The sequence below is a fragment of the Streptomyces fructofermentans genome (assembly GCF_014651055.1).
Lineage (GTDB): Bacteria > Actinomycetota > Actinomycetes > Streptomycetales > Streptomycetaceae > Streptomyces > Streptomyces fructofermentans.
The window spans coordinates 1-43,858 of record NZ_BMWD01000046.1; the positions used below are offsets into that span (position 1 = coordinate 1).

General features: G+C 71.0%; 36 protein-coding genes. 31 read left to right on the forward strand and 5 right to left on the reverse strand.

What is annotated here, in order from left to right; translation table 11 throughout:
* The first annotated feature begins 192 nt into the window (after nucleotides 1-192).
* The 21 genes from IE265_RS36035 (at nucleotide 193) to IE265_RS38855 (ending at nucleotide 25,408) form a co-directional block, all read left to right on the forward strand.
* Complete coding sequence (locus IE265_RS36035; protein ID WP_190040003.1) at nucleotides 193-1,131, forward strand: conjugal transfer protein; 939 nt, start codon at nucleotides 193-195, stop codon at nucleotides 1,129-1,131.
* A complete protein-coding gene (locus IE265_RS36040; protein ID WP_190040004.1) occupies nucleotides 1,128-1,463 on the forward strand; it encodes a hypothetical protein in 336 nt (111 codons plus the stop codon). Before IE265_RS36035 ends, IE265_RS36040 begins: the two co-directional genes overlap by 4 nt.
* Nucleotides 1,460-2,050: a hypothetical protein gene (locus tag IE265_RS36045; RefSeq protein WP_190040005.1), complete on the forward strand. Its 591-nt coding sequence runs from the start codon at nucleotides 1,460-1,462 to the stop codon at nucleotides 2,048-2,050. The genes IE265_RS36040 and IE265_RS36045 overlap by 4 nt, the downstream gene beginning before the upstream one ends.
* Nucleotides 2,047-4,743 carry an ATP-binding protein gene (locus IE265_RS36050; protein WP_190040006.1) on the forward strand — a complete coding sequence of 899 codons (2,697 nt, stop codon included), beginning with the start codon at nucleotides 2,047-2,049 and terminating at the stop codon, nucleotides 4,741-4,743. Before IE265_RS36045 ends, IE265_RS36050 begins: the two co-directional genes overlap by 4 nt.
* Before the next feature lie 408 nt (nucleotides 4,744-5,151).
* Nucleotides 5,152-7,827, forward strand: a complete 2,676-nt coding sequence (locus IE265_RS36055) for a hypothetical protein (protein WP_308434849.1) — start codon at nucleotides 5,152-5,154, stop codon at nucleotides 7,825-7,827.
* Nucleotides 7,824-8,972 (forward strand): C40 family peptidase, encoded by a 1,149-nt coding sequence (locus IE265_RS36060; protein WP_190040008.1) that lies wholly within the window; start codon nucleotides 7,824-7,826, stop codon nucleotides 8,970-8,972. The genes IE265_RS36055 and IE265_RS36060 overlap by 4 nt, the downstream gene beginning before the upstream one ends.
* Nucleotides 8,969-9,610 carry a hypothetical protein gene (locus tag IE265_RS36065; RefSeq protein WP_190040009.1) on the forward strand — a complete coding sequence of 214 codons (642 nt, stop codon included), beginning with the start codon at nucleotides 8,969-8,971 and terminating at the stop codon, nucleotides 9,608-9,610. The genes IE265_RS36060 and IE265_RS36065 overlap by 4 nt, the downstream gene beginning before the upstream one ends.
* On the forward strand, nucleotides 9,586-12,210 hold the full coding sequence (locus IE265_RS36070) for an ATP/GTP-binding protein (RefSeq protein ID WP_190040010.1): 2,625 nt from the start codon (nucleotides 9,586-9,588) through the stop codon (nucleotides 12,208-12,210). The genes IE265_RS36065 and IE265_RS36070 overlap by 25 nt, the downstream gene beginning before the upstream one ends.
* Before the next feature lie 332 nt (nucleotides 12,211-12,542).
* On the forward strand, nucleotides 12,543-13,175 hold the full coding sequence (locus IE265_RS38845) for a hypothetical protein (protein ID WP_229916929.1): 633 nt from the start codon (nucleotides 12,543-12,545) through the stop codon (nucleotides 13,173-13,175).
* A complete protein-coding gene (locus IE265_RS38850; protein ID WP_229916930.1) occupies nucleotides 13,169-14,059 on the forward strand; it encodes an ATP/GTP-binding protein in 891 nt (296 codons plus the stop codon). Before IE265_RS38845 ends, IE265_RS38850 begins: the two co-directional genes overlap by 7 nt.
* An 18-nt stretch (nucleotides 14,060-14,077) precedes the next feature.
* Nucleotides 14,078-14,785, forward strand: coding sequence for an SAF domain-containing protein (locus tag IE265_RS36085; RefSeq protein WP_190040011.1), 708 nt, complete (start codon nucleotides 14,078-14,080; stop codon nucleotides 14,783-14,785).
* Nucleotides 14,785-15,612 carry a CpaE/TadZ family protein gene (locus IE265_RS36090; protein WP_190040012.1) on the forward strand — a complete coding sequence of 276 codons (828 nt, stop codon included), beginning with the start codon at nucleotides 14,785-14,787 and terminating at the stop codon, nucleotides 15,610-15,612. The genes IE265_RS36085 and IE265_RS36090 overlap by 1 nt, the downstream gene beginning before the upstream one ends.
* Nucleotides 15,602-17,086: a TadA family conjugal transfer-associated ATPase gene (locus tag IE265_RS36095; RefSeq protein WP_190040013.1), complete on the forward strand. Its 1,485-nt coding sequence runs from the start codon at nucleotides 15,602-15,604 to the stop codon at nucleotides 17,084-17,086. The genes IE265_RS36090 and IE265_RS36095 overlap by 11 nt, the downstream gene beginning before the upstream one ends.
* Entirely contained in the window at nucleotides 17,083-18,027 is a 945-nt protein-coding gene (locus IE265_RS36100) for a type II secretion system F family protein (protein ID WP_190040014.1), read from the forward strand. The genes IE265_RS36095 and IE265_RS36100 overlap by 4 nt, the downstream gene beginning before the upstream one ends.
* Entirely contained in the window at nucleotides 18,024-18,908 is an 885-nt protein-coding gene (locus IE265_RS36105) for a type II secretion system F family protein (protein WP_190040015.1), read from the forward strand. Before IE265_RS36100 ends, IE265_RS36105 begins: the two co-directional genes overlap by 4 nt.
* A 49-nt stretch (nucleotides 18,909-18,957) precedes the next feature.
* Nucleotides 18,958-19,176 carry a hypothetical protein gene (locus tag IE265_RS36110; protein ID WP_190040016.1) on the forward strand — a complete coding sequence of 73 codons (219 nt, stop codon included), beginning with the start codon at nucleotides 18,958-18,960 and terminating at the stop codon, nucleotides 19,174-19,176.
* Between the two features lie 68 nt (nucleotides 19,177-19,244).
* Complete coding sequence (locus tag IE265_RS36115) at nucleotides 19,245-19,592, forward strand: TadE family protein (RefSeq protein ID WP_190040031.1); 348 nt, start codon at nucleotides 19,245-19,247, stop codon at nucleotides 19,590-19,592.
* Nucleotides 19,589-20,050, forward strand: a complete 462-nt coding sequence (locus IE265_RS36120; protein WP_373303104.1) for a TadE family protein — start codon at nucleotides 19,589-19,591, stop codon at nucleotides 20,048-20,050. Before IE265_RS36115 ends, IE265_RS36120 begins: the two co-directional genes overlap by 4 nt.
* Nucleotides 20,047-20,499 (forward strand): TadE/TadG family type IV pilus assembly protein, encoded by a 453-nt coding sequence (locus tag IE265_RS36125; RefSeq protein WP_190040017.1) that lies wholly within the window; start codon nucleotides 20,047-20,049, stop codon nucleotides 20,497-20,499. The genes IE265_RS36120 and IE265_RS36125 overlap by 4 nt, the downstream gene beginning before the upstream one ends.
* On the forward strand, nucleotides 20,499-23,861 hold the full coding sequence (locus IE265_RS36130; RefSeq protein ID WP_190040018.1) for a LysM peptidoglycan-binding domain-containing protein: 3,363 nt from the start codon (nucleotides 20,499-20,501) through the stop codon (nucleotides 23,859-23,861). Before IE265_RS36125 ends, IE265_RS36130 begins: the two co-directional genes overlap by 1 nt.
* A gap of 113 nt (nucleotides 23,862-23,974) precedes the next feature.
* Nucleotides 23,975-25,408: a DUF2637 domain-containing protein gene (locus IE265_RS38855; RefSeq protein WP_229916932.1), complete on the forward strand. Its 1,434-nt coding sequence runs from the start codon at nucleotides 23,975-23,977 to the stop codon at nucleotides 25,406-25,408.
* A gap of 69 nt (nucleotides 25,409-25,477) precedes the next feature.
* Here IE265_RS38855 and IE265_RS36140 read toward each other — a convergent pair whose 3' ends face one another.
* Nucleotides 25,478-25,852: a hypothetical protein gene (locus IE265_RS36140; protein WP_190040019.1), complete on the reverse strand. Its 375-nt coding sequence runs from the start codon at nucleotides 25,850-25,852 to the stop codon at nucleotides 25,478-25,480.
* A 455-nt stretch (nucleotides 25,853-26,307) separates the two neighbouring features.
* Here IE265_RS36140 and IE265_RS39430 point away from each other — a divergent pair, with 455 nt between their 5' ends.
* Nucleotides 26,308-26,562 carry a hypothetical protein gene (locus IE265_RS39430; RefSeq protein WP_373303106.1) on the forward strand — a complete coding sequence of 85 codons (255 nt, stop codon included), beginning with the start codon at nucleotides 26,308-26,310 and terminating at the stop codon, nucleotides 26,560-26,562.
* Between the two features lie 91 nt (nucleotides 26,563-26,653).
* Here IE265_RS39430 and IE265_RS36150 read toward each other — a convergent pair whose 3' ends face one another.
* Nucleotides 26,654-27,643 (reverse strand): carbohydrate kinase family protein, encoded by a 990-nt coding sequence (locus tag IE265_RS36150; protein ID WP_190040020.1) that lies wholly within the window; start codon nucleotides 27,641-27,643, stop codon nucleotides 26,654-26,656.
* Nucleotides 27,644-27,869: 226 nt separating this feature from the next.
* On the opposite strand from IE265_RS36150, the gene IE265_RS36155 reads away from it, so the two are divergent.
* The 8 genes from IE265_RS36155 (at nucleotide 27,870) to IE265_RS36190 (ending at nucleotide 39,820) form a co-directional block, all read left to right on the forward strand.
* Nucleotides 27,870-28,862: a LacI family DNA-binding transcriptional regulator gene (locus tag IE265_RS36155; protein WP_190040033.1), complete on the forward strand. Its 993-nt coding sequence runs from the start codon at nucleotides 27,870-27,872 to the stop codon at nucleotides 28,860-28,862.
* 74 nt (nucleotides 28,863-28,936) lie between these two features.
* Nucleotides 28,937-30,619 carry an ABC transporter substrate-binding protein gene (locus IE265_RS36160; protein WP_190040021.1) on the forward strand — a complete coding sequence of 561 codons (1,683 nt, stop codon included), beginning with the start codon at nucleotides 28,937-28,939 and terminating at the stop codon, nucleotides 30,617-30,619.
* 97 nt (nucleotides 30,620-30,716) lie between these two features.
* Nucleotides 30,717-31,694 (forward strand): ABC transporter permease, encoded by a 978-nt coding sequence (locus IE265_RS36165; protein ID WP_190040022.1) that lies wholly within the window; start codon nucleotides 30,717-30,719, stop codon nucleotides 31,692-31,694.
* Nucleotides 31,695-31,707: 13 nt separating this feature from the next.
* Nucleotides 31,708-32,628 (forward strand): ABC transporter permease, encoded by a 921-nt coding sequence (locus IE265_RS36170; protein WP_190040023.1) that lies wholly within the window; start codon nucleotides 31,708-31,710, stop codon nucleotides 32,626-32,628.
* A gap of 3 nt (nucleotides 32,629-32,631) precedes the next feature.
* Nucleotides 32,632-33,585, forward strand: a complete 954-nt coding sequence (locus IE265_RS36175) for an ABC transporter ATP-binding protein (protein WP_190040024.1) — start codon at nucleotides 32,632-32,634, stop codon at nucleotides 33,583-33,585.
* Nucleotides 33,582-34,625, forward strand: a complete 1,044-nt coding sequence (locus tag IE265_RS36180; protein WP_190040025.1) for an ABC transporter ATP-binding protein — start codon at nucleotides 33,582-33,584, stop codon at nucleotides 34,623-34,625. The genes IE265_RS36175 and IE265_RS36180 overlap by 4 nt, the downstream gene beginning before the upstream one ends.
* On the forward strand, nucleotides 34,622-36,166 hold the full coding sequence (locus IE265_RS36185) for a glycoside hydrolase family 32 protein (protein WP_190040026.1): 1,545 nt from the start codon (nucleotides 34,622-34,624) through the stop codon (nucleotides 36,164-36,166). The genes IE265_RS36180 and IE265_RS36185 overlap by 4 nt, the downstream gene beginning before the upstream one ends.
* A gap of 84 nt (nucleotides 36,167-36,250) precedes the next feature.
* Entirely contained in the window at nucleotides 36,251-39,820 is a 3,570-nt protein-coding gene (locus IE265_RS36190) for a glycoside hydrolase family 32 protein (RefSeq protein ID WP_190040027.1), read from the forward strand.
* Between the two features lie 252 nt (nucleotides 39,821-40,072).
* Here the strand turns inward: IE265_RS36190 and IE265_RS36195 are convergent, their stop codons facing one another.
* Nucleotides 40,073-41,608 (reverse strand): ISL3 family transposase, encoded by a 1,536-nt coding sequence (locus IE265_RS36195; protein WP_444545249.1) that lies wholly within the window; start codon nucleotides 41,606-41,608, stop codon nucleotides 40,073-40,075.
* Nucleotides 41,609-41,699: 91 nt separating this feature from the next.
* Nucleotides 41,700-42,020: a hypothetical protein gene (locus IE265_RS36200; RefSeq protein WP_190040028.1), complete on the reverse strand. Its 321-nt coding sequence runs from the start codon at nucleotides 42,018-42,020 to the stop codon at nucleotides 41,700-41,702.
* A gap of 868 nt (nucleotides 42,021-42,888) precedes the next feature.
* Here IE265_RS36200 and IE265_RS36205 point away from each other — a divergent pair.
* Nucleotides 42,889-43,398, forward strand: coding sequence for a hypothetical protein (locus IE265_RS36205; RefSeq protein WP_229916933.1), 510 nt, complete (start codon nucleotides 42,889-42,891; stop codon nucleotides 43,396-43,398).
* Nucleotides 43,399-43,649: 251 nt separating this feature from the next.
* On the opposite strand, the gene IE265_RS38860 is transcribed toward IE265_RS36205, so the two are convergent.
* A partial coding sequence (locus IE265_RS38860; RefSeq protein ID WP_229916934.1) for a hypothetical protein occupies nucleotides 43,650-43,858 on the reverse strand: 209 nt, incomplete at its 5' end.

Below are 43,858 nucleotides of genomic sequence, written 5' to 3' on the forward strand. Positions count from 1 at the left end.
ACGAACTGCACTGTCCATTGCCACCTCTGGGCTGAGGTGTTGCAACGACCGATAGAACCCAGACCGTGACCCCGACCACGGTGTTGTGTCCCCCTCGTGACCGTGGTCGGGTCGGCGTGGTCGGTGGTCCGGTCGGGGTCTGTGGCTTTTCTCAAGGTCAGCAAGTACACGATCTGACCTGGGAGTTTGACGATGTCTCCTGGCAAGCAGGTGTCGCAGGGCGCCGCTGCCCCGGCGATGGCGGCGGGTGTCCGGCTGGAGAGGATGAGGCGCCGTGTGCGTCTGTCCCGGCTGGCCCTGTTCATCGCGATCGCGGCCGGGCCCCTCTCGCTGGGCGTCGCGGTGGTGTCCGGGCCGCCCACCGTGTCGGCCTCGGCCTCTCCGTCGGCCCGGCCGGCTGTGGTGCGCAGTCCTGATGCGGCCGATCCGGCGGGGTATGCGCAGGTGTTCGTCGATGCCTGGTTGCGCAGTACCGCGGATGACGCGACGAGTGCGCAGGGGCGGCTTGCGCAGTCGATGGCACCGGATGTCGCGCTGCCCGACCGGGCGGCGGATGCGCAGGCGACGCTGCGGTCGGTGACGGCGGTGCGCAGTGCGCGGCGCGGGGACGGGGCGTGGTCGGTGACGGTGGCTGCGCAGTACGACAGGGACGCGGTGCGGTACTTCGTGGTGCCGGTCGCTTTCGCTGCGAGCGGTGTCTCGTTCGCCGTGACCGGTGCGCCCGGTGCGGTGGCCGGCCCCGGGCGGGCCGCGGTGGCGAGGTCGCCGTACGGCGTGAGCGTTCCGGCCGGTGGTGATCTGGCGTCCGCGGTCGGGGAGTTCCTTGCCGCGTACCTCACGGGGGCCGGGGAGGTGGACCGCTACCTCGCGCCGGGAGTGACAGTGGCGGCCCTGTCCCCCGCCCCGTATGCGGCGGTCGCGGTGCGGCAACTTCTTGGGGTCGAGGAGGTGGCGGGTGTTGAGCGGGTACCGGCCGAAGGCACCCGGGTCCGAGTCCTTGCGCCGGTGGAGGCCCGGGATACGGGCGGTCGGTGGCCGCTGGCCTACGAGTTGGCGTTGAAGGCCCGCTCGGGCCGGTGGGAGGTCACCGCGCTGGAGTCCGGGACCGGGCGCGGCGGTGGTGCCCGATGAGCGGGGTGCACGGCATGCTCCTCGCCGGGGAGTTGGACGACCTCGGCGACTCGTGGATCGGCATGTTCCAGGACTGGGCGACCAAGGGTCTGCAGGCCGGTCTGATCGTCCTGGTCGTTGTCATCATGATCCAGCGGTTCAGTCTGAAGGCGGGGATCGGCGGCCTGCTGCTGATGATCATCGCGTTGGGGTTGTACAACTCCCGCGAGGACCTGTCCGACGTGTTCGAGGACGAGGTCAAGAACCCGGCGAAGGGCGCGCCCGCCGTGCCTGGCATCGTCCGCGGTGCTGATCCGGTCCTGCGCGACAGTGGTGCGGGGAGCGGGTGGTGAGCGCGGCCGCCGCGGGGCGGGTGGGGCGCTTCTACACGTCCGCCCGTCGTCACCCGTGGGTGCTGGGGAAGGTCGCCGACTGGAAGATCCCGCTGGGCCCCTATACGCCTGCGCAAATCTGTGTCGCTGTGGGCGGCGGCTTCCTGCTGGTCAAGACGGTCAGTTGGTGGTCGTGGATGGGGCCGGTGCCGATCGCGGCCTGGCTGGTCGCCGTCTGGGCGGTGCGCCGTCCCCGGATCCGGGGCCGTGCCCCGCTGCAGGCAGGGCTGGGCTGGCTGCTGCTCGTCTGGCAGCCGCGGGGAGGGCGGATCGGCGGGCGCGCGGCCCGCGACCGGCCATCAAGCCCGCTGTGGGGCGGCTTCACGATCGAGGACACCCCGGCCTCGCCGCCCGGCGGGCCGGCCCGCGCGATGGGGCCGTCGGCCGGACGGGCACCGGCCCGTAGCCGAGCGGCTGGCCGTCCACCCACCCGCCGCCGCACCCCACCCGCCGTGCCCGCGGCACCTGCAGTGCCTGTGATGTCGGTGGGTCCGGTGTCGGGCATGCAGCACCTGCTCGCGGTGGCTCGGGCGGGGGGCGGGCGGTGAGGGTCCCGATCCGTCATATCGCCGGGCACCTTCTCTGGTCAACGCAGGGCAGTGTCTGGGCCGTCTACCGGCTGCACCCGGGGTCCGATGCCGGCGGTCGCCGCGAGGAGAGTGTCCAGGGCACCCAGGTGCCGTCCGCCGTGCGCGACGAACAGCTCGCCCAGAGCACGCACCTGATCCGCTCGCTGTCCGGGGCGCCGCGGCTGTTCGGGCTGTGCGCGCAGGTCGACCCCGGGGAGATCGCCCTGCGCATGATCGACGGCATCGAACCGGCCGCCCCGGCGCCGGGTGAGGACGTGCATCCGTGGGTGGAGAACGTCGAAGCCACTGTGGAACTGCTGGACGGGCAGGAGATGCACCGCCGCACCCTGTGGCTGGCCGTGCCGCTGGCGGCCGAGGCGGCCGGGCTGCAGGTGTCGGCGACGCTCGGCGCGATGTGGACGCAGGCCGGCCCGGCGCTGGGCCTGCGGCCCGCCCCCGTGGCCCGGCGGGAGGTGAGCGCGTATCGCGAGCAGGCCGCTCGGGTGGAGGCCGCGCTCGGCGGCGGTGTCGCGTTCCGGGCCGCCCGTCCGGCGGAGATCGTGTGGATGGTCCAGCACGCCCTGCACCGCGGCTTCGCGGAGCCGCTGCTCGCCGAGGCCGAGACCAGCGACCTGTACGGCGGGCAGCTCCGCGGCGGGGTGTTGCGCTGCCCCAGCTACGCCGACCTGGGGAACGTGCGGGTGCAGGAAGGGGGCTTGGACGCGGAGCTCGACGAGGTCGAGGACCTGAAGAAGCGGGCGGGACAGGCCCTCACGCGGTCGGGGCGCGGGGCGTGGTGGCGTCTGCCCGCCGCCTCGCCGCTGAGGCGGCGGTGGCTGCAGGTCGAAACGGACGCCGGCACCGGCTACCAGGCGCAGTTGGCGCTGGCCGAGTGCCCGCCCGCAGTGCGCCAGGACGCGGCCGACTTGTTCACCCAGTTGGAGACGCTCGACTTCCCCGTCGACTACACCGTCGACCTCACCCTCGTGCCGGCGGAGAAGGCTCGTGAGCAGGTGCAGCGCAAGAAGAACGAGTTGATCGACCAGGCCGACCAGTACGACGCCCGGCCGACGGGGATGCCGGCCTCGCTGACCGATGCAGCCCGCGACCTGGGTGAGCTCGATGCCCGCCTGTCGCGCACCTCGGTCGAGGTGGAGGTGCAGTCGGTGACCGTGCTGAGTGTGTGGGGGCCGACCGCCGCCGTCTGCGATGCGCGGGCCCGTGCCCTGGCCGCGTTGCTCGGCGGCGCCGACTACCGGGCGGTGCGCCCGGCCGGCCTGCAGGAGGCCCTGTTCTCGCTCGGTCTGCCCGGGACCGTGCGGCCGGGCGTGGTGCGGGAGTTCACGCAGCACCAGCTCTCCGAGGACTGGGCGCTGGGTGGCGCTTTCACTCTCGCGGAGGTCGGCGACCCGGACGGCATGTTCCTCGGCGTCGACCTGGACAGCGGCACCACCCGCCCTGTGATGATCAACGTGGCTGATGCTCCCAAGCAGGATGCGTCCGCGTCGATGGGCATCGTCGGCGACCTCGGCGCGGGCAAGAGCGTCCTGCAGAAGCTCGTCGCGGAGGCGGTGTGGGCGCGCGGCGGCTGCGCGATCTGCATCGACCGCACTCCGGTGCGCGAGTGGGCCACGTTCGCGCGCACGGCCGCACGCGGGCGCGTGCAGGTCATCGACGCCGCCCGGGCGGAGGTGTCCATCGACCCGCTGCGCATGTTCGACGGGCCGGAAGGGCGTCACTACGCGCTGTCCTACCTCACCCTGCAGCTCGGTATCGGCCCGATGAGTACGAACGGGGAAGTCCTGCACCATGCCGTCGAGCAGGCCGCCGCCGGCAGTGCACCCTCCATGCACCGGGTGCTGCGGGTGCTTGAGGCGATGGCTGCGGGTGAGCGGGGCAAGCGGCAGGACGCGGCCGCCACGCTCGCCGGCCTCATCCGCGTCGTGGCGACCAACTCCCTGGCCCGGATGGTGTTCGACCCGGCGCTGCCGCCGGTGCGGCTGGACGCCTCCAGCGCCTGGGACATGATCGTCATCACGACCACCGGGCTGAAGCTGCCGCCGAAGGCCGCGTTCGACCAACCCGAGGTCCTGCACCAGCAGCCGCTGGAGGCACTGATCGGCCGTGCGGTCCTCTACCTGATCGCCGCGATCGCCCGGCAGACCGCGTTCGAGGACCCGCAGCGGTTCACCGCGGTGGTCCTGGACGAGTTGTACTGGCTCACCTCGTCCGCGGAGGGCACCGCCCTGGTCCACGAGATCCTCCACGACGGCCGCAAGCACGGCGCCGGCCTCATCGCCGGCTCCCACGACGCCCTGGAGCTGGGACCCGACCGCGGCCTGATGGCCTACCGGGCGCTGGCCCGCACCACGGACCGCGAACGCGCCCGCCGCGGGCTGGAGTTCGTCGGCCTCGACCCGGGTGATGCGGAACTGGTGCGGCTGGTGACCAGCGGTCTGTCCCCCGTCGGGCAGCGCGGCCGCGAAGGCGAGTTCCTGCTGACCTGCCCGCGGCAGAACACCGGACGCGTCAAGGCCGTCATCCCCCGCATCGCACGCATCACGTCGTCCATCACCACCACACCGGGACGACACCCCAGCACGCCGCGGGCAGCCGCCGAACCGCTCCTCGACCACGCCGCCGCCACCCGTTCTGAGGAGCAGCTGCGATGACTCCCTCGGTGCGGGACTGCTCGGGCCGCATCCGTGCGGCGGCACGAGTGTTGGCGGTGGCGGCGGTCGCCGTCGGCGTGCTCGCCCTGGCCGCCGCCTGGAGCACGCCGGACTCGTGGGGGCCGCGTGCCCGACAGGTCACGGGCGCAGGGCCTGCGCACGGGGATCCGTGCGATCTGATCGTGGGACCGGGCCGGGCGTACTGCGAGCGCTCCCCCGCACCTCTCGGGTCCGGCGGCCGTGATGCGGCGGCCGGGGTGTTGCGGTTGGTGCTGCCTGCTGGGGCGGGCCTGGCCGGCCTGCTGGTGTGGCGGCGGCGCAGCTCGCTTGTGCAAGGGCGGTGCTGACGTGGTGCGCCCCGATGGGGCGAGCTTGCGCTCGGCCGGTTTCGTGGCGCTGTTGGCAATCGTGTTCGTGCTGGTCAACAGCCAGGTCGTCTACGCGGCGGGCAGTAGTGGCGCGAGCGGCGACCTGTTGGCGCCGTTGGACATCACCTCGTCCGAGGGGGTGCCGATCAACGGCTACGAGTTGAACGCGTCGGGCGGGTCCATCGTCGCGTTCAAGTCGCAGGCCCTGGCCTTCGCGCTGGCGGGCCTGTTCACCCTGATTCGGCTGTTGGTCGGGCTGGCCGGGTGGGCGATCGAGTTGGCGTTCCGCTTCCCCCTGTTGAAGATCCTCGCCCGGCCGGCGCAGGAGGTCGCCGACGCCTACGACGATGTGGTCGTCGACGCGCTCGGGTTGAAGGGTCTGCTGCTGGCCTGGGCCTTCGTCTTCGCCGGTTTCATGATTGTGCGTGGACGGGTGGGGCGTGGTCTGGGCGAGATCTTCCTGACGCTCCTGATCGGGGCGCTCGCCGCGTCCGTGTTCGTCCGCCCGGACTACCTGCTCGCCCAGGATGGTCCGTTGGGGCAGGGCCAGCAGGTGGCTGCCGAGGTCGCGCAGCGGAGCGTCAACGCCTACAACTGGGGCGGCAAGCTCGCCGGCCGCGGTCCGTGTGACGGCTTGGCCGGCCGGCAGGAGGCCAAGTGCCTGGAGCGTGAGGGCCAGGGTCCGGTGTCCGCCGCGGAGGTGGCGCGCCCGCTCCAGGACTCGATCACGAACGCGTTGATCGTCAAGCCGTACATGCTGCTGCAGTACGGCCGCATCCTCGACCCGGCCAAGGGCGGCGACCGCAAGGCCTACGCCGTCCACCTGAAGTGGGTCACCGGCGGATACCGGGCCAAGGACGGTCCCGCAGACGCGAGTGACCCGTGCGAGAAGGTCATCGGGCCGGGCAAGGCGTACTGCGAGCGCGACACCGACGACGACGGGACGGCGGATGCGCTGCCGGAGCTGACGCCAGGCGGGGAACTCCTCGACGCCTCCCAGGCGATCGTGACGGACGAGGACCGGGAGTTCTCCGCCTTCCTGCAGGATCTGGAGAAGGCCGGCGCCGTCGGCCGGGCGTGCGCCGACTATGCCCGGGCGCCCACCTGGTGGCGCCTGGGCGGGGCTGCGCTCCTGCTGATCGCCGCCGGGTTCATCTGCGGCATGCTCCTGTCGAGCACCCTCGTGATGCTCGGCACCCAGGCCGTCTGTGTGGGTGCCGCGGCTGTGGGCGGCGTGACGTTCGTCGCCGCGATGCTGCCCGGTCCCCCGCGCCAGAGCGTGTGGAAGTGGCTGTCCCTGTGGGGGATTTCCGTGCTGGCGCTGGTCGCGGTCTGCGCGTTCGTGCCGTTCTTCGGGATCGCCGTGGATGCCACCATCACCGAGGGCCCCGACCTGATGGTGGAACGGATCCTGCTGATCGATGTCCTGGCCGTGGCGGGTGCGGCCGGGCACCGCAGGCTGCTGACCGGGATCACGTCCTTCGGCCGCCGCACCGCGATGCGGATGCGGTACGCGAAGGTCGGCGGCACCCATCTGCCCGGCGACACCTCCGAGCTCGGCGCCGCCCTGGCCCTGAACTCGCCTGCCGCGCTGGGCGGGTTCGGGGGCGGCCTGCGCGGTATCACCGGTGGTGCGGGCGGTCGTTTCGGGCTGCTGGGTACCCGGCAGCGGCTGACGGGCGCACTGGCCTCGTTGGCTGATGGGGCGGGGATGCCGGTCGACACCGGGCGGGTGCTGGCCGACGCCGGGGCGGAGGCCGGGCGTGGTCTGGCCCCGCTCACGGCGGCGGCGGCCGTCGGCGGGCTCGGGGCACGGCTCGGCGGCAAGGGCGCCCTGTGGCTGCTGATCGGACGGCGGCCGGAGCCGGAGCAGCTGACGGCGTGGCGCAAGCCCACCGCAGGCGGGGACGCGCAAGCTGGCGGTCCGGCCGGGAGTCCCGGCAGTGGCCCGGGCAGTGGTGGCGGGGGCGGGGGACCGCGGCGTCCGGGTGGTCCGCCCGACCGCTACCGCACCGAGGACGGCCAGGTCGTCGACCGCCGCTCGGGCCACATCCTGCACGACCAGAACAGCGACCGCACCCTGCTGTCCACCCGCGCCCACAACCGCCTGGTCCGCTTCCGCGGATACCGCATCCTCCACCGCACCGGCCGCACCGCCTACGGGGCGACAGCCGCTATCTCGGCCACCGCCGACCGGGCGCGCAGGGGCGGGTCGCAGTTCTCGTACGACGCCCGCCAGCAGGTACGGGTGTGGGGCAACACGATCCGCGAGGACGGCCAGGCCTGGGCCGACACTCGCCTGGGACAGCAGGTCGCCCGTACCCTGCCCGCCCGCAGCCACCCGCGTGCGACCCCACCGAACCCCGCCACCTCCCCTCCCCCTGCGGCGCCCTCTGCTGCGTCTTTGGCCGCCCGTGCAGGCCGTGTCGCGGGCCGCACGCCGCCCTCGGTGCGGCCCGGTTCTCCGCCGTCCGCGCGCGCAGGCGGCACCGGTACATCGGTGTCCCCGGGCGGGCCGGCAGGCCAGAGCCGCGCCCGTCCGGATCCGAGTCGGGCGTCGGCGCTGCCCGGCTCGCGCCGCACCCGCAACAGCACACGGGACGAGGCCCGCCGGCGCATGCAGGAACTGATGCGGCGCACCGCACCCGAAGCCGAGTCCGAACCGGGGGCCCCGGACCGAAGCCGGCCGCCGTCCGAGGACGGTGATCCCGAATGAGGCGGCCGCGGCGCCGCCTGGCGCGGTGGGCGGGCGTGCTGGCGCTGCTGCTGTTCGGCGCCGCCTGCTGCGCGGCTCCCGTCTCCGGCGCGATCAGCGCCTACGTCACCGCCCGAAGCGGGCTCCAGGACACCGCAGACGTCGGTGACGGCAGCGCCGCGGACATCCCCGCCCGGATGCTGAGCGCCTACAAGAAGGGCGCCGCGCAGGTCGGCCGTCATGTGCCGGGATGCCGGGGCATGCGCTGGCCGATCCTGGCCGGGATCGCCCAGGTCGAGTCCCGTCACGCGGTGGGCCGGAGCATCGCCGGCAACGGCGACATACGCCCGCGGATCTACGGGGTCCTCCTCAACGGCTCCGGGGCGGGCGGCAACACCACCGTCTTCCCCGACACCGACTTCGGCCGGTGGGACGGCACCGCCCACGGGGAGCGTGCGGTGGGCCCGTTCCAGTTCCTGCCCTCCACCTGGAAGGCCGTCGGGCGGGACGCCGGCGGCGGCCAGGAAGCCGACCCGCACAACGCCGACGACGCCGCGCTCGGCGCCGCCGTCTACCTGTGCGGCAGCGGCCGCAACCTCGCCGAGCGCCGCCAACTCGCCGCCGCGGTCTACCAGTACAACCACTCCCGCACGTACGTGGCCGACGTGCTGGGCTGGATCGACCAGTACACGGCCGCCGCCAAGGCCCCGGACCTGAAGCACGTGTCCGGGAAGGCCCGCACCGTCCTCGCGGCGGCGCTGGCCCGGCGGGGCGTGCCGTACTCCTGGGGCGGCGGCGGTGCGGACGGCCCGTCGTACGGGATCTGCTGCTCCCCCAGCGGCAAGAGCGGCGCGCGCATCAAGGGCTTCGACTGCTCGGGGCTGACCGTCTACGCGTACGCGAAGGCCGGCATCCGGCTGCCGCGCACCGCAGCCGCCCAGGCCGGTGTCGGGCGCCGGATTCCCGCCCGGCTCGGCACGGCTGCCCTGATCCCCGGTGACCTCGTCTTCTTCGCGTACGCCCCGGGCCGCGACGCCACGATCCACCACGTCGGGATCTACGTCGGCGGCGGCCGCATGGTCAACGCGGCCCGGCCGGGCACCGTCGTACGCCTGGACGCCGTCCAGGCCATGTCCGGCTTCGCGGGAGGGGCCCGGCTGCTATGACCGCCCACCCCACGCGTCCCCCGCGTCTTCTGCTGGTCGTCACAGTGGTGTTGGCCGTGGTGGGGATCGTCCTGCTGACGCTGCCCGACCGAACGACGCCGCCCGGCGCAGCCGTCCCGGAGCCACCCTCGCAGACGGCCGCCGCAGGGCGGGGCACGGCGTCGCCAGCCGGGCCGGCCGGACCGGCCCGCGAGGTGAGCGGGGCGGGCGGGGCGGGCCCCCCGCGGACCGCATCGCCGCCGCTGCCGCCGCAGGGGGAGGGTCCGGCGGGTGATGCGGCCGTCCAACGCGCGCTGGAGGAGGCCTGGCCCGCGGATCTTCCCGCGCGCGAGGGGCGGCAGTTGCTGGCTGCCGGGCGCGCCCTGCTGCGTGCGGACGCCACCGGCATCGGCCGCGCCCGGTGGCCGGCCGTCTTCCCCGCCGGCCGGTCTCCGGCCCCGGCGTTCGGCGCGGGCTCCTTCCGGATCCAGGCGGCGATCGCCCGCCGCAACGGTGACTACGGACGGGCGGTGGTGCATCTGGTGTGGGCCGCAGCCGACCGCGGCGGCACGTTCACCGACGGCCGCGTCACCGACTGGCACTTCACCCGCACCAGCGCGAAGGGAGCATCCCGGTGGACTCCGCAGCCCCGCATCTGACCGCCCAGGTGGCCGCCTTGCCGGCGGCCGGACCGGTCCTCGGGCCGCTCGTCTTCCTCGCGCACGCCGCCTGGTGGCTGGTCACCCACTGGTATGCGCCAGCGGCGGCCGTCCTTGTCGCGGGCGTGCTGAGCGAGCTGGTGGTGCGCCGCCTGGCGCGGAAGGCCTCGGCCGAGCGGATGGCACTGGAACTCGTGCCGTTGCGCCACTTCGACCCCGACCTGGAGGAGATCTTCCGCCGGGGCGTCCAGCTCGCCCGGGCCTCGACGAGCATGCCGTGGTGGGCGCCGCGCCGCAGCAAGTCCGTGCAGATCCGGCTGCGCGCGGACGGCTCCGCCCCGCTGCGCTACCGCGTCGAAGGCCCGGCCGGCGGCGAACGCCTGCTGTCGATCACCCCGTTCGGCCCGCACGTGACCGTTCACCGGGCCCGCCCCCTGGTCGACAAGCCGCGCGAGCAGGTGGTGCGGGCGGAGTTCATCCTGCGGGGCAAACCCGTCACGCCGCTGCGGAACGTCCCCCTCGCCCCGGACCCGCTGCAGCCGCTGGTCGACGCCGTCTGCGATCTGCGTTCCGAGCTGGGCGACCTGGCCGAGATACGGCTCGACCTCCAGCGGTCCCCCAAATGGGTCCTGCGGGCGCGCCGCATGCAGCTGATGGCCGACGCCCGCCGCCGGGAGCGGCGCGAAGCCCAGCGCACCGCCCGCTGGGTCCGCCAGGACGCCACCGGCATCGAGGACTCACTGACCTGGCAGCTGCAGCACCTGTCCGGTGGGCGGCGGGGCGGGAGCGGGCGCCGTCTGGTCATGCCACCGGTCCCCCGCCGGGTGGAACCCCACGAGGCGCTGGGCAAACTCGCCGACAACGACCACCTCGTGCGCGTGCAGCTCCTCGTGATGTGCGCCTCGAACATCGAAGGCCGCGCCGAGGCCCGGCTCGCCCAACTCCAGGCCGCCTTCGACGTGTTCGGCGGCAGCTCCCGGTGGGCGATGCGCGGCTGGCGCGTGGGCCCCTGGCGGTTCGGCGCCGACCACTGGCCCAGTCGGCGCGCCTTCGAGCGCCGCTGGCGGCTGGGACACTGCCAGCCGCCCCGCCCGAACTGGGTGCGCCTGGAGGAACTGACCGGCCTGCTCAAGCCGCCCACCGTGCACTGCCGGCTGCCGCTGCTTCCCGCAGACCTGCCGACCTTCGAGTTCGACAACCCCGACCTGCTGCTGCAAGGCATCTACCGCAGCCCCGACGGGCGCCGCCGCCTGGTCGCCAGCTACGCCGCGGAGACACTCTTCGAAGTCGGCGTGGGCAAAGCGGGCGGCGGCAAGACCGAGCGCGCCCTCGCCCAGGCCATCGGCTGGGCCCACGCCGGCGGCGGCCTGCTGTTCCTCGACCCGCACCGCGACTCCTGGCCGCGCGCCCTGCCGTTCCTGGCCCACGACACCCTGATGCAGCGGATCGCCCTCATCGACCTCAACGCAGGCGGACCCGCACCGCAGCTGAGTTCATGGAACCCCATCGGCATGCACCAGGGCCAGGTCGCGCACGAGGTCGTCGAGGCCACCGCAGACGCCTACGCGTCCGCCCTCGGCTGGGACGACGTCAGCGCCCCCCGCGCCCTGACCATCCTCACTGCCGCCCTGACCGTCCTGGTGGCCGTCAACGAGACGGCTTGCCGGGCCGGACGCCCCGAGGACCAGGCCACCCTCTTCCACATCCGCCCCCTGCTCACCGACACGGCCTTCCGCACAGCAGCACTCGACGCACTCACCGCACGCCTGGACGAAGAGACCCGCGCCTGGTGGCAGACCGTCTTCCCCACACTGCCCCCCGACGCGTTCGCCGTGGTCCTCAACCCGATCGCCCGCCTCGCCGCCCACCCCGTCACCCGCGCCTTCCTCGGCCAGCCCGCCGGCCCCTACAACATCCGCGCCGCCATGGACACGCGGATGATCGTGTGGGTGTGCCCCGGCGGCAACGGACCCACCGACCGGCTGATCACCGCGCTCCTCGCCCGGGACCTGCTGCGCGCCGTGCGCTCCCGCCGCGACACCCCCGAACAGCAACGGGTGCCGTTCCGCCCGTACTTCGACGAACTCATCACCCTGACCGGCGCCGCCCCGGAAACCATCGCGGCCATGTTCGAGGACTTCCGCAAATACAAGGTCCACGTCCACGGCATGACCCAACTGCTCGCCCGCCTGCCCGCCCCGGTACGGCTCTCCCTGATCCAGAACGCCTCCACCCTGGCCTCCACAGCCGGCTCGCAGTCCGCCATCGCTGCGATCACCGCGGAATGGGGCGACCATCCCAGCCCCGACATCGTCGCCACCCTGGACCGCTTCGAGCACTACCTGTCACTGACCGTTCACGGCCGCCGCATCGGCCCCGTCCAAATCACCGGCCCGCACCTGGACGACGTCTTCGCCGACTACGCCCGCCCCCGCCAGACGGCAGCACTCGAACGCTCCGCCCTGACCCGCGCCGAAACCGCGCCGCTGGACCAGCTCACGACCCGCGCCGCCCGGCAACTGGACCGCGTCCGCGACTTCCTCACCCCACACACGCCCGCCAACCCCCACGGCCCCCACCCGGTGCCATACGACGAATAGCTCCGACCCGCACCTTCCACGGCAGACCGTCTCCGCACCGCTGAACACGCCGTCGGCGCACTACCCCCACGGCCCACAGGAAGCAACCGACGATCGTCACGAGAGCAAAGGAGTTCTGCATGCGTTCCCGTCTCGGCGACGGCCGACGTACACGCAAGAACAGAGCGGTACGTCGGATTCCGGCATCAAAGTTGCCTGTTGCGCACCGATTTACCCATCCAACTCATCAACCTCACTGGCGAGTTGGATGGCATATGCGTAACCTTTCAACTCCGCAAACGAAGCACAGCAGTTCGACCGTTCGCGTCGGCGCCGCCTGCCCCAAATGCGGCGTGGCCCAGCTCGCACCATGCCGCACGGGAGGCATCGTGAAATGCCGCGCACTCCACTCCACCGCTCACTTACGCCAGGCCGCTGCCGCGTCCCTCACGCTGTGCGCCGCGCTCACCCTGACAGCGTGCAGCTCACCGGACGCGAAGGACCACGCGGCCACCAAATCCCCGAAAGCCACCCAGACACAGACCACCCCTGCCACCACTGACCCGAAGGAAGAGGCGAAGAAGGAAGCGATCGAAACGTACGCGGCCTACTGGCAGGAGATGGAGAAGCTCTACGCCGATCCGACGGGCAGGAGCGCAGACCTTGAGAGGTACGCCGCATCCGAGGCTTTGAGGAACGCCGAGTTGGACGCGCAGCGTGCTCATGACCGCAAGCGCATCTACGTGGGCAAGATCGGGCTCACCGACCAGACCGTCACCAAGGTCGACGCTTCGCGGAGAATCCCGAACGCGACGGTCTCCAGCTGCCTGGACATCTCACGTTGGCAAACCGTCGACGCCGAGACTAAAGAGCCGGTATCTCTCCCGGACAACCGGCTGACGAAGTACGTGATCGTCAGCGTCGTCGAGAAATACCCGCAAGGGTGGCGCGTCACCCGCGACAGACCTCAGGGGAAGTCGTGCTGAGCCGCCAGATCGCCATTGCCGCGTTGGTCGTTCTGGCCGCATCCTCCGTCCCTGTCACGACCTACGCGAACGAGGACCCCAAGGGTGACGGCGGCATCGAGTGCGGCTTGTACAACTGCACGGTCGAGGTCGACGTCCCCGGCCAGGCCGGCGGCGGGCTAGGCGGGAGTGGCGGCACGGCCGGATCGAGCGGAGGCAGTGGCGGTGGTTCGGGTGATGCGGCGGACAACGAGTTCGCGAACGCCTGCACCTACAAGCTCGTTGACCCGCAGCCGCCCGCGAGCAGTCGGGACTGGGAGGGTCACAAGCCCGGCGACGGTGCTGTGTACGAGCAGAGCTGCACGAGGACCGGCGGGGAACTCACGATCGTCCGCATGGTGTGGCTGGCCGACCCTCCTGCGGTAGAAGCCGTGGACCCAGCAGTCCTGGCGCAGCGTGCGGTGGATTCGATGACGCTGCTCGGCCCGGATGTGGTCAGCCCGCGGGCGGCTGGGCGGTACACGGTCGGTGTTCCGATGTGGATGTGGGTCAACCGGAGCGCCACGACGTTCGGGCCGAACACGGCTTCGGCGTCGGCCGGCGGGGTCACGGTGACCGCGACTGCGAAGGTGTCGAAGATCGTGTGGGAGATGGGTGACGGGGTCTCGGTGACGTGCAACGGCCCGGGTACGCAGTATCGGCCGTCCGAGGGCTTGGCCCAGTCGCCGACCTGCGGACACGTGTACTCCAAGACCTCGGCCGGTGCGCGGAAGGGCAAGTTCGCGGTGACTGCGACGTCGACGTGGGCGATCGACTGGCAGGGCGGCGGGGCAGCGGGTCAGCTCACCGAGGTGCGGCAGACCACGGTGCAGGTGGGGATCGGCGAAGTCCAGGTCGTCAGGTAGCGCCGGAGGGGCGAAATCGTGAGCCAGACCCAGGAACATTTATACGCAACCGGTTCGAAGGCGGTCTCCCCGCAGGGGGGTGTGGGCGGGCCGGTGGCGCCGCCGCGAGTGTCGGCTCGCCGGCGCCGTCCCGGTGTCATCGCTTTGTCGCTGGCGCTGATCGCCGCCGGTGGGGCCGGTGTTGCCGTTCTGCTGGTGCAGGTGGGTGATCGTACCGAGGTGGTCACCGTGGTGCGGGACGTCCAGGTCGGCCAGGTCCTGACCGAGGGCGACCTGGGGCGGGCGTCGCTCGCCTTGGATCCGGCCGTCAAGGCGGTGCGGGCGGGGGAGGTGGATGCGGTGGTGGGGAAGCGGGCCGCTGTGCAGCTCAAGCCCGGGTCCCTGCTGGCCCCCTCGCAGGTGACGGGGGACTCGCTGGTGAAGGCCGGTGAGCAGTTGGTGCCGATCGGCCTGGAGCCCAAGCAGATCCCGGCGACCGCGCTGGTGCCCGGGCAGCGGGTGCAGTTGGTGCACGTTCCGGCCCAGGGCGCGGCGGAGGTCGATGAGGCGTCCGGTGCCGCGCCGCAGACCCTGGACGGGCGGGTGGTGAAGGCTTCCGGCGCTGCTCCCGGTACCGGGATCGTGGTCGTCGACGTTGCGACCTCGGCGGAGGACGGTCCTCGGGCGGCCGCGTGGGCGGCGGCCGGCACGCTGCGGATGGTCCTCGCTGCTGCGGACGGTGGCTGATGGCGGTCATCGCGCTGGCGGGGTGCAGCGGTGCGCCCGGCGTGACGACGAGTGCGCTCGCGTTGCTGCTGTCGTGGCCGTTGGAGCCGGGTCGGCGGCTGGTCCTGGCCGAGTGCGACCCGGACGGTGGCGCCGTGCTGCACGGGCTGCTGCAGGGCACGCTCGGGGACCGGTACGGGTTGCGGAATCTGTCGGTCGCCGCTCGGCAGGGTGAGCTGGGTGATGCCTTCTGGCGGCAGCTGATCGACCTGAGCGGTGAGGGCGGGAAATCACCGTCGCCCCATGACCGGTTGCTGCTGCCGGGCATCACCGACCATGCCCAGGCGGCGAGCCTGGGGGCGGTGTGGAAGGCGCTGGGTGTGATCTTCCGCGGTATCGCGGCCGAGCACGGTCACGATGTCCTGGTCGACCTGGGCCGTCGGGGAGCGTTCGGGCCCTCGGGGGTGCTGGCCGAGCAGGCCGATGCGGTGGTCGTGGTGGTGCGGAACACCTTGCGCTGTCTGCAGGCTGCGGAGGGCCGGGTGCGCGCGCTGGAGGAGCGGGTTGGGGACGTCAGTGTGCTGATGATCAACGAGGGGCCGTATCCCGCGGGCGAGGTGCAGCGTGTGCTGCAGGTGCCGGTCCTCGCGACGCTGCCGTATGCGCCGGAGGATGGCCGTGTGCTGTCGGACGGTGCCGAGCAGCCGCGTCGTTTCACCACGTCGCCGCTGATGAAGGCGGCACGGACGGTCAGCGCGCTGCTGGTTCAGCATGCTGCGGTGCGTCGGGCCCGCCTCGATCCGGGCGGCGTGCGCGCCGCGGGTGGGGAGGTGGCCGGTGCACGCTAGGCCTCTGCATCCCCATCCCGCGGTGGTGGCGGTGCCGCCCGGCAGTGTGGCGGACGGCCGGCGCTCGGCACCGGTGGGCGCCGCCTCGAGTCCGCAGGTGCTCGGCGGGGCGACGCCGCAGGTCGCGGTCGACTACCGGGTCGCGCGGCACATCGCGGCGCAGGTCGCCAAGCAGCGCGAGGAGTTGCTGAAGACCGCGCCGGACATGGGCCGTGCCAGTGAGGAGCAGCGCTGCCTGGACTGGATCAACGAGGCGGTCGCCGTGTGGTCGGATGCCCAGGCGATGGCGCCCCAGGAGGACGAGGCGCTCCGGCGTGCCGTGTACGACCTGCTGTTTCGGGCCGGGCGGCTGCAGCCGTATCTGGATGACGAGCGGGTCGAGGACATCATCATCCAGGGGCCGGACGAGGTGTGGCTCGACTACGGGGACGGGCAGCGCCGCAGGGTGGGGGCGGTCGCGGACTCGGAGGAGGAACTGCTCGATCTACTGCGGGAGTTGGCGCGTGGTTCGGGGCATCATGAGCGCACCATCTCCACGGCGCATCCCACCCTTGCGCTGTCGTTGCAGGACGGGTCGCGGCTGCAGGCCATCACCGGGCTGGGGCCGATGACGTATGCGGTGATCCGCCGGCACCGGGTCTCCCACGCCGGTCTCGACGACCTGGTGCGGCTGGGCACGATCGACCCGGTGCTGCGCGAGTTCCTCGGGGCGTGCGTGCGCGCGGAGAAGAACATCATGATCGCGGGCAAGCAGAAGGCGGGTAAGACCACGCTGCTGCGGGCGATGCTCAAGGAGTTCGATCCGGAGTGCCGGTTCGCCACCATCCAGACCGAGGACGAGCTGTTCGCCCACGCCAACGGCTACCACCGCCAGGTCGTGTCCCTCGTCGGGCGTGAGTCCAACGGGGAGCGGGACGCCACCGGGCGCAGCGCCGGTGAGGTGACGCTGCTGGACCTGATGCACCCGGCGTTGCGGATGTCGCTGGAGCGGATCGTGGTCGGTGAGGTCCGCGGGCCGGAGGTCGTGGCGATGATGCAGGCGTTGACGAACGGGTCGGGCGGCAATCTGTGCACGATTCACGCCCGCCGCCCGGACATCGTCTTCGACCGGATCGCGGAGTTGTACGCGCTCGCCCAGGACAACCTGTCCGAGCGGCTCGCCTACCGGCAGACCGCCAACGGCCTGGACTTCGTCGTGTACGTCGACATGACGGACGAGACGCAGATCGGCGGCCGCCGGCACCGCTACGTCTCCCATGTGCTGGAGCTGACCGGGATCGGCGAGAACGGGCGGCCTGCCACCAACACGGTGTTCGCTCCCGGGCCGGAGTTCGGTGAGCTGCGGGCGGTGCCGCGGATGGAGCCGGGCTGTATCGACGACCTGCGGCGGGTCGGTTTCGACTCGTTCCTGCTGCAGCAGCCCTACGGGGCCTGGCCGGCTCCGCTGCCGCTGAAGGTGGGGGCGGGCCGATGACCCTGGTCTCGGGACTGCTGGCGGGGATGGCCGTGATCGGCGGGCTAATCGGCATCGTGGTCGGCGTGGTGGGCACGACGGCGCCGCGCCGGGCTCCGTTGCGGCAGCGCTGGCAGAGCGCACGGTCCGGGAACGGGCCGGGCCGAACGGCGCGGCTGCGCCGGCGGACGCTGTCCGCCGTGGCGTTCGTCGTGTGCGCGGCCGTGTGGCTGGTCTCCGGGAATTTCGTCGGCGGCGCCCTGCTCGGTGTGGCCGTGGTCGGTGTGCCCTGGCTTGTCGCCCCGGCCCACGGGGCGCAGGCGCGCATCGGTCAGTTGGAGGCGTTGAGCGAGTGGACGCAGCGCCTGGCCGGTCTGCTGCGGTTGGGCATGGGGCTGGAGCAGGCGATGATGACCAGCCGGCAGGGGGCTCCGGAGGAGCTTGCCGCGCAGATCGTCAACCTGTCCGACCGGCTGCGCCTGGGCTGGCGGCCCGACACGGCGCTGCGCGCGTTCGCCAGGGAACTCGACGACGTCACCGCGGACAAGGTCGTCTCCGCGCTGATCCTGTCGGTCAACGACCGCGGTCCGGGCCTGGCGCAGGCGTTGGAGGATCTGTCGGGCACGGTCCGCGACGAGGTCGCCCGCAAGCGGTCGATCGAGGCGGACCGGGCGAAGCCGCGGACCACGGTGCGGTGGATGACCATCATCACCCTCGGCATCGTGGTGGCCGGGTTCTTCGTGCCGTCCTACACCAGGCCGTACTCCACGCTCCTGGGCCAGCTGGTGCTGGCGTTCCTGACGGCCGGGTTCGTCGGAGTGCTGGCCTTGATGCGGCAGTTGGGTTCCTTCCGCCGTGTCCCACGCTTTCTGATCGCCGACCCGTCCAGCACCGTCCACCTGCCCGCGACAGGCCGGCCGGGGCCGGACGCCGGGCGTGAGACGCAGGGAGTCCTGTCGTGAATGTGCTGCCGGTCGTGGTCAGCGGAGGCACGGTCGGTGCGGGCCTGGCGCTGCTGGTGCGTGAACTGCTCCGTCCGCAGCCCGCGTTGGGGCCGGCCCTCGCCCGCAGTGCCCCGGCCGCCGTGAGCATGCCGGAGCCGGACTGGGACCGCGAGGAGGTGTGGGGCCGGTGGCTGCTGGCACGTCTGGGTCGGCTGCCCGGTGTGCGGGTCCCCTCCACCGACCTGGCGCTGCTCGGCCGGCAGCCGGGCCAGTTCATGCTGCGGAAGATCGCACTCGCCGCGCTGGGCCTGCTGTGCCCGGTCGTCGCGACGATTCCGTGGATCATCGCGGGTGTCTCCCTGCCGTTCTACGTTCCCGCCGGCGTCGGCCTGATCGTCGCGGGGCTGCTGTTCCTCACCCCGGACCTGGCGGTGCGGGATCAAGCGAAGCGGGCTCGTCAGGAGTTCGCTCACGCCGTGTCCGCCTACCTGGACCTGGTGGCGCTGAAGCGGGCCGCCGACGCCGGCCCCGCAGAAGCACTGGAGAAGGCCGCCGAAGTCGGCCGCGGCTGGCCGTTCCTGTATCTGCAGGGAGCACTGCGCCGGGCCAGGCTGGAGAAGATCCCGCCCTATCAGGCCTTGAGCGAACTCGCTGCCGAGTACGACCTGCCGGTCCTGGACGACGTCGCCGACATCATGCGGGGATCGGCCACCGACGGCGCCGCCGTCTACAAAGCGCTGCGGGCGCGGACCGCAGCGCTCAACGCCGAACTGCTGGCCGATCAGGCCGCGGAGGCGAACGCCGCCAGCGAAAAGATGACTGCGCCCGGAGCACTGCTCGCCGTCCTGGTGATGCTGCTGATGGCGTTCCCCGCGGTCATCCGCATGCTCACCGTCTGACCCGCACCCCGACCGTTGCCGAGCCCGATCGAAGGAGCCAGGAGCACCGATGTCGAACCACATCACAGCCCGCGCCCACCGCGCGGTGCATGAGGCAACCAGCCGTCTGCAGGAGGCCTTGGCGGAGGCCGGGCGCCGACCGGACCGCGGGGACATCAGCACCACCACCGTCATCATCTGGGTGGCCGCCGTCACCGGCGCCGTACTGATCGCCGGGACCATCGCCATCGTGATCGGCAAGTACAACGGCCGCCTCAACGGCCTGTGATGTTCCCTGCGAAGCAGTGGTGGCAGGGCCGTCGATGGCGCGACGACCGCGGGGACACCCCGGTCCAGATGGCGATCGTCTTCCCGCTCGTGCTGCTCGCCACGGTCGCCGTCATCCAGGCGTCCATGTGGTACTACGCGCGGCAGATCGCCCTGACCGCGGCCCGCGAAGGCCTCACCGCGGCCCGCGCCTACCAGGCGAGCCCGGCCGACGGCACGGCCCGGGCCCACGACGTGCTGGCGCGCGTCGCAGGCGACAGCCTGACCGGCTCCAGCGTGTCCGCCCGCAGCACCGGGCAGCGCGTACAGATCCAGGTCCACGGCACGGCCCTGTCCATGATCCCGGGAGTTCCGGGCCTGCACATCACCCAGTCCGCCTCCGGCCCGCTGGAACGCTGGACGAACCCGGGAGAGTGAACCAGGTGCGATGCACGCCCCGTTGGACCCACCGGCGCCGCGATGAGGGAAGTGCCGCGATCGAGGCGGCCATCGTCCTCCCGTCGCTGATCATGTTCCTGTGTCTGGCGCTCGCCGGCGGCCGCCTCGTCACGTCGGGCGCGAAGATCGACGCGGCGGCCGAGGACGCGGCCCGGGAAGCCTCCCTCCACCGCACCGCGGCCACCGCCCACGGCGCCGCCCACCGAGCGGCCGCCGAGACCCTCGACGACCAGGGCATCAGGTGCGCGTCGACGGGCGTCGACGTCGACACGGGCGGCCTCAGCGTGCCGGTGGGCCAGGTCGGCACCGTCACCGTAACGGTGACCTGCACGGTCGATCTGTCCGATCTGCTGCTGCCGGGAGTGCCCGGAGCCCGGACACTCACGTCGACAGCAACCTCGGTGGTCGACCGGTTCAGGCAGCGAGGCCCCGGATGACTCCCCGCAGCACAGGACGGGGCCGAAGTCGGTGCGACGACCGGGGCGGCATCACCGTGTTCGTCGCGGTGTGCGTCCTCGCGCTGATCGGCATCATCGGCGTGGCCGTCGACGGGGGCGGCAAGATGCGCGCCACCGAACGCGCCGACCACATCGCCGGCGAGGCCGCGCGGGCGGGCGGGCAGGCCATCGACCCCGCCCAGGCCATCAGCGGCCGCGCGATCGTCGTGGATCCGCAGGACGCCCAGGCCGCAGCCCAGAGCTATCTGCGCTCTGCCGGCGCCACCGGCACGATCAGCGTGTCCGGCGACGGCACCCGCCTCACCGTGGAAATCGCCGGCTCGTACGACACGACGTTCCTGTCGGCCGTCGGGATCGGCTCGCTGCCGGTGACCGGCCACGGCCAGGCCACCCTCCTGCACGGCGTCACCGCTCCCGGAGGAAACTGATGCGCACCCCGCCCGCCCGCTCCGCCACAGTGGCCCGCGTCCTGGGCCGCACCAGCAGGGCCGTGGCAGGCCTGCTGGTCCTGGCCACCGCGGTGGCGGGGCTGCCGCTGCTGCTGGCCTGGGCCACCCCCGTCATCTGGGCCTCCAGCCACGAGGACCTCACGCACCTGCTGGACCGGCAGGACACCGGGGCGGCGTTCCTGCTGCTGCTCCTGGCGGTCGGCTGGGTCGGGTGGGCGCAGTTCACGTTCTGCGTCGTGCGCGAGGCGAGCGCACAGTTGCGGGGCCGTACCTGGCGTGCCCCGCGCGGGATGGGCTCCTCGCAGCGCGCCGCCGCGCTGCTGATCGGCAGCATCCTGGTGCTGCTGCCCGCCAGTTCGGCTCTCGCCTCCGATGCCCAGGCCGCACCGGCCACCACCGCCGCACCCCGCCTGCCGGGCCAGACACAGGCCGCGACGCATCCCTCCGGCGCCAGCCAGGTGGCGCCTGCGGCGGGCACGGACTCGGACATGTACACGGTGCTGGAGACGCGGCCGGCGCAGAGCCTGTGGGGCATTGCCGAGCGGGAGTTGGGGGACGGCGAGCGGTGGCGGGAGATCGCCGCGCTGAACGAGGGCCGCACCATGGCCGACGGCCTCGTCTTCCGTGCGAGCAGCTTTCTGCAGCCCGGCTGGCAGCTGCAGATGCCCCAGTCCACCCCGGCTGCGGGCGGCGCCCGCGCGCAACTGGGCGGCAGCCCGGCGGCCGGTGCCAAGGGGGACACCGGTGTCGTCACAGTCCGCGCGGGCGACTACCTGTCGAAGATCGCTCAGGAGGAACTCGGCGACGGCGGCCGGTGGCCCGCCCTGTTCGAGGCGAGCAGAGGCAAACCGCAGCCAGAGGGCCTGCCCGAGATCACCGACCCGAATGTCATCCACGCCGGGCAGCAGGTCACCCTGCCCGCCCCCGTCCAGCCCCCGGGCCGTGACGCGCCGCCGCACGAAAGCGATGCGGGCAATGAGGCCGGTGACCGGGAGGCCTCTCCCCCGGCCGCGCAGGATCCTGGCGGCCGGCCCCCGCCGGACGAGGAGCAGGCGCCCGCCCCGAGCAGCACGCCGTCGGCCCCGCAGTCGCCGGCCCCCAGCACACCGAGCAGCCATCCCGCTGAACAGCCCGGGCAGGCCGGCGCCGGTGCTTCCCCGTCGGCGTCCGCCGAGGCGTCCGGCCCGGCCGGCTCCTCCCCCGCCGCCCTGGCGCCGGAGGCGCCGCCGTCGGGTGGGGCAGGCAGCCCGGCTCTGCGCACCGTCCTCGGCGCGGGCGCGCTGCTGGCCGCCGCCGTCACCGGCGCGCTCGCCCTACGCCGGACACTGCAGCGCCGCCGCCGCGCGCCGGGCGAGAGAATCGCCATCGCGGCGGAGACCTCTCCGGCCGAGGCCCAACTGGCGGCAGCCGCCGACCAGAACGGCGCAGCCCGCTTGGATATGGCCCTGCGGACCCTGGCCCACCACAAAGCCCTGGATGACGGCAGTGCCCCGGAGGTGCCGGTGCTGTGGGCCTCGCGGATCGGAGCCCGCACGGTGGAGGTATTGCCGGAGGACCTCGCCCACGAGCCGTCCGTGCCCTTCGTCTCCGGGAAGGGCGGATGGTGGGAGCTGCCCGCCGACGCCGTCCTCCTGGACGAGGAGGCCGCCCGGGAGGTGCCCCCACCCTGTCCGGGGCTCGTCAGCATCGGCAGCACCGACTCCGGCGACCTGCTACTCCTCAACCTCGCCCGGCTACCCGCACTGCTGCTGGACGGCAACCCGGTCCACATCACCGAGATGTGCCTCTCGCTGGCACTCGAGCTCGGGATGAGCCCCTGGGCCAGCAACGTCGAAGTCGTGACCGTCGGATTCGGCGAGGACCTTCCGCAACTGCTGCCCACCGCGCGGATCGCCCACATGCGGCACGCCACGCACGCGCTGCGCGACCTGAGCGAACGGCTGCTGGAAGCCCACCAGATACCCGAGACCAGCCATCAGCCCTACCTGCTGCTGTGTGCGTCGGCGCTGGACCCGGACACCGCCTGGGAGTTCGCCGACGTCATCGACAAAGCCGGGCCGGTTCCCGTCACCCTGGTCGCACCGGCCGGCACGGCTGCCGCGCACTTCCCGGAAGCAGAGATCCTCAACGCCTCCCTCAACACCCCGCAGCAGCTGGACTCCGTGGGCACCACCGTCACGGTGCAGCGCTTGGCCCACGCCTCCTACCTGCAGATCGCCACCGCGTTGAAGGTGTCCGCGCAGCCGGCCCATCCGGCCGAGGGACCCTGGCAGAACGTCCCGGACGAACCCGGCGGCACACCGCAGCCCGAGCAGACTGCGCCGAAGCCTGCCAGCCCTGCGGTCGGCACTGCCGCTCGCCCGCCAACCTCGGCCGCCGGTGTGGACGGCGGGGTCTTCCCGGCCCTGCTCACCGCCACCACTGACCCGTCCAGGCTCTTACTGGCCACCGCAGCGTCGTCACCCGCCCCGGAGGCGGAGGCAACCGCAGCACCGGCCTCCCGTCCCGCAACGACGGGAGAAGCCGACGGCACGGGCACGGGTGAGGACAGCAGCGTGCCGGAAGCGGCACAGGGCGGGGTGCAGGACCTGCACGCGCCGGAGATCCGGGTTCTGGGGCCCATCGAGGTGACAGGCGTCGACAGCACCGGCCACGGCCCGCGGATGGCGCAGCTGGCCGCGTTGATGTTCTTCCGGCCCGCGCGCAGCGCGGATGTCCTGTGCACGGACATGGACCCCGTGAGCCCCTGGTCGCCGAGCACCCTCAACGCCCGCGTGCAGGGCCTGCGTCGCTCCCTGGGCAACGACCCCACCGGCGCCCCGTACGTTCCCCGCCGCAGGTCCGGCGAGGACCCCTACCGACTCTCCCCCGGCGTGCGCTGCGACTGGATCCGCTTCCTGCACCTCGCCGAACGCGCCCTGCCGCTCGGCCCGGCCGGGCTGCCCGATCTGGAGCAGGCACTGTCTCTGGTCCGCGGCCGGCCGTTCGGCACCCGTCCCCCGCCGTGGGCCGAGCCCCACCAGCAGGAGATGACCACCCGCATCATCGACGTCGCCCACACCGTGGCCACCCACCGCACTCCCCCCGGCCCGCACCACGACCTCGCCGCGGCCCGACGCGCCGTCGTCACCGGCCTCGACGCCGACGGCAGCGCCGAACTCCTCTACCGGGACTGGCTCAGAGTCGAGTACGCGGCCGGGAACCGCTCGGGACTGCACACCGCGATCACTCGCGTCCAGGCCGTCAACCGCGCCCTCGACTGCCCCCTGGAGATCGAGACGGAGCAGCTCATCCGCGAACTCCTGGCTCCGGTCCGCGACCCCCGGGCGGCCGGATCATGACCGGCTCCCCAGGGTCCGCGCGCGGGCCCGACGACCTCGCCGCCGGACGCCGGGACGCGCCAGCCACAGTGCGCGGCGAGCCGGCGGGAAGCCCGTCCGGAAACGGGGCGGCGATGAGCGGAGGGCAGCCGAGTGCACACGGTGGGAGTCCTCACGAGGCGCTGCGCTTCGGCCGGGCGCACCGGCTGCTCGTCGCCGTGGTCGTCACGGGTGCGGTCGTGATCGCCGGTATCGGCTTCGCCGGTTCGTACGCGGCGGTGCGCGAACTCGCCCTGCAGAAGGGCTTCGGGAACTTCAGCTACGTGTTCCCGATAGGCATCGACGCGGGCATCTGCGTGCTGCTCGCGCTCGACCTGCTCCTGACCTGGATCAGGATTCCGTTCCCGCTGCTGCGCCAGACGGCGTGGCTGCTGACCGCGGCCACCATCGCCTTCAACGGCGCCGCCGCCTGGCCCGACCCGCTCGGCGTCGGCATGCACTCCGTCATCCCGATCCTGTTCGTGGTCTCCGTCGAGGCCGCCCGGCACGCCGTCGGCCGCATCGCCGACATCACCGCCGACAAGCACATGGAAGGCGTCCGCCTCACCCGCTGGCTCCTCTCCCCGCTCCCCACCTTCCTGCTGTGGCGCCGCATGAAGCTGTGGGAACTGCGCTCCTACGAACAGGTCATCAAGCTGGAGCAGGAACGTCTCGTCTACCAGGCCCGCCTGCGCTCCCGCTTCGGCCGCGCCTGGCGCCGCAAGGCCCCCGTCGAGTCCCTCATGCCCCTGCGCCTGGCCCGCTACGGCGTACCGCTGGCCGAGACCGCCCCCTCCGGCCTCGCCGCCGCTGGCATCGAACCCGCCGTCCTGCCCCCCGCCCCACGACGGCAGACGGAACTGGAGCGCGTCGACGCCCCCACCGCCGCACCGCCACAGGTCGGCCCGGCCAGACCCCGTGACGAGCGAAACCGCGGGCAGGAAGGGGGTGTTGCTGTCGCCGCTTCACACGTCGAGCCGCCTGCACAGCACCCGACTGATCTGCTTGACGCAGCACATACCGGCACCCCCGACGTGCCACAAGACGGTGCAGTGCGCTCTCCTGCCGCTCCCGCCGAACGGGCCACGCCTACCCACCGCACGCACGCCTCGCTCGAGCAATCGCCCCTCTCCGGTTCACCCGCTGGCGCGGCACTGAAGGCGGCCGACCGCTACTACCTCGCCTGGCGGGACTACCAGCAGCAGCACGGCCACGAACCCCTTGGTCCCGCTCTGTCGGAGCATCTTGCCGCGCGCGGAGAACTCGACCGGCACGGCAACCCGATCAAGACCAAAACCTTGGGCCGCTATCTCCTGGAGTTCCGCATCTATGTCGTGTGGGCCGAACACCGGACCCACACCCTGGACCCTGACCTGGAGAAGGTCGCCCATGACCTCACTCAGCGCGGCGTCACCGGGCAGTACAACAGGCCTCTCCAGCCCTCCGACCTCAGCAGATTCGCCGAGCCTTTCGAGCACCGATGGCACCATCTGACTCCGCACGAGAGCGGTGCATCACCGGTCGATTGAATCGAAGGTGACGCTCCTCCTGGCACAAGGTCCGCAGCGGAACAGGGAGGTTCGAATACGGAGATCAGGCTATTTCCGAATCCTTTTATCACTCACTCGAATGCATGAAACCACGAAAGAAAAATCTTGACTCACCCATGTCATGTAACCAAATCCGGAGCCTTGGAACATAATAAGCGCCAAATTTTCCTCTTCGGAACTGGACAGCTCTCCGATAACCCTCTCAAGATCATCAGCCATTCCGGTATTCAGAACTGCCGCAGTATCCCGCCTGGCACGGTACAGGTCGGTCCAATATCCTTTGGTCTCCAAATTTCCCGTGAGCATTCTTGCGTGCATTTCCTCCAACGGCGATCGCCAACTCTCGACCGCAGGAATTTCCGCACCCAGAAAATATCGCCCAACCAAGCCAGCTAGCACTTCTCCAGAAACTTCGACCTGCATCCGTTCACTGCAACCTCTCTGCGCCACAAACCGCATCGTTTATGAAAACTTCGGATTCACCGAAGCAGTCCGGAGGCTCGACCGACGGGGGCGGTTGAGCCTGAGCACGATAGGTGTCGCATTTGCGCGACACTGTCTTCATCCGCGTCCGGCCTCCTGGTGCAGGTTCTCCTGAGTGGGCCTCCACGGGGCTCCGAGAATCGGCGTTGTCAGTGGCTCTGCCAGGGTGTGCGTCGTGGACGAACTGGTGGAGCGTGTCGACACGCCACGCCGCGGCCGAGCAGGAATGGCGGGTCGACGAGTTGCGTTTCGCAGCCCACGGCTAAACGCATCCCTGCAGGGGATCGCCGACCGTGCCGGAGTCACCCACGCCGGCGTCCTGTGCTACTTACGTTCCAAGGCCCAGCTGCTGACCAGCGTCCTCGCCCTGCGCGACGAAACCGACATAGAACAGACTGCGTGTCCTCGTCACCGAGGCCCTCGCGGATGCGTGCGAACTCGGCGAGCTCCGGGCCTACTCCAACCTCGAAGACGGGGCCAACTCGATCACCGCCGTCATGGACGGCCTCAAGATCCAGCGGCTGCCCGCCCCCGACTCCGTCGACATGGCCGCCTCCACCGACCGCGTCATCACGGCACTGCTGGCAGACCTCATTGAGAGCCGCACCCGATCTCAAGCACCGCCCGGCTCCTCCGCCCTGCAACCATGACGACGCCGCGCCAACAGCGCGACGGGGCGTCGGCAGTTTGGATTCGGCGCCCGTTCCCGCGGTCATGGCGACGGTAACGGGCATGCCGCGTTCAGGCACGGGACAGGGGCCCATCCACCCCGGCCTCCAACCTCACTGCATCCGCCGCCGGCGGGTTCGCGCCGGAGACGGAGCAGGTCAGGGCAGCCACGCGGGCGGCGAAGGTACAGGCGTCGGTGAGGTCTTCGAGGCTCAGCGCGTCGAGTCGGCCGCCGAGGTGTCCGAGGGCGGCGAGCCGGTGGAGGAGGCCCGCGGTGAAGGAGTCCCCGGCGCCGACGGTGTCGACGACGTCCACGGCCGGGGCCGGGACGCTGACGCGGTGGCCGTTGAGGGAGGCAAGGGCCCCCCGTCCTCCCAAGGTGATGACGACGAGGCGCGCACCGGCGGCGTGCCAGGTGTCGCACGCCTGCTCGGGGCTGACGCCGGGGAGGAGCAGGGCGAGGTCGTCCTCGCTGAGGCGAAGGATGTCGGCGAGGGCGCACCAGTGGGGGAGCCGTTCGCGGTAGGCGGAGGGCGGTACGAGCAGGGGGCGGACGTTGGGGTCGATGGACACGGTGATGTGCTCGCGGGCCTTGGCGAGGTGGTCCTCGATGCGGGTGCCGCCGGGTTGGCGTATCAGTGCCAGTGAGCCGGTGTGCAGGCAGGCCGCGCTCTCCCAGCCGGTGGCGGCGAGTTCCTCGTCGGTCCACTGCCAGTCGGCCGCGCTGTCGGCGTAGAAGGTGTACGTGGCCTGGCCGGTCTCGTCGAGGTCGGCGACGGCGAGGGTGCTGGGCTCGGGGGCGGCCACGCTGCCGGTCAGGTCGACGCCGGAGGCGCTGAGGCGGGCACGGAAGAGGGTGCCGAAGGCATCCGTGGAGAAGCGCCCGATGAAGCGGGTGGGGGTGCCGAGCCGGGCGAGGGCGACGGCGGTGTTGGCGGGGCCGCCGCCGGGCAGGGCCCGCAGCGCGAGTTCGCCAGGGCCTGACCGGGTGGGGTCGGTGAAGGCGTCGGCGACGCACTCGCCGAGGACGGTGACGCTGACGGGGGCCTGGGGTCGGGCCATGGTGACTGTCTGCCTCTCTCAGAAAGAGTGCGGGTGCGAAGGGCACCGGAGTCGGTGGCCTGATGCAGCCCTTGCACAGGTATTGACATGCCGCTCAAGACGGCCGTAACTTCCCTGCCACACGGAAGTAACGCGCGTTATTAAAGCGCGAAACCGGAGGCGGTGTCTCGCCCCCGGCTGGCGAAAGGGACTGGAAGTGGCCACGAACAGGACGCAGCGCGTGACCATGAGCGATGTGGCACGCCATGCGGGCGTCTCGCGGACCACCGTCTCCTTCGTCCTCAACGACAAGCCCGGCGCCGCCATCCCCGAGGAGACCCGTCGGCGGATCCTGGCGGCGATAGACGAGCTCGGCTACCGGCCCAACGCCGGGGCGCGGGCACTGGCGGCGAACCGCAGCGGGTGGTTCGGGCTGATCACCGAGATCGTGACCGGCCCGTTCGCGGGGGAGGTGATCACGGGCGCGCAGAGCCGCGCCTGGGGTGACCGGAGGTTCCTGCTGATCGCCGCGAGCGAGGGCGACCCCGCCCAGGAGGCCGCCGCGCTCGACCAGATGCTGGAACACCGGGTGGAAGGGCTCCTCTACGCCACGACCTGGCACCGCGCCGTCACGCTCCCCAAGGCCGCCCGGGAGGTGCCGACGGTGCTCGTCAACTGCTACGACGCGGAAGGTGAGCTGCCGTGCATCCTGCCCGACGAGGTGTCGGGCGGATACAAGGCGACCCGCCGACTCCTGGACGCCGGTCACACCCGCATCGGGTTCATCAACCTCGACCCGGCGATCCCGGCCGCCATCGGCAGACGCGAAGGGTACGAACGTGCCCTGCGCGAGGCCGGGATCACCCCCGACCCCTCCCTCGTCGTCCCCGGCTGGGCTACCGCCGACAGCGCCTATGACGCCGCCTGCGAACTCCTTGACCGCCCGGCCGCAGACCGGCCGACCGCGCTGTTCTGCGCAAACGACCGGATGGCGATGGGTGCGTACGACGCGATCAAGGAACGTGGGCTGCGCATCCCGCACGACGTGGCCGTGGTGGGGTTCGACAACCAGGAACTCATCGCCGCCTATCTGCGGCCGAAGCTGACGACGCTCGCCCTGCCCTTCGAGGCCATGGGCACCAAGGGCGTCGACATGCTCGCCGCTCTCGCAGCGGGGCAGCCGCTCGACACCCGTCGGGTGACGATCGACTGCCCGCTGCTCGAACGCTCGTCGGTCTGACCGCTAATCAGTCCGCCGAGGAATCCCATCCCGTCTTCGCCCTGTGTGTTGAAGAGAGGAAAAGAGTCTCCATTATGGCACCCTCCCGCATACCTTCCCGGCGGCCCCGAGCCGTCCTGAGAGCGGTCACGGCAACCGCCGCCGCGGCCCTGGTCCTGTCCGCCTGTACGGGTGGCTCGGGCGCCTCCGGCGCCGGTGACACCTCCGGCAACCAGCTGCTCACCATCCCGCGCGAGGATCTGGCGACGTTCACGCGCAACTTCAACCCGCTCTCCCCGCAGGCCGCCCCTATGACCCTTCAGGCGGTCTACGAGCCGCTGACGGTGCACAGCATGGCGGACGCCAAGGACACGCCGTGGCTGGCCACCAAATGGGAGCAGGCCAAGGACGGCAAGTCCCTCACCTTCACGCTGCGCGAGGGCGTCAAGTGGTCGGACGGCCAGGCGCTCACCGCCGACGACGTCGTCTACACCTTCGAGCTCCAGAAGAAGGTGCTGGGCGGCTTCGACTACCTGGACAAGGTCACCGCCGTCGACGCCCACACGGTGAAGTTCTCCTTCAACAAGGCGTTCTCGACCGCCTTCTACGAGATCAGCGGCCACTACATCCTGCCGAAGCACATCTGGTCCAAGGTGAAGGATCCGGCGAAGTTCACCAACCCGAACCCGGTCGGCACCGGCCCTTACACCAAGATCGAGAAGTTCCAGAGCCAGTCGTACGAGCTGCGCAAGAACCCCGACTACTGGCAGCCGGACAAGCAGCGGATCGCCGGCATCCAGATGCTCGCCTTCTCCGGCAACGACAGTGCCAACATCGCCTTCACCAACGGCGAGGTGGACTGGACGCAGTCGTTCATCCCGGACATCGAGAAGTCCTTCGTCGCCAAGGACAAGAAGCACAACCACTACTGGTTCCCGGCCACCGGCGCCATGATCAACTGGCAGCTGAACACCACTAAGGCCCCCTTCAATGATCCGGCCGTGCGCAAGGCGCTCAGCATGGCCGTCGACCGCGACCAGATCACCAAGGTCGCGATGAACGGCTACGCCGAACCCGCCGACTGCACGGGCCTGGCCCGCACGTACGACAAGTGGCGCAACACCTCGCTCGCCGCTTCCTGCACCTGGACGACGTACGACACCGACGCGGCGGCCAAGGCCCTCGACGCGGCCGGCTACGAGGAGAGCGGCGGCAAGCGGAAGCTGAAGAACGGCGAGGACTTCACCCTCGACATCTCCGTCGGCTCCGCCTCCTCCGACTGGATCTCGGTCGCCAACATCATCAAGCAGAACCTCGCGAAGGTCGGCATCACCGCCACCGTGAAGACGCCCGACTGGTCGGCGGTCTCGGCGTCGTACAACACCGGCACCTTCGACACCGGCATCGTGTGGAGCAACAACGGCGCCACGCCGTACGAGTACTTCCGCGGCGTGATGTCGACCAAGATGGTGCAGCCGGTCGGCAAGCAGGCCACGGAGAACTACCACCGCTTCGGCGACAAGAAGGCCGACAAGCTCATCGACGCCTTCGCCGCCGCCACGGACGAGAAGACGCAAGCCGAGCAGATGAGCGGCCTGCAGGAGCTGTACGACGAGGACGCGCCCGTCGTCCCGCTGTTCACCGGCCCCGAGTGGGGCGCGTACACGGACGCACGCTTCACCGGCTGGCCCACCGAGGAGAACCCGTACGCCACCCTCGGCAACCGCAACGGCAGCACGATCCTCGTGCTCACGTCGCTGAAGCCCGTCAAGAGCTGACGCACGGATCGGCGGCCGTCCTCCTCCCCGGACGGCCGCTCCCCCCGCACCCCCGCACCCCCGCACCCCCGCACCCCCTACGACAGGAGCACGACCCGTGCGTCTCATCCTGCGCAACCTGGGGTTCTATCTGCTCGCCTTCTGGGCCTCCCTCACCCTGAACTTCGTGCTCCCGCGCTTCATGCCGGGCGACCCGGTCTCCCGGATGTTCGCGCAGGCCCAGGGCACGATGCAGCCCGACCAGATAGCCCAGTTGCGGAAACTCTTCGGCCTCGACCACCGCCCCCTGTGGGAGCAGTACCTCAGCTACATCAAGAGCGTCTTCACCGGCGACCTCGGCATCTCCATCACCCGCTTCCCCACCCCGGTCACCGACGTGATCGGCTCGCAGATCGGCTGGACCCTGCTCCTCGGCGGCGTCGCGCTCGTCATCGCCGCCGTGCTCGGCAACCTGCTCGGCATCGTCGCCGCCTGGCGGCGCGGCGGCATCCTCGACTCCGCCTTCCCGCCCCTGCTGATCTTCGTCGGCTCGTTCCCGTACTTCTGGCTGGCGATGGGCGCGCTGTACCTGTTCGGGGTGAGCCTGGGCTGGTTCCCCATGCGGCACGCCTACGACGTCGGACTGACCCCCGGCTTCAACGGCGAGTTCCTCTCCAACGTCGCCACCCATCTGGTGCTGCCGGCACTGACCGTCGTGCTGGTCTCCATCGGCGGCTGGATGCTCGGCATGCGCAACACCATGATCGCCACGGCGGCCGAGGACTACATCACGATGGCCGAGGCGAAGGGGCTCAGCCCTTCGCGGATCATGTTCCGCTACGCCGCCCGCAACGCGCTGCTGCCCTCCGTCACCAACTTCGGCATGGCCCTCGGCTTCGTCGTCGGCGGCGCCCTGCTCACCGAGGTCGTGTTCGCCTACCCCGGCATCGGCTACCAGCTGCTGATGGCCGTCCAGGGCCTGGACTACCCACTGATGCAGGGCATCTTCCTGACGATCACGGCGGCGGTGCTGCTCGCGAACTTCCTCGTCGACCTCATCTACGTCCGCCTCGACCCGCGCGTCCGCGTCCGCTGAGGAGGTTGCCGACATGACCGCCATCGAAATCGCGACGGCCACCACGCCGACCGTCCCCGCGAGTGCTTCCCGCCGGCGCGGACTGCTGCGCCAGCTCGTCGACAGCAAGAAGGCGCTGACCGGGCTGATCCTGCTCGCTCTCTTTGCGCTGCTGGCCCTGCTCGCGCCCGTCCTGGCACCGGGCGACCCGTCGCTCATCAACTCCACTGGCAGCCAGGCCCCTTCGGCCGCACACTGGCTCGGTACGACTGCCAAGGGACAGGATGTGCTCGCCCTCACCCTGTGGGGCGCGCGCAGCTCCCTCTTCGTCGGGTTCACCGTGGGCCTTGTGGCGACCGGTGTCGCCATCGTCGTCGGCCTCGCATCCGCGTACTTCGGCCGCGTCGTCGATGACACGCTGACCCTGGTCACCAACATCTTCCTGCTGCTGCCCGGCCTGCCGCTGCTGATCATCCTGGCCGCGTTCCTGCCGCCCGGGACCTCCACCGTGATCCTGGTCCTCGTCGTCACCGGATGGGCGGGCTCGGCCCGGGTCCTGCGCGCGCAGGCCAAGTCGATCCGCGGCAAGGACTTCGTGGCCGCCGCCGTCGTCACCGGAGAACGCCCGCTACGGATCATGTTCCGCGAGATCCTGCCCAACATGGCGTCCGTGGTGATGACCACGCTACTCGGCTGCGTGATCTTCGGCATCGGCGCCCAGGCCGGCCTGGAGTTCCTCGGCCTCGGCGACAGCAGCGTCGTCAGCTGGGGCACCAACCTGTACTGGGCCAGCAACGACGGCGCGCTGATGACCGGCACGTGGTGGGCCTTCGTCCCCTCCGGACTGTGCATCGCCCTCGTCGCCTTCGCCATCGCGCTGGTCAACTACGCGGTCGACGAGATCACCAACCCCAGGCTGCGCAACCGCCGTGCCCGCCGTGAGAGGAAGGGCTGAGCCATGCAACCCGTACTTGAGGTGGACGGCCTGCGCGTCGAATACCGCAGCGACGGCCGCACCGTCGTAGGCGCCGACGACGTCTCCTTCTCCATCGGCGCCGGAGAGATCTTCGGCCTCGCCGGAGAATCCGGCTGCGGCAAATCGACCACCGCCAACGCAGTGATGCGACTACTCAAGCCCCCGGCGGAGATCACCGCGGGCAGCATCCGCTTCCAGGGCCGCGACGTCCTCGCCCTGGACGCACGGGAGCTGCGCGCCTTCCGGTGGCGGGAGATCGCCATGGTCTTCCAGTCGGCGATGAACTCGCTCAACCCCGTCCTGACCATCGGCGAGCAGATCGTCGACATCTTCACCACCCACGAGCGGATGAAGAAGCGGGCCGCGCGGGAGCGGGCCGGCGAGCTGCTGGAGCTGGTGGGCATCGACCCGGGAAGGCTGAAGGCGTACCCGCACCAGCTCTCCGGCGGTATGCGCCAGCGCGTGGTCATTGCCATGGCCGTCGCACTGCGCCCCCGGCTGCTGATCATGGACGAGCCGACCACCGCGCTCGACGTGGTCGTGCAGCAGGAGATCATGGCGCAAATCCGCCACCTCCAGCGGGAGCTGGGCTTCTCCATCCTCTTCATCACCCACGACATGTCCCTGATGGTCGAGTTGTCGGACCGCATGGGCGTGATGTACGGCGGACGGATCGTCGAACTCGCCGACGCCAAGGACCTGTTCGCGGGGCCGCTCCACCCGTACACCGAGGCGCTGATGAACGCCTTCCCGCCGCTGACCGGGCCGCGCCAGGAGCTCACCGGCCTCTTCGACGCCCCGCGCACCGCCAACAGTTGCGGCTTCCACATCCGCTGTCCCGAGGACCGCTCGGACTGCTCCATGAACATCCCCGATCTGCGCGAGGTCGCGCCCGGCCGCTGGGTGGCCCGCAACCTCGAAGGAGCCCCCCGATGACCGGACCCCTGCTGTCCATACGCGGTCTGTCCAAGGACTTCCAGGTCGGCACCGTCTTCTCCCGACGCCGTGTCCGAGCTGTCAACGACGTCTCGTTCGATCTCCCCGCCGGCCGGATCACCGCCCTGGTCGGCGAGTCCGGCAGCGGCAAGTCCACCATCGCCCGCTGCCTCGCCCGCCTCGAACAACCCTCCGCCGGACAGGTACTGCTCGACGGCGAGGACATCCTGCGCACCGAGCGCCGCCGGGCGTCACGGGCGTACCGCCGCAAGGTCCAGATGGTCTTCCAGGACCCCTTCGGCTCACTCAACCCCGTCCACCGCATCGAGCACTTCCTCACCCGGGCCCTCGTCCTGCACGGCCGTCAGGCCACCCCCGAGGCGCTGCGCGAGCTGATGATGACGGTCGGCCTGACCGAGGACATGCTCCAGTCCTACCCGCACGAGCTCTCCGGCGGCCAGCGTCAACGCGTCTCCATCGCTCGCGCGCTGGCGGTGGAGCCGCGCCTCGTCCTGGCCGACGAACCGACGTCGATGCTGGATGTCTCCGTGCGCGTCGGCGTGCTCAACCTGATGCGGCGCCTGCGCGACGAGCGGAACATCGCCATGCTCTACATCACGCACGACCTGGGCTCCGCCCGGTACCTCGCGGACACCACGATGGTCATGTTCGCCGGCGAACTCGTCGAGGGCGGCGACGCACTGGCCGTCATGGACGCCCCCGCCCACCCCTACACCCGCCTGCTGCTGTCCGCCGTACCCGACCCCGAACGGGCAGGCAGCTACGACCCCGTCGAGCGCGCCCGCCTGCGCGAGGCGATCCTCAACCCCACGTCCTGCCCCTACGGCGACGACGGCACGTGCAGCCGCACCGCGCCCGTCCGCCACATCGTCGGCGAAGACGCCGGACAGCCCCACTGGGTGCGCTGCCATCTGCGCGCACCCGCCTCCGACATCGCCCGCCGCGTCCTGAAGGCCACCGACCGGCCGGACGGCGAGGCCACCGACGCCACCGAGAAAGCGGAGACCACCGCCGCATGAGCCACGACCTCACCCTCCCCTCCGGCAGCCACACCGCCGAGGGGCTGGCCGAACGCGCCCTGCGCGACCCCCACCGCCCCCGCTTCCACTTCACCTCGCCCGGCGGCTGGCTCAACGACCCCAACGGGCTGAGCCACTGGAACGGCGTCTACCACCTCTTCTACCAGTACAACCCACTCGCCGCCGCCCACCACCGCATCCACTGGGGCCACGCCACCAGCACCGACCTCGTCCACTGGACCGACGAACCGGTCGCCCTCGTCCCCGGCACCACCGGCCCCGACCGCGACGGCTGCTGGTCCGGTGTCCTGGTCGACGACGGCGGTGTGCCTACGCTCGTCTACTCGGGCAGGCACGGCGAGCATGAACTCCCCTGCGTGGCCAGGGGATCGGCGGATCTGAGGTACTGGACGAAGGACCCGGCCAACCCGGTCATCACCGCCCCGCCGGAGGGTGTCGACATCACGGCCTTCCGCGACCACTGCGTGTGGCGGGAGGGCTCCGGCGAGAACCAGGTGTGGCGGCAGCTGGTGGGCTCGGGAATCCAGGGCGCCGGCGGAACGGCATTCCTGTACGAATCCGACGACCTGCGCAACTGGCGCTACGTCGGCCCGCTGCTCACGGGTGACGCCACGCAGAACCAAGGCGAGCTCGACTGGACCGGCACGATGTGGGAGTGCGTCGACCTCTTCCGGCTCGGCGAGGACGAGGAGGCCGGCAGCACCGACGCGCTGGTCTTCTCCGCCTGGGACGAGGGCACCACCCACCACCCCCTGTACTGGACCGGCCGTTACCACGGCGACACCTTCACCCCGACCGTCCTCCACCGCCTCGACTACGGCGGCCGCTACTTCTACGCCCCCCAGTCCACCCGTGACGAGCACGGCCGCCGCATCATGCTCGGCTGGCTCCAGGAGGGCCGGACGGACGAGGCGAACGCACAGACCGGCTGGTGCGGCGTGATGTCCCTGCCGAGGGTCGTCACGCTCGCCACCGACGGCGGCCTGCACCAGACCCCGGTACCGGAGCTGGCCGAGCTGCGGCGGGAGCGCGTAGAGGTGGCTCCGGGTCGGCTGGCCGACCCGTACACCCGGCTGCCCGCCGTGCTCGGGGACCAGCTGGACATCGAGGCAACCCTGCGTCTCGCTCCCGGAGCAACCGCCCGGCTCGTGCTCCGCGAGACACCGGACGGCGCGCAACGCACAGTGGTGGAGGTGAGCAGGGCGTCCGACGGAGCGAGCGGAACGCTCCGCCTGCGCCGCGAGACCAGCAGCCTCGATCCAGCGGTCGACACCGAACCCCGGTACGGCGAGCTGCCGTTGGACCCCGACGGGCGGGTCGACCTGCGCGTCCTCGTCGACCACTCCGCTCTGGAAATCTTCGCCAACGGGCGTGCCCTGACCGCCCGCATCTACCCCACCCGCCCGGACGAGGCCGTCGGCGTCGGTATCGGTGCCGACGGCGACGTGGCCCTGGAGCGGTTCGACGCCTGGCAGATGGCGTCGGCCTTCACCGACGGACCCCGGCCGCTGTGGCCGTGACGGTCTTGCACACAATCACGACCCGCGGGGTGGACGTCCCGCCGGGCCGTGGCCCACCCTCCCCTGTTCTCCTCAGGAGCTGCCATGAGCGTGTCCCGCCGTACCCTCCTGCTCGCCGGAGGAACCACCGCCACCCTGCTGCCTCTCGGAGGCATCCTCCCCGCAGCACAGGCCGCCGCCCCGAGCACCGCCGGAGCGACCCCCGCCGCCACCCCGATTCCCGACCCCATCCCCGTCACCGGCACCTGGACCCGCACCTTGGACGGCGGCCAGAAGGCGACCGCCGGCCGTCGCGGGCCCGCCCTCGCCCTGTCCGAGCAGCAACTCGCGGCCAAGGGCACGTACGCGGCCCGCGTCACGCCCCAATCCTCCTCCATAGGCGCGTTGGTGTTCCGGGCAGCCCTCGACAGCTCGACCGGATACGCGGTCGCCCTCGACCCCGACCGCTCCCGCATACGGCTCTACGACCTTGCCGGCGGCGACACACTCGCCACCGCTCCCCTTCCGGGCGCGCGGACCGGAAAGCCCTATGACCTCGAAGTGGCAGTCGACGGACCCGAGCTGACGGTGCATGTCGACGGCAAGCGGCTCCTCCACACCGAGGACCACCGCCACGACACCGGCTCGGTGGGCCTGCTCGCCCAGGACGGCACGGTCACCTTCGGCCCGCCCTCCCTCTCCTCGGTCACCACCAACCTCACCGGCTGGACCACGAGCGGCGGCACCTGGACGGCGACTCCGCTGGGCTGGCGCGCGGACCCGACCCAGGGAGCCACCGCCCGCGCCATCACCACGACCAGGACGTACGACACCGCGCTCCAGGCCGACCTGCTCCTGCACGACGCTTCCGCCATCGCCGCACTGCTGGTGCGCACCGACGCCAAGGCCACGCGCGGCTACGGCGTCCAGGTCGACGCGGCCCAGGGCAGGCTGAGGCTCTACCGCATCGACGGCAACGTCACCCTCGGCACGTACGCGACCACCATCAAGGCCGACACGGTCTACCGCCTGCGCGTCGAAGCCGAACGCGACGAACTGCGCGTGCACTGGCAGACCAACTTCCTCTCTCCCGACGGCTACAGCCCCGTCATCACCGCCCAGGACTCCACCCACACCAAGGGCCGACTCGCCGTCACGGCATCGGCCGGAGCGGCGTCCTTCGAGAACATCGCCGCGGCCGACCTCGCCACCGGCCTCCACGGCTGGACGGCCCGCTCCGGCACCTGGACCCCCGACCTGCGCGGCATTCGCGGCGAGAACGGCCTGCGCACGGCCCCCTTCACCGACGGCGACCTGGTGGCGAGAGCCGACATCACACCCAGCGGCTCCTCCTCCTCGGCCGGCCTCGTCCTGCGCGCGTCCGCGAACGGCTCCGGCGGCTACGAAGCCCGCCTGGAAGCCGGCCGCAACGCCGTCGTCCTGCTGGACCGCTCCTCCGGCACCCGCCTCGCCTCCGCTTCCGGCCCGGTCCGGCGCATCGCGTCCGGAAACACGTACCGCGTCGAGGCCCGCGCGACGGGCAGAACCATGAAGGTGTACGTGGACGGCGTACGGGCGCTCAAGACCCGCGTGTCCCGCACCAAGGGCGCCGCCTTCGGCACCGCGGCCGCGCACGGGACGTCGTACTTCCAGAACATCGAAGTCCGCAGCACCGCCGACTACTTCACCGAGCCGTACCGCCCCACGTACCACTACTCCCAGCTCACCGGCTCCACCAGCGACCCCTGCGGCCTGCTGCACCACGACGGCGAATACCACCTCTTCCACCAGGACGAGGGCCGCTGGGCGCACGCCATCAGCACCGACCTCGTCCACTGGCAGCCCCTGCCGATCGCCCTGCCCTGGAACGCCTACGGCCACTGCTGGACCGGCTGCGCGGTCGTGGACACCGACGACACCTCCGGTCTCTTCGACGGCGGCTCGGGCCTGATCGCCTATTACACGAGCCACCACCCGGACAAGCCGGGCGGGAACGCCAGCGTGCGCATCGCGTACAGCAAGGACAAGGGCCGCTCCTGGCAGCTGCACGGCGGCTCGAGTCCGGCCGTGCAAAACCCGGGAGGCCCCGACGCAGGCTGGACCTTCCGCGACCCGAAGGTCATCCGCGACGAGGCCCACGACCAATGGCTGATGGTCGTCTCCGGCGGCGACCACATCCGCTTCTTCACCTCCACCGACCTCCTCACCTGGACTCAGGTCAGCTCCTTCGGCTACGGCGACTGGGCCACACCCGGCGTCTGGGAGTGCCCCGACTTCTTCCCGCTCCCCGTCGACGGCGACAAGAACAAGGTGCAGTGGGTCCTCACCCTGAGCACGGGCGCCGTACGCGCCACGAACGGCTCGGCCGCCCAGTACTTCACGGGTGGCTGGAACGGCACCAGTTTCACTCCCGACCAGAAGGCCGGCACGGTCCTGCGCGCCGACTCCGGCCGCGACTACTACGCCGCCATGTCCTTCTACGGCCTGCCCGACGACCGCCGCGTCCAGCTCGGCTGGATGAGCAACTGGGACTACCCCTTCAGCGCCCCGACCGGCGGCTGGAACGGCCAGCTGAGCATTCCCCGCGAACTGACCCTCACGGACACCGCCGACGGCGTACGCCTGGCGCAGCGCCCGGTCCCGGAACTGACCACCCTGCGTACGTCGACCAAGACGCGCAAGGACCTCTCCGTCGGCCCGGGATCGGCGAACCCGCTCGCGGACGTCCGAGGCACCGCCTACGAGATCGAGGCCGACATCACCCTCGGCACCGCAACGGAGATCGGCTTCCGCCTCCGAACCGACAGCGACCAGCACACGACGGTCGGATACGACACGGAGGCGCAGGAGTTGTTCGTGGACCGCTCGGCATCGGGCCTGAGCGACTTCACGCAGTACTTCACGGGCCGCACGACGGCGCCGATGAAGCTGACCAACGGCCGCGTGACCCTGCGCGTGTACGTCGACTCGTCCTCGGTCGAGGCATTCGGCGCGGACGGGCAGGCCGCCGTGACCAGCCTGATCTTCCCCGGCCCGGACGCTGACGGCATGGCCTTCTACGCCAAGGGCGGCACCGCACACATCGACTCGCTCAAGGTGCACAGGCTGGACAACACCTTCCGCCTGGTGGACCGGGTGAAGCCACTGGTGGCCGCCCCGACCGGCGGCGAATTCCGCTCGGACCTCGGCACCTTGACGATCACCCCCGCCGGCCGCTGGTCGACTTCCAGCGTGGGCCGCGCCGTAACCTTCGACAAGGACTCCAACGCAATCTCGGCCCGCACGGCGGCGGACTTGGACCTCACCACCCTGGTCCGGCTCGGCGGCCCCGACCCGGACACGGGCGGCGCCCTCTCCCTCCTGTGGCGCGCCTCCTCCGACGGCACCGACGCCTACTGCCTCAACATCGACCCCGACCTGCGCGTAATCCGCCTGGTAGCCAAGGCCAACGGCTTCTTCGACGACGGCGCCGTCCTCGCCCGCGTCCCGGCCCTGGTCCGCCGCGGCACGACCTACCCCGTCCGTATGCTCACCGAGGGCGACCGCATCCAGGTGTTCCTCAACGGCACACGGATCATCGACGTGACGGACACGACGTACGCCGATGGCCACATCGCCCTGAATGTGTTCGGCGGGAGGGCGGCGTACCAGGACACCTACGCGCAGGAACTGTGACCGCTGGTCAAGCCGACAAGCAACCGTGACCGCGGAGGCTACGCCCCCCCGAGTATCCGGTGGGCGCAGCCTCCGCGAGCGCGAGGGTCAAAACGCTCAGGCGGAGACAGAGGCCCAAAAGCCCTGACGGCTTGCGCCTCCTCATCCGTCACCGACCGGGGCGAGCTTTACACAAAGCGGGCATGCGCGAGACAGCCCGGGACTGTAAAACGTTCGGCCCTGTCTCACTTTCGGTGGTGACGGAGTGTGCCGCTATCCGAGGAGGATGCGGTGGCGAAGCAGGGTGAAGCCTGCTCGTCCGTGCATCTGGCGCGCGATCCGCTTGGTCTTGGTGTTGACGCCCTCGGTGGGGCCGTTGCTGTAGGGAAGTGTGAGGGCGGCGTTTACGGCGTCGCGGTCTCGTTCCAGGCCTCGGGCGAAGGCATGTAGGTGGGGCAGGTCGGCGCCGCGGACCTGGACGATCCAGCGCGAGAGTGCGTCGGCATTGTCGGCGTGCGGTGCAAGGAGCGGGGTGAAGTCGCGGATTCCCGCGGCCAGTTGGGTCATCTCGGGGCAGGCGGTGGTGACCTTGGCCAGGAGCTCGTGTTGCTCGGCCTTGAGGTTGTCGGGCCTGGTCAGCAGCATCCGGGCGAGCCTGCGCGGGGAGATGTGGCTGCGGTCGGCGTCCGCGCGGCCTTGGTTGATGTACTTGTGCAGGAGGTTCAGGCAGCCCGTGAAGCCGAGTGCTTTGATCTCGTCGAAGAGGTGCTTGACGGGGACGCCGGGATCCTCGGTCCGGCGTTTGCGCAGGTGCTCGCGGTAGGGGTCGACGAGGCTGGCGCGGTACTTGGGGACGCGGAGCATGCGCTCGGGCCGGTCGGCGCGGGCATAGCGTTTGACGGTGTTCAGGGCCAGTTCCAGACGGCGGGCGCATTCGAGCAGGCCCACGCCCTGATTAAGCAGGTCATGGACCTGGTGCCAGCGTTCCAGGGTGGTCTGGGCGCGGGGCCCGTCGTAGATAGGCGCGTCCAGTACGGTGGCCCAGCAGGTGCTGTGCGCCTTGACCTCGCTCAGAGCGGCTTCGCACAGGTTGTGCCACAGATGCCACCGATCACCGACTTGTGTCGCACGGGGCAGGGCGCGGCGGATGGCCTCGGCGTAGGTCGCGGAGCCGTCGCGGCACACGATCTCGATGTCCGGATGCTCGCGCAGCCATGCTTCCAGGGTGTCGGCCGTGCGGTCGGGCAGCACGTCGATCCGATCGTGGGTCTCGACATCGATGATCACGGTGGCGTAGCGGTGCCGCCGGCGCAGCGCGAAGTCGTCGACGCCGATCACGCGGGGCGCTCGCCCGGTGGGCAGCGGGATCCGCAGCAGAGTGCGCAGAGCCGTGTGACGCGAGACGCCCGCCGCGAGTATCGCCAGCAAACGTGCCCCCGCCCGGCCCGCTAACTCCTTGACCACCGCCTTGACTTGCCTGGTCAGGCGGGTGGTGCGTCGCTGGTATCGGTCCAGGACTCCGGGAACCTGCTCGCGGAAGGTATGTCGGCAGCCGCGGGTGGGGCACACCAAGCGTCGCACTCGCACACGGACCACCACCCGCCGGCCGTCGACCGGTACGTCGGCCACTGTCCGCCAGTGATAGCCGTGCACCCGCCCCGACGAGGCCCCGCACACCGGGCAGACCGCAGTGTCCTGCGAAGTCCGGGCCCGCACCACGACTCGCTCGCCCTCGTCGGCCACATCCTCGATGACCAGTGGGGACAGCCCTGAGAACACCGTCTGCACAAGCTCGTTGGCATCCTTCACATGGATACCAACGACCCTCACCACTCTGCGTCACCACCGAAAGTGAGACAGGGCCGCTCGTTTGACAGACCCGGGTGCGGCCCTTCCGGGGTCACAGGGCGTGGTGCAGCCAGCGCTGGAGGACGGTGTTGACGTCTGCAGGCAGTGCGCAGAGCTGGTCGATGACCGCGCGGTCTTCCGGCATCGGGGGGATACCGGCGGCGGTGAGGGCCATGTTCAGTGCAAGACGCCGCTCATCGCGCGGGGCGAGGATGCGGTTGAGGCGTTCGGCGGGGTTGGGCGGGGGCAGGAAGTAGTCCAGGTCGTCACCGGCTTGTACGGGAGTCGGCCAGGCGTTGTCACGGGGGTTCGGAACGGCGTAGGGGTCGGCGTATGCGCAGGAACTGAGGTTCTCGTTGCTCCAGGGGGTCATCTGTGTCTCCCAGCCGGGTGTTTTGCGGACAACTACCGGTCCAGAGCCCCGAGAGGCCCGCTGCGGTTGCGGATGCGGCCCTACGTCACGCCGACGGCGCCTTCGGCGGCTGATCACCTCGTAAGACCGGCAGGCGACACCACGTCGTTCTCGGGTGGATGTGCTCCATTTTTGGGGAGGCGACGACGTGCCAGGCTCCTGCGATAGGCCGGGCTGAACAGGGAGGCCGGGGCAAATGGGTGAGACTCCGGCCGTTTGCCGGGAGTCGGTCGTTGAACGGCTATGGGAGCCTTCAATGACTGTTCCAATCTGGGTCCCGGCGCCCAGAGTGCCAGCCATGCCGAGGACGCCTGCGCGTGGTGCGTGCAGCTGCGGGAGACGGACGTCCAAAGCCTGTCGGATGCTGGCAGAGGGCAAGCGTTCGCCCGTGCCCTGGAGAGTCTTGCCGGGGCCTGCCCCGGCATCCCACGCAAGTCGTCGGGAGGAGTGGTGAGAACGGTGCTGGTCGTTCTGGCCGCGGCCACAATCATCACTGCGACCGTGTCGGCAGTCCTGGACACCCGCCCCTGACACCCCCGGCGTTCCTGCCCGGTGACTGCTCCTCGAGCCGGCGCACCGACCGCTCACGCTGTACGCCACGGTGCCCAGGGCACCACTGCCTGCGGTCCTGTTTGTGCAGGGGCCGCTCATCGTCTCTTGCTGGTTGATCGCTGTTGAAGGTAAAACGCCAGGGTGCGCCACCCTTCCTGACGGCTTCGAACATCGACCAGCATGATCAGAACGAGCTGACCTGTGCACATGCTGCCCGGCTCAGCCGTTGCGCTGGCCGGGCCCGGTCAGGAGCAGCCATCGAGGCTCAGGACAGGACATGTGGAATCCAGCATGGATGCGCAGTGTCGAATGGCTCGCCGCAGCCGCCGCGGACCCCAGGGCGTGCAAACGGCAGTGGGAACACGGGACGGGATTTGTTCTGCTGGAGGCGGGCCGCTACTGGAATGTCCTCACCGTTCCGGAAGAACTCGGCCTGTCTGCCCTCGACATGCTCTGGCATGATCCGTTACGTGTGCCCGGGCCCACTCTGCGTCACAGCAAGGCCCACCGCGTGGGCTTCCTCCTGCCCCCGGGCCCCGTCGCGCAGTGGGTCGGGGCGAGGGTCCGCCATGTCGGGAAGGGCAGCTGGATTCCCAGTCCGCCGCCCTACCGTGAGACCGGCCATCTGGAATGGGTCATCCCGCCCGACGGGACCGGCGCCCTCCACGTTCCCGACATTCTGGAATGGGCCCTGCGATCTGCCGCATGCGCACTGACCGCCTCCAAAACCATCCACCAGGACCCCGCCGGGCATGGCGCTGAACCCGCCGGCTGCCATCACCCATGAACTCCGAGAAGCCCCGGCCGGGGGTCGGGCAGGTTCGGGTGCGGGGTGCGTGCCGCGCTCTCGATGCCCTGGGCATACTTCGAGTTCGGCGATCCGTGCCTTGATGTCTGGGTATCAGCCCTGTCCAGCCTGAGCTGTTGCGGGAATGGCTGCGGTCAGGTGCTTGTCAGAACCGGTAAGGGGCACCTTCTTTCGAAGGTGCCCCTTACTCATCTCGGTCTTCTCCTCAAGGAGCTACGGGCGAGGTTCGCTCAGTCCTCGCATTCCGTCGCCCGGGGCTTCAGCGACACGCCCTTCCCGTGCTGCGCCCAGGGCGGCGGACCCTCGTGCTTCCCGTGCTGCGCCCAGGGCGGCGGACCCTCGTGCTTCCCGTGCTGCGCCCAGGGCGGCGGACCCTTGTCGGCGTACAAGTGATCGTGCGCCACCTCGTACGGAGGAATGTGCACCGTTTCCGGTGCGG

Coding starts and splice junctions, on each gene's coding strand:
- IE265_RS36035 (WP_190040003.1), top strand. CDS start 193: ATGTCTCCTGGCAAGCAGGTGTCGCAGGGCGCCGCTGCCCCGGCGATG.
- IE265_RS36040 (WP_190040004.1), top strand. CDS start 1,128: ATGAGCGGGGTGCACGGCATGCTCCTCGCCGGGGAGTTGGACGACCTC.
- IE265_RS36060 (WP_190040008.1), top strand. CDS start 7,824: ATGAGGCGGCCGCGGCGCCGCCTGGCGCGGTGGGCGGGCGTGCTGGCG.
- IE265_RS36065 (WP_190040009.1), top strand. CDS start 8,969: ATGACCGCCCACCCCACGCGTCCCCCGCGTCTTCTGCTGGTCGTCACA.
- IE265_RS36090 (WP_190040012.1), top strand. CDS start 14,785: ATGGCGGTCATCGCGCTGGCGGGGTGCAGCGGTGCGCCCGGCGTGACG.
- IE265_RS36100 (WP_190040014.1), top strand. CDS start 17,083: ATGACCCTGGTCTCGGGACTGCTGGCGGGGATGGCCGTGATCGGCGGG.
- IE265_RS36110 (WP_190040016.1), top strand. CDS start 18,958: ATGTCGAACCACATCACAGCCCGCGCCCACCGCGCGGTGCATGAGGCA.
- IE265_RS36115 (WP_190040031.1), top strand. CDS start 19,245: ATGGCGATCGTCTTCCCGCTCGTGCTGCTCGCCACGGTCGCCGTCATC.
- IE265_RS36125 (WP_190040017.1), top strand. CDS start 20,047: ATGACTCCCCGCAGCACAGGACGGGGCCGAAGTCGGTGCGACGACCGG.
- IE265_RS36130 (WP_190040018.1), top strand. CDS start 20,499: ATGCGCACCCCGCCCGCCCGCTCCGCCACAGTGGCCCGCGTCCTGGGC.
- IE265_RS38855 (WP_229916932.1), top strand. CDS start 23,975: ATGAGCGGAGGGCAGCCGAGTGCACACGGTGGGAGTCCTCACGAGGCG.
- IE265_RS36140 (WP_190040019.1), bottom strand. CDS start 25,852: ATGCAGGTCGAAGTTTCTGGAGAAGTGCTAGCTGGCTTGGTTGGGCGA.
- IE265_RS36150 (WP_190040020.1), bottom strand. CDS start 27,643: ATGGCCCGACCCCAGGCCCCCGTCAGCGTCACCGTCCTCGGCGAGTGC.
- IE265_RS36155 (WP_190040033.1), top strand. CDS start 27,870: ATGAGCGATGTGGCACGCCATGCGGGCGTCTCGCGGACCACCGTCTCC.
- IE265_RS36160 (WP_190040021.1), top strand. CDS start 28,937: ATGGCACCCTCCCGCATACCTTCCCGGCGGCCCCGAGCCGTCCTGAGA.
- IE265_RS36170 (WP_190040023.1), top strand. CDS start 31,708: ATGACCGCCATCGAAATCGCGACGGCCACCACGCCGACCGTCCCCGCG.
- IE265_RS36175 (WP_190040024.1), top strand. CDS start 32,632: ATGCAACCCGTACTTGAGGTGGACGGCCTGCGCGTCGAATACCGCAGC.
- IE265_RS36180 (WP_190040025.1), top strand. CDS start 33,582: ATGACCGGACCCCTGCTGTCCATACGCGGTCTGTCCAAGGACTTCCAG.
- IE265_RS36185 (WP_190040026.1), top strand. CDS start 34,622: ATGAGCCACGACCTCACCCTCCCCTCCGGCAGCCACACCGCCGAGGGG.
- IE265_RS36190 (WP_190040027.1), top strand. CDS start 36,251: ATGAGCGTGTCCCGCCGTACCCTCCTGCTCGCCGGAGGAACCACCGCC.
- IE265_RS36200 (WP_190040028.1), bottom strand. CDS start 42,020: ATGACCCCCTGGAGCAACGAGAACCTCAGTTCCTGCGCATACGCCGAC.
- IE265_RS36205 (WP_229916933.1), top strand. CDS start 42,889: ATGTGGAATCCAGCATGGATGCGCAGTGTCGAATGGCTCGCCGCAGCC.